Source organism: Williamsia sp. Y721 (genome assembly GCF_059683565.1).
In genome coordinates this window covers 57,672-115,342 of sequence record NZ_JCASNH010000001.1, presented here as the reverse complement: position 1 = coordinate 115,342, position 57,671 = coordinate 57,672, and the positions used below count along the sequence as shown (strand labels likewise).

Here is a 57,671-nt window from a genome sequence, read left to right as displayed (position 1 = left end):
CGGCATCGGATTTCCCGGTGGTGCGGTGTACATCAACCAGGCCGGTTTCACGAAAGCCCAACGCAGCCTGGTCTCGGCCGCGGGACCGTTGACCAATATCGCACTGAGTGTGATTTTGCTGGTGGTGATCGGCAGCCAAGACCTGTTCTCGCTGGTGCCCGAACTGAATTTCTGGTCGGCACTGTCGATGCTCACGATCCTGCAGATCACCGCGGCCCTGCTGAATCTGCTCCCAATCCCCGGCCTCGACGGTTACGGGATCATCGAGCCCTACCTCTCGGATCAGACGCGGCGTTCGGTGGAACCGATTGCGCCGTATGGCTTTCTGCTGATCTTCGTGCTGCTGTTCATACCCGCGCTCAACCGGATCTTTTTCGACATCGTCTACGGGATCTTCGAACTCGGTGGCGCAGACCGGGCTCTGGCCTCGTGGGGCTGGCAGCTCTTCGTCTTCTGGCGGTAGCACCCGTGCCGGGTGATAATCTCCGCCGATGACTTTGCGCGTGATGATCGCCGATGACGACGTTCTGTTGCGTGAAGGTCTCGCCAGTCTCCTGTCCGGCGCCGGCTTGGAGATCGTCGGCCAGGCCGGGACCGGTGAGGACCTCCTCACGTTGGTACGGGCTGATCCTCCGCAATTGGCAATCGTCGACATCCGGATGCCGCCGACGCACAACGCCGAAGGCCTCGAGGCGGCGCAACGGCTCCGTACCGACTTCCCCGACGTGGCGATCCTTCTGCTGTCCGCCCACATTGACGTCGACCATGCCCTCGACCTTCTCGACCGTGGGCGCGGCATCGGATATCTGCTCAAGAGCCGGGTCACCGACGTCGACGACTTCGTTGCGACGGTCAGGCGCATCGCGAACGGTGCGTCGGTGATCGATCCGGCGCTTGTCCACGAACTCGTCGCCGCCCGTCGCCGCGACGACCCACTCGAGGTCCTGAGCACGCGCGAGCGCGAAGTACTCACGTTGATGGCAGAGGGGCTCTCGAACGCCGGGATCGGGCGTCGGCTGTGGATCACCGAAGGCACCGTCGAAAAGCACGTTCGCAGCATCCTCACCAAACTCGATCTGGCGGATACACCGGATGACCACCGTCGCGTGCGCGCGGTGATCATGTACCTCGACGCCGCAACCTGATCCGCGGTTGCGGGCCCATCAGCTCGCGACCGCGAGTGCCTGCCGGATTCGGTCCGCGGACAGCGCGAACTTCGGAATGAAGCCGACCGCCGGGCTCGCCTCGACCATGTCTGCGAACTCGTCTTCGTCGTGAGTGGAAATCAGGATCGTCGCGGGCGGACGCGCAGAAGCGGCCAGCGCCTCTACGACATCGAAGCCGCTTTCGCCGCCGAGGTCGATGTCGACCAGAACGACGTCGGGCACGGACGTCTGCGCCATCTCCACCGCATCGATTGAGGTGGTCGCAGTCCCGACGACCGTGATACCGGCGGCTTCGAGGGTGCCGCGGGCGGCAGCGCAGAAGGCAGCGCTGTCATCCACGATGATGCAGCGCATACGGTCAGGATCGTCCACACTGTTCAGCGTGGCAGAAGACGTCGGCCGAAACATTCCCGCTAGCCGGAACATCGACCACGGATCACAGTGGGATCGGATCGCAGCCCTGGTGTTGCGTCCCACCGCGCCACCGCTGGGCTGGGGCATTGCCACCGCGGTCATCTTCATCGCAGTTGAGGTGGCCGTTGTACACCTCCTCAAACAGCTCGCGCCGGAGAATGCGTTCGGCGCGGTGTTCCTGTTCGGTGTCCTCGTGGTGTCCGCGCGGTGGGGATTCGGGCTCGCCGTGGTCACGTCGGTCGCCAGCACTGTCGCGTACGCGTGGTTCCACGCCAGTGAGAGCACAGAGAGCATGGGTCCGGCGGTCGTGGTGTTCCTGGTCTTGGCGTTGCTCACCAATTTACTTGTCGGACAGTCTCGTCTGCGTGCACTCGAGTCCGATCAGCGCCGAAGGGAAGCCGATCTGTCCGCAGCGCTGGCTCGGACGGTGTTGCGGGCAGCGGATCTCCCGCAGGCATTGACCGCCGCCGGCGCGCGGCTGACCGACGTACTCGAGCTTCCGCCACCCGGAGCTGTCATCACCACCGACGAAGAACCGAGTACCTCGACGCAGCGGCACATTGCGCTGCGCGACGACGAGCGCCCGATCGGGTCACTGCTCGTGCCCGCCGATCTCGCTGCCGCCGATCTGCTGCGGATACGGCGGATGGTTCCTGGCCTGGAGGCCCTGTTGGCCGCTGCCCAGGATCGTGAGGTCCTCTACGAGCGGACGGTCGCACTGGGCCGACAGCAGGCGGCGCTTCGCCGGGTCGCCACCCTCGTTGCCTCGCGGACGAAACCGGAGGACGTGTACGCGGCAGTCGCCGACGAACTCGCCGACGAACTCGGCGCCGAATACGTGTCCATCGTCGGTTTCACCGGGGATGGATACTGCCTGGTCCTCGCCGCACGCGACAGTGGTGCCGCTGATCCAGGCGCCGACCTGACCGTCGGCGAACGACTCGAACTCGGCGGGAACAACATCTCCACAAGGGTCCTCGCGTCTGGCGACATCGAGGTGACCGACTACGCAGAGGCCACCGGCCCCATCGCCGCACGCCTTCATGCGCGCGGCATCAGTTCGGGCATCGGTGTACCGATCACCGTGGAGGGCAGGACCTGGGGTGCGATCGTCATCGGGGTTCGCGAGCGTGCTCCGATCGCGGACATCCGTATGCGCCTCAACGATTTCGCAGAACTGGTGGCCACAGCGGTCTACAACGACGAGTCACGCTCCGCGCTCACCCGCTCCCGGGCGCGCGTCATCGCGGCGGCCGATCAGGCGCGACGCGCGATCGAGCGGGATCTGCACGACGGCGCCCAGCAAAGGATCGTGTCACTCGGACTCCAATTGCGCAGCACCCAGGCCGCGATCCCGCACGACCGGCCCGATCTCCGAAGTCGTCTGGACGACATAGTCGACACCCTGTCCCTGGTCCACACAGATCTGCAAGAGCTCTCTCGCGGCATTCATCCGGCGATCCTGTCGCGAGGTGGCCTCGGTCCGGCGCTGAAGACACTTGCCCGCCGTTCGGCAGTACCGGTGTCACTGACCGTCCGAATCGACGGACGCCTGCCCGACACCGTCGAAGTCGCCGCGTACTACGTCGTCGCGGAGGCGCTGACCAACACCGCGAAGTACGCGCAGGCATCCGGGGTCGAGGTCATCGCGATGGTCGACGACGAGACCCTGGACCTGATGGTGACCGACGACGGATCCGGAAATGCGCAGCCCGACAACGGTTCTGGACTTGTCGGCCTACGCGACCGCATCGAGGCCGTGAACGGTGTCTTCACGGTGTCAAGCCCAGCGGGTATCGGCACCACGCTGACCGCCCGAATCCCGGTACCGGGCAGGGTTCAGCCCGCGACTACCGGCTAGCAGGTACATGTCCACACCGGCCAGCACCCTGCGGAGTTGGGCGCCAGCAGCGACGACATCACCACCACGATCGACCAACATTGGTTTCACGAAAGAAGAAAGAAAGAAGTAAAAGGAACACCAACCAAGGAGGACACCATGCCGTACATCACCACCACCGACGGAACCGAGATCTACTACACCGAACAAGGCACCGGACAGCCGGTTCTGCTCAGCCATGGCTGGCCGCTGTCGTCCGACGCCTGGCAGGTCGAGATCAAGCTGTTCGCCGACGCCGGATATCGCACGATCGCACACGATCGCCGGGGTCACGGCCGCTCGTCGAAAACCGGAACCGGCAACGACTTGGACACCTACGCAAAGGATCTGGCGGAGTTGGTCGAGGCGCTGGACCTCACCGACCTGATCCTCGTCGGGCACTCGACGGGTGGCGGCGAGGTCGTCCGGTACGCCGCACAGCACGGAAAAGGCCGGGTCGCCAAGGTCATCACCGCAGGCGCGATCCCTCCGCTCATGGTGCAAACCCCAGACAACCCCGAGGGCACACCGATCGAGGTCTTCGACGGCATCCGCGAGGGACTCCTGAACGACCGATCGCAGTTCTACCAGGATCTGAGCGCGACCTTCTTCGGCGCCAACCGCGAGGGTTCGAAAGTGTCGCAGGGTGCCAAGGACGACTTCTGGCGCCAGAGCATGCTGGCGAATCTCACCGCTGCGTATGACTGTGTCAAGGCGTTCTCCGAGACCGATCAGACGGAAGACCTCAAAGCCATCGACGTACCGATGCTGATCGCCCATGGCGCCGACGATCAAATCGTGCCGATCGTCGCTGCGGCCGAGAAGTCGATCAAGCTGGTCCGCAACGGCACGCTGAAGGTGTACCCGGGTGCCCCGCACGGCATCTACGGCGACTACCAAAAAGTCCTGGACGCCGACATCCTCGACTTCATCAAAAAATAGCCCCCACCCGATCCCGATACTGTGCCCTTTTGGCGAACGAAACCCCGGGTGGGGCTGGCCAAGAGGGCACTATCGGCGGTTGGCGGCGGGCTTACCAGGTGATCTTCTTGTGGCAGTTCTCCTGCATGCCTGCCGGGTCGACCTGGATGGTGGCGTGATCGAGTCCGTGGGCCTCGAGCACCTCACGGGCCGCGAGCAGCACCGCCGCATTGTCGGACGTGGCGGTCAGGTGCACCGTCGCCACATCCATGCCGGTGGTCAGGGTCCACACATGCAGGTCGTGAACGTCGGTGACCCCGTCGATGCCGACGAGTTCGCACCGGATCTTGTCCACGTCCACGTGTTGCGGGGCCTGCTGCGCCAAGATCCTCAGGGCGTCGAGGGCCAGCCGGATGGCACGCGGCGCCACCCACAAGGCGATCAATACGGCGATGACGAGGTCGGCATAAGGCCAATTCGTGGTCATGGTGACGACGCCGGCGATCAGGACACCCACCGATCCGACGGCGTCTGCGAGTACCTCCATGTACGCCCCGCGCACCGCGATGCTCCCCTTGGAGTCGGTGCGCAGCAACAGCATCACAACGATGTTGGCGGCCAAACCGATCAGGGCGACGATCACCAGCGTGAGCCCCGGGACGTCGGGGTCGGTGCCAATGCGCTCGATGGCCTCGTACAGGACGTAGACCGCGACACCCATCAACAGGATCGCGTTGGCGATGGCGGTGAACACCTCGGCGCGATGCCAGCCGAACGTCTTCACATCGTCGGTCGCGCCGTGCCGGGCGAGCAGCAACGCGCCGAGCCCCATCAACATCGCCACCACGTCGGTCAGCATGTGGCCCGCGTCTGCGATCAGCGCCAGCGAGTTCACCATGACGCCGACGGTGATCTCCAGGACGAAGAAGACCGAGATGATGATGGCGCCGACCATCATGGGCCACAGTCTGCGGTGCTCCCCCGTCGCGGCGGGTGAATGACTGTGTCCGGCATGGCTGTGCGAGTGACCCACCAGCGCCCTCTCGGTTAGACAGATACGGCCTGATTCAGCCGGATCCCAATATATGCACGTTTATGCATGTGTTGCAAGGGTGCGGCTCACCGCAACGTCGCAATCGCCGAAACCCGCGACAGCCCGCAAACCATCAACAGGTCGACCACTGTCGACCTGACCTGCGCCAGGATCACGGTCTCCGTGAGACCGCTGTCGGCAACCAGGCTCTTGCCCGCCCGCCGCGCGATACTACGCAGCACCCGTGCGCCCTCCGCTTCGTCGGGCTGGTGACCCGGATCGGCCAGCATCACGTCGTTGATGACGTAAAAAGCGTGCCCGAGTTGCGAAACCAATTCGATGACCTCGGGCTGGATGCGTTCGGAGTTCTCGACGGCCGCAGCAGCACGGCGCGCCAACACCCGGACATTGCGGACCGCGTTGTCGAGCGGATCGGCCACCGCGGCCACCCGCTCGAACCGTGAATGATTTGCCCAGTGCAGCGGCGAGATCCGGCTGATCTCCTTGCCGCCGGAAAGGTCTGACCGCATCGCATCGATACCCGACTGTGTGCTGCGAGCAAGATGAAGCGCCGCCCGGGCCCGATCCTGATCCATCCGGCGCAGACTTCCCGCAACGTCGAGCAGGACATCGGCCATCGTGGACAGGACATCGGCGGCATCACGCCGGGCGCGCAGCACCGGATGCGTCGGTATGAGCGCGATGACCACGAGCGCGACGACACCCCCGGTGAACGCATCGATCATGCGGTTGAAGCCTTCGATCCCGCCGGGCGGCAGCAGCGTCGCGACGAGCACCGCCGAGCTGGCCGCCTGCATGGGAACCAGCGGCCCCTTGTCGAGAAGGATCGCCGACGTCATCGCGATCACCACCACCACCATGATCTGCCAGGTGCCGGATCCGATCACCGCGATGATGAGGTCACCGACGGCCACGCCCACGGTGACGCCGAATGTCACCTCGAGCGCACGGCGCCATCGCCTGCCCACCGAGAGACCGAGGGATATCACCGCGGCAATCGGCGCGAAAAAGGGTTGCTTGTGCCCGAAGACCTCGGTTGCGATCAACCACGCCAGGCCCGCGCCCACCGCACATTGCAGGACCGGCACGATGGCCACCTGCAGGCGATGTAGCGGCTCACGAAGGCGGGCGGGGATCCGCTCACGATCGATCGGGATGCGGTCGATCAGGCGGCGACCCCGCCGACCGGCAGAGTCAGGCGAGCCCGAGCTCGCCGGCGGCAGCGGGGTCACTTTCGTTGAGCAGGTCGAGGCAACGGAGGTATTCGTCTTCCTCACCGATCGTCTGCGCGGCCCGGGCCAGAACCCCGACACAACGCAGGAATCCCTGGTTGGGCTCGTGGCGCCACGGCACCGGACCGAAACCCTTCCAGCCATGGCGGCGGAGTTGATCGAGTCCGCGGTGGTAGCCGGTCCGCGCGTAGGCGTACGCGGTGATGGTCGCGCCCTCGTTCATGGCCGCTTCCGCCAGGTAGGCCCAGGCGATCGAAGCGGTGGGATGGGCTGCTGCGACGGCGGCTGGATCGGCACCGTTCAACAGGTCCGATTCTGCCTCGTCATCACCGGTCAACAGGGTGGGCTGGGGGCCGAGAAGATCTCCGAACGACGTCATCGCTACATTGTCGCAGCTCTGCCCGACAACCGGTCGACCCGTCCACCTGCCCGTCGGTTCGATAGGGTGAGCCGAACGCCGCGCGGGGGGTATCTCGATATCGAGTTGTCCACCCGCTTCTGCGCGCTGAAATCAGTTGTCGGTCTAGGGACAGGGCTGGGTGGATGTCACATCCTGACGATGAGGGTAATTCGTTTGTGAACCGGACGTTTTCGACGTTCCGTAAGCGTCGCGAGGAGAAGTACGGACAGGCAGCTCAGACGCCTGCCGCGCCGCAGAACCGTCTCGACCGCAGGCCGGAGCGCGCCGACCAGGCGACACCTGACCAGACTGCATCAGATCAGACCCCCGTTGCGCGGGCCACCGGGTCGACCGACGGTCCTTCGAACGACACAGCGGCCGACAACACCGGCACCGGCCACATCGCGGCCGACGCCGCCGGGATGACACGGCCGATCGCCACACCCGCCGCAACGCAGACCGAGGCACCCCAGCCTGAGGCGTCCCAGACTGAGGCCCCCGAAGCCGTGGCCCCCGAAACGACCGACGCCGAGCCGGAAGCACCCGAGGCGATAACCGAGGTCGACGTATCCGAGACCGAGATATCCGAGGTCGAGGCACCCGAAGACGCAGAAGCGGCAGACGACGGCGAACCGCACGATGAGGCCACTGCGTCCGTGGCCGGTGCATCCGGGGCCGAGGTGCCCGAACCTGAGACCGAAGCACCCGAGGCCGAAGTACCCGAAGCCGAGGCAGCCGGAGTTGAGGCACCCGAGGTCGAAGCACCCCAGGCGGCGACAACTGAGGTCGAGGCAACTGAGGTCGAGGCATCCGAGCCCGCAGCACCCGAGGTCGAGGCATCCGAGCCCGCAGCATCCGAAGTCGAGGCATTCGAGCCCGAGAGTGCGGAGCCGGTGGTCGAAACGCCGGACAACACCTTTGTTGCCGAACCGGCCACCGAGGTGCGCGAATCGACCCCGCCCCCACCTGTCGACTTCAGCAACGCGGAGACCACCCGTTTCGCTGCGGTGCCCCCGACTCCGGCCTCCGCGGTCGAACCGGCCGGATCCCCTGCCGACGACAACGAAACCGAGCGGATCAACACCGGCTCGGAAGCAGCAACCGAACGGATCAACATCGGAAAGGTCGCGCCGCCACCTGCGGCCACACGTCCGGCCACCCCGTCATCACCCGCCGGAAACTGGAAAGCCGAACCTGCTGCGCCGCAATATATTCCAGCCGGGGGCGGCAACCCACAGAAGCGACCGCCCGAGAACAAAAACCCCAAGAAGTCCCGCAAGGGTCTGTGGGCATCACTCGTTGCACTGGTCGCGATCGTCGCAGCCGTTGTCGTGGTGATCGCCCTGGTGGCAGGCAACAGTGAAGACTCGGTAGCCCCCGCCGATGTCGCGGCCGACCGCGCGCTCGAATACGTGACCGCGTTGCGCGACGGCAACATCGTTGTACTTCGTTCCATCACCTGTGGTGAGGCCCAGGAACGCTTCACCGCGATGTCCGATCAGGAGTTCGCGGAAGATCATCGGCTCCAGCAGGCCGACAACGAGCTCGTTGGTGTCGACGGGGTCAAGGCCTCGAAGATCATCGACGACGGCAACGCTGCGGTGGTCGAAGTGATCGCCTACAAGACCGCAACGCCCAACGAAAAGTTGGATGTGGCATTGACGCTGAGCAAGATCGACGGTGAATGGAAGGTCTGCAAGGACTGATCGCTCGATGAACGCCTGCATTTCTTCCGTTCCATGCCGCTAGGCTTCGTCAGGTGCCCTCATCGCAAGATCGGTCATCCCTGAATACGCCCGCCGAAGACCGTGTGGTGAACGCACCAGCCACTGACGTCGGATCGGTCCCGCAGTCAGGCCTGTCGGACTGGTCCGCAGTGGACAATTCTCGCGCCACCACCGCCCCGGTGCCCACTGCGCGACATCACGCGCCGCCACACACGCCGCGTTGGGCGCCGGCGCCGACTGCCCAGTTCAACCAGGCATCGGCTGCGTCATCTCGCCCAGGCACCTATACGCCACCTGCCGCCTACTCGGCGACGCCTTATCCCGCCCAGCCCGGTCACACCCAACCCGGTCACACCCGGACCAGTCCCCCGCCTGTCTATTCGCAGGCTCACCCGGGTCGGCCATATTCGCCCGAGTCCTATCGCGGTCACCGTCCGCCCCAGCCGTATCCGGCAGGTCAACGGGGTCCGGTGCAGCAGGGCCCGCAATCGGCCTATCGGCAGACAGAGGTCGATTCCAGCGGGATTCGCATGACAACGACGCAACGACCGCACCGCCGGGTTGATACCTCGGTCTTGTGTGCGGCCGCTGCGTTGATCTTGCTGGCGCTGGCAGTCCTCGTCGGACTGATGCTCTGAGCGTCGGACTGATGCTCTACAGCTGCTATCAGCCCAGGATCGACTTGCCCGTCGACTTGAGGTCGTTGCAGGCCTCGACGACGCGCTCGCTCATCGACGCTTCTGCCTTCTTCAGGTAGTTGCGCGGGTCGTAGAACTTCTTGTTGCCGACCTCGCCATCGACCTTCAGTACGCCGGCGTAGTTCTCGAACATGTGTCCGGCGATCGGCCGGGTGAACGCGTACTGGGTGTCGGTGTCGACGTTCATCTTGATGACGCCGTAGCTCAGTGACTCTTCGATCTCGCTTTTGAGCGAGCCCGATCCGCCGTGGAAGACGAAGTCGAAGGGCTTGGAGCCCTCGGGCAGACCCAGCTTCTTGACGGCCACTTCCTGGCCGGTCTTGAGGACCTCGGGACGCAGCTTGACGTTGCCCGGCTTGTAGACGCCGTGCACGTTGCCGAACGTTGCGGCCAGCAGGTAACGGCTACCGGTGTCGCCGGCACCGAGTGCCTCGATGGTGGCCTCGAAGTCTTCGGCGGTGGTGAACAGTTTGTCGTTGATCTCGTTCTCGACACCGTCTTCTTCGCCACCGACGACGCCGATCTCGATCTCGAGCACGATCTTCGCGGCTGCGGCCTTGGCCAGCAATTCCTTGGCGATCTCGAGGTTCTCGTCGAGCGGCACCGCACTGCCGTCCCACATGTGCGACTGGAACAGCGGGTTCTTGCCTGCGTCGACGCGGGCCTGCGAGATCTCGATCAGCGGGCGGACGTAGGTGTCGAGCTTGTCCTTGGGGCAGTGATCGGTGTGCAGTGCGACCAGCACGTTGTACTTCTCGGCAACAACGTGGGCGAACTCGGCCAGCGCCACCGCACCGGTGACCATGTCCTTGATGCCCAGGCCCGACCCGAACTCGGCACCACCGGTCGAGAACTGGATGATTCCGTCGCTACCGGCGTCGGCGAATCCCTTGATCGCGGCGTTGATGCTGTTCGACGAGGTGCAGTTGATGGCCGGGAATGCAAACCCACCTTCTTTGGCCGCATCGAGCATCTGTGCATATTGTTCGGGGGTTGCAATGGGCATATGTCCTCCAGCAGCAGGTTTCGTGGTTGTCTCTGAACAAGTATGGCAAGTCCACATCTGCGGCGCGCCTCCCGGACCGCCAGATTGAGGCGCAATGGTCATCACCCGGTACCCTTGGCTTCTGTGATCGAGACTCTTCTTGCCCAGACCACCACTGAAGTGGCCTTGTTGCCTGGGTTCCTGGACCCGATCAACCTCCTCAACTCGTTCGGAACATGGATGTTGGGCGGCCTGCTGCTCGTCGTGTTCATCGAGTCGGGGCTGCTGTTCCCGCTGCTGCCCGGTGACTCCCTACTCTTCACCGCCGGCCTGATCGTGGCCGCGAAATCCGATGAGATCGAGCCGTTCGCCCCGCTCTGGGTCCTGTTGGTGACCATCCCGATCGCGGCGTTCCTCGGCGACCAGGTCGGATACTTCCTCGGCAACCGCTTCGGCTATTCGCTCTTCAAGCCCGATGCCCGGATCCTGAAGAAGAAGTACATCGACGAGGCCCACGAGTTCTTCGAGAAGCATGGCCCCATCACGATCTTCCTGGCCCGCTTCGTCCCCATCGTGCGCACCTTCGCACCACTGGTCGCCGGTGCCGCGAAGATGCGCTACCGGACGTTCCTCGTCTACAACGTCATCGGCGCGATCGTCTGGGGTGCGGGTGTGACCCTGCTCGGCTTCTGGCTCGGGCAGATCGGTTTCATCCAGGACAACATCGACTACATCTTCCTGATCATCGTGTTCGTCTCGGTGCTGCCGATCCTCAGCGAGCTGTACAAGCGCTGGCGCAGGCGTGACTCCGACGAAGCGATGGTCGACCCGGTTCAAAAGGCACCCACCGAGGCCTCCGATACGGCCGGCTAGCTCCGACACCGGCCGGCCAGACCCCGACCCTTACCGGCTCTCAGCCCGATACCGCCCATGCTCGTCCCCTTCCCGAGGTGGACGAGCATGGGCGGTGTCCGTTGAACCCGGTGGTGTCAAACGCCTGCAAACGCGTGGCCTTCGACGACTGTGGGAATCAGTTTTCATCCAGGGCCGCATAGACACGATCAGAGAGTTCCTGATTGTTCAGGTCGAGTATCTGATTCCAGAAGAACACCGCCCCCGGCCCATACGAATGCCCGTGACCGTAGGGCACCTCGGCGGCGAACACCATGTCGAGGGTGACCTGCCAGAACGAGACGAACGGGATCCACGTCATACCCTTGTCGATGTCGTCGCCGCGTGGTTCATCGAGCCAGTCCGGTTTGCTACGAAGAAGTTTCGATGACCACCAGACGATCGGGTCGCTCGCATGCTGCCAGTAGACGACCCGCGGGCTCTCCCACTCGCCCATCCCCGGCTCGTAGAGATCCTCAGGCGAGGACGCAAACCGGACGTTCTCGCCCCCGTAGATCACCGGCAGGATCTCCCGGCTGCCGGGATCACGCGAATCGGTGATCCGTCGCCATTGCTCGGTGAAGTTGGGGGTTCCAACGAACAATGCACCATCGGTCCTGGAGATCATGTCCTGTGCGCCGGAGAAGGCATCCTGCGAACCGTAGGAACCCAACGATTCTCCGAATACCAGGAGCTTGGGACGATCGTCTTCCGGAAAAGAACTCCAACGCTCGTAGACCGCTTCGAACAACGCCCGTCCGGCCAAACGAGGCGTTTCCCTGTCCGCGAGAAATGCCAGCGGACTCGGGAGGAACGAATACTGCATGGCCGCAATCGCAGAGTCTCCACCGGCGAGGTATTCCAGAGATGCCGCGACATTCTGGTTGACCCAGCCTCGGCCGGTGGTGGTGACCACGGCGAGATACTGACGACTGAAGGCGTCGGTGCGGTCGAGTTCGGCAACGACGCTGTCGGCCAGCGCGTTCACCGTCGCCTCACCCTCTTCGAATCCGTCGTCGTCCACCGACGCCCGACCGGCGTACACCCGGATCGGCTCCTGCGCCGGTTGCCCGGTCAACTCTGCGATCTGTTGCTGACGCGGGCCGCCCGCCACAAATGTGCGGCCCTCGCGGCCCAGCGAGTCCCAACTCTCCACCGATCCCGGGGACCCCGAACGCTCCGGCTCCGTCGGTTGGACCACGCCCTCGGCAGTTCCTTCATCGGCGACCATGGCAGATCCGTTGGCGACCCGGGCCACCCCGGTCGTCACCAAACCGTCCACTGCAAGCAAGAACACCACCGCGACCACCAGGACGCTGGCGCCGATCGCAACCGGGGTCGGGAGGAATCGGTCGATCAATCGATAGAAGAGCCTCGACAGTGCTCGAAGCCCACGTCCCAGGTACAGGCAGACGAAAAACACCACAACACCTACGGCGAACACCCCGAGGTAGTCCCAGCTACTCCCGGGTTCGATCCCGACCAGTTCACGTGTGATGTCCTGCCACCACGAGCCAAGGACAAGAAAGAGCGGCAACACGATCACTGCCGCGAGCGCGATCGCATACCAGCCGAACCGCCGCCATGTCCTCGGCCACTCACGGGTCAACCCGCATTTACGGCATACCCAAACAAACAGAACACCGATGCCGTAACCGATCGCGGTGCTGATGCCGGTCGCGACCGCCTGCAGAACCCACGTACGGGGTAGCAGCGAGGGCGACATCGACCAGGCGTAGAAGAAGAGGCCGAACACCAATCCGACCGGCTCGAACTTGCTGAGCCACTGACGGATTCGGTGGAACCTGGGCTTCTGCGGTTCATCAGCGGCCGGTATGTCGGCCGGTTCTGTACCGACCGGACCATCGCCTGGCAGTTCGTTGTCGGGGCTCTGATCGTCGGGCGACTGCTCGGTGGACAACTGGTCGGGGATCTGGCTCATCTCGGCCCTTCTCAAGAGACACCCCTGTTTGGATGAACTCCCTTGCCGAACCGCGGTTGTGCCAAACGAACACAACCCGGATCGACGTGGGACCGACCATCAGGGCGTCGACGATTCGAAGTATTTCAAACCAGACTCAAAGAATCAGTGGGGATCAGGTGCGTGCGAGCCAATGAACGTGTCCCAACACTCCCAGATGACGGGCCGAAGACGCAATGGGCGCAAGCGGACGGCGGCATCGCCACGTTGATTCTGTGCCAACAACACGTTCTCTCGGCGCAGACCCGACCGTCGTCGCCGGGAGCGTGATCGCACCAAAAAGAATGTTCACTTGCCGGCCCGAATGCGTATCTATATTGCAATTCACGCCGTCCAGCGATCCGGATACCACAGAAACGAAACCAAATCTCGATAAAGCAAAAACGTGCCAGATCGGGCGATATCGTGCCGCCGCAGGCGGGCTGCTTTACCTTTTTCTACAGACGTTGTCCCAGCAATCACCTCCGATCGAGATCCGTCAAGAAACGGCCTTCGACCACGCGATTCGCAAGGCTGGGCCAACGACTGACACCTGGATCCGAAGGGATGATTTCGTGCCAAGTTCAATCAATTCGAAACAAACTCAGCTCTTGGACATTTCGGACAAAGCTGAGCTAGATTGACATCCATGTCCAGCCAAGGGCCTGCCAGCGAGCGGCTTATCATAAGAAATGTACGGGTCTTCGACGGTCACTCGGACCGTCTCGTAGAAAATGCCGATGTATTAATAGACGGGCCGCATATTTCCGCGGTATCGACGTCTCCCATCGCAGATGACCCGAGCAGGCCCACCAAGGTCATCGACGGTGGCGGACGGTTCCTCATGCCCGGCTTGACCGACGCTCACGTCCACTTGATGGGCAATGCGAACGGCTACCTCGACTTTGTGGCCGGCCCGACCGGTCTACTGTTCGCCAACACTCTTTCCGAAGCCAAACGAATGTTGCTGCGCGGCTTCACGACAGTCCGCGACATGGGCGGCGATCTGGCACCGGTCAAGACCGTCATCGATCGCGGAGACTTCGCAGGCCCCCGCATCTACCCGAGCCAGGCGATGATCTCGCAGACCTCCGGCCATGCCGACTTCGCCTTTGTCTACGAGACACCGCCGGTCTTCGGCGGTACCGAAAGTCGCACGGATTCAATTGGATTCACCCGCACCGCAGACGGTGTCGACCGCGTGCTCGCCGCTGTTCGCGAGCAGCTCCGCAAGGGTGCCTCGCAGATCAAATTGACCATCGGTGGCGGCGCCGCATCGATGTACGACCCCCTCTACACCCTGCAGTTCACACCGGAAGAGATCCGCGCTGCCGTCAGGGCAGCCGAAGACTACGGCACGTACGTCGCAACCCACGTCTACACCGTGCCCGGGATCAAGCGGGCCATCGACGCCGGTGTCCGCTCCATCGAGCACGGACATCTTGCCGACGAGTCCACCGTGGCTCTCATCGGCGAGAAGGGCTTGTGGCTCTCGATGCAGCCGTTCGCCGAGGCCGACCATCACTATCCCGATCCCGACCGCGCCGAGAAGAATCGGCAGATCTGTCACGGTACCGACGACGTGTACGCCTGGGCCAAGAAGTACGGCGTCAAGGTGGCATTTGGCACCGATCTGCTTCTCGAGCCGCAGTCAGCACCTCTGCAGAGCGTGATGGCCACCCGTCTCGGCGACCACTACTCGAATCTCGAATCACTGCGGATGCTCACCTCCGGAAACGCCGATCTGTTCGAGATGTCCGGCGAGCGCAACCCTTACGGATCCGCGAAACTCGGGGTCATCGAAAAGGGTTCGTGGGCCGACCTCCTGCTGGTCGAGGGCAACCCGCTCGAAGACCTCTCGGTTCTGTCCGATCCGGAGAAGAACTTCAGCCTCATCATCAAGAGCGGCGAAATCTTCAAGAACACGCTCTGAACATCACGGCCCTGGCAACACAACTGCATTGACGATGGACTCCGCGCCTGCGAATTCGCCGGTGCGGAGTCGCCAGTTCCCATGAAAGGCATTGCGATGGCACAGCTCTATCCAGAGGGCGGTTCCTGGTGACACTGATCGTGGCCGAGAGCATCGGCGTACGCGCTTCGTGGGGCCACATCTACGGTCCCGTCAGCTTTCGTGTCGCCGAAGGCGGTGTCACGATCCTGTCCGGGCCGGGCGGGCGGGGACGGACTGCCCTGTTGCTCACCCTCGCCGGGCGGATGAAGCCCACCTCCGGACACCTGACCGCCTTTGGTCTCACCGACGCCGCCGGCCACCTGTTCGATCAGGCCGCGATCGCCAACATCGACGAGGTCGATGGTATCGAACAGACCATTCGGGTCAGTGACGTTGTGACAGAGCAGATCCGGTGGACCGCGCCGTGGTATCGGTGGGTCCGGCAATCACGAACCGAGGACCTCGAGCGGATCTGCGCCCCGGTGTTCGGCCCGTACCCACTCCCCCCGATGGAAGCCTATGTCGAAGAGCTTCCCGAACTGACCGCTGCACTGTTCAGGATTGCCGTTGCGAACATCGGCAGGCCTCCGTTGCTGGTGGTCGGCGGAGTCGACAAGCTCGCCCGGGTCGAGAACACCGACAAGCTCCTCGACCGTCTGATCGTTCTGGGCACCGGCCAGACCATCATCACCGCCGACATCAACGCCGTGACGCCCGAACGTGGTGTCCGCGAAGTGATTGCGGTCCACAACCTCACCGACGACGAGTTCGTAGGCCTCGACACCGCAGATCGGACCTGACATGTTTGCCGCCTTCTCACCGGGAAGCGATTTCAAACGCTATTACCGCGGCCGGATGCCGCGGCTCGCGCTGGCAGTCATCGTCCTGATGCCCCTGCTCTATGGCGCCATGTATCTGTGGGCGTTCTGGAATCCCTTTGCCGCAGCGGACAAGATCCCGGTCGCACTGGTCAACGCCGACCGGGGCGCAACCGTGCAGGGCGAGCCCCTGAAGGCAGGCGATCAGGTGGTCCAAGGTCTGATCGACTCCAAACAGCTGGATCTGCACGAGGTCTCGGCAGAAGAGGCCGCGGACGGCGTCGCGCACGGAAAGTACTATTTCTCGATCACGCTGCCCGAGGACTTCAGCGAATCTATCGCCTCACCGACCGGCACCGATCCCACGTCGGCCGAACTGATCTTCACCTACAACGATGCCAACAACTACCTGGCCACGGTCATCGGCCAGGACGCCGCACAGCAGGTGGTCAACCAGGTCAGCGCACAAGTGGGCGCACAGACGTTCAGCATCGTCCTCAACGAGGCCGGTCCGCTCGAGGACAAGGTCAGGCAGGCCGCCGACGGCGCGGACGAACTCAGTTCCGGATTGGTCACCGCCAACACCGGGGCCCAGGAACTGGCCACGAACCTGGTGACCGCCAAAGACGGTGGTGCGCAGCTGGCCACGGCGATCGACGAAGTTACCGGTGCGCTGACCAGCGCGACGGACCCGTTGATCGCAGCACTGGCAAACACCGGTACCGGCCTCAGTGCCGGCGAGGTCAGCGCCACCGCCGATCGCCTGAGCACCAATTCGGCGGCGATCGCCGACCAGCTGGCAGGCACGACGAACAACCAGTCGCAGGCCGGCCGGGTGCTGGACTCCGTTGTGTCGCAGATGCAGTCGAGCCCAGATCCGGTGATGCAGCGTCTGGCCGCGACGCTGGTCCAGGCACAGGGACTCCTGGTCGCCGAAGGTGCAGGGACAGGGACTGACAGCACATTGACGCAGGTCCGCAACGACGCGCAGATCCTGTCGGCCGAACTCGGCAATCCGTCGAGCCCGGTCCGGCTCGGGATGACGCTCATCGAGAACGGCGGCGCCCAGAGTGACCTCCTCGCCGTTCGTGCTGCTGCGGGCGAACTCAGTTCCGGTGCAGATCAATTGAGTAGCGGTCTGGTCCAACTCAGCGATGGCGCCAATCAACTCGCAGCGGGCACCGCCGCGTTGTCGGCGGGTGCAGCGGAGCTGGCGTCGGGTCTCGATGAAGGCGTGAAGGCACTGCCGTCGTGGACCGATCAGCAGAAGAAGGACATCGCCGCAACGCTGTCGAACCCGGTGGCGCTCAAAGAGCAGTACACCAACGAGGCGCCCACCTTCGGAACCGGTTTCGCACCGTTTTTCATGTCGCTGGCCCTGTTCGTCGGCGGCATCATCACCTGGATGCTGCTGACACCGTTGCAGTCCCGTCCGATCGCCCAGGGCTTGTCGTCACTCCGCGTCGTCCTGGCCTCGTACGCCCCCGCGTTCGCCGTCGGCTTCGCCCAGGCTGCCGTGCTGTACACGGTGGTCACCTTTGGTGTCGGACTCGACGCCAAGTACCCGGTCGCCACCTTCGGGTTCCTCTTGCTGGTCGTCGCGACATTCCTGGCGATCATCCAGATGTTCAACGCCGTATTGGGAACCGCGGTGGGACGTGTTGCCACCCTGGCCTTCCTGATGCTGCAGCTGGTCTCGGCCGGCGGCATCTATCCGGTACCCACCACCGCCAAACCCTTCCAGTACATCCACCATTTCGACCCGATGACCTACACCGTCAACGGATTGCGACAGCTGACGGTCGGCGGCGTCGACTACCGCTTGTGGGTGGCCATAGCCGTACTCGCAGGTATCACCGTGACCTGCCTGGCCCTGTCGTCGCTGGCTGCAAGACGGAACCGGCAATACACCATGGATCGCCTCTACCCACCGGTCGAGGTCTAGAGCGCGGTCAGCGCTGAACAACTCACGAAACACATTGCGAGCCCGAGCCCGGATCAGATCAGGAGAATCAATGGCACCCCAACAGCACACCAATGCACGCCAAACCACCAATATCGGTGACTCGTTGACACTCAACACGGTTTTCGTGCGACCCGGTGAGGCGACAGAGCTTCCGAAGTTCAAAATTCCCGAGGGGCAAAGCCTTCCGGAGACCGCGTACCAGATCGTGCATGACGAGGCCATGCTCGACGGTAACGCCAGGCTGAATCTGGCCACGTTCGTCAGTACGTGGATGGACGACGAGGCCAAGAAGCTGTACGCGGAAACTGTCGACAAGAACATGATCGACAAAGACGAGTACCCGCAGACGGCGGCCATCGAAGAACGCTGCTGGAAGATTCTGGGCGATCTCTGGCATGTGCCCGACGTCGACAGCTCCATCGGCACGTCCACCATCGGTTCCTCCGAGGCCTGCATGCTCGGCGGTCTCGCACTCAAGCGGCACTGGCAGCACCGCCGCAAGGCCGCGGGTGAGTCCACCGAATCCCCGAACATCGTTCTGTCGACCGCTGTTCAGGTCTGTTGGGAGAAGTTCTGTAACTACTTCGAGGTCGAGCCCCGCTGGGTTCCCGTGAGCCCCGACCACATGGTGCTCGACGGTTACGAACTGGACAAGTACGTCGACGAGAACACCATCGGCGTGGTCGCGATCATGGGCCAGACCTACACCGGCTTGTACGAGCCGGTGGCTCAGATCGCCAAGGCGCTCGACGCGATCCAGGCCGATACCGGCCTGGATGTGAAGATCCACGTCGACGGCGCATCAGGTGCGATGATCGCCCCGTTCTGCCAGCCTGACCTGGAGTGGGATTTCCGTGTCGACCGCGTTGTCTCGATCAACACCTCCGGCCACAAGTTCGGCCTGGTGTACCCGGGCGTGGGCTGGATCGTGTGGCGGGACGCCGCGGCGCTTCCGGAGAGCATGATCTTCCACTGCTCCTACCTCGGCGGCAACATGCCGACACTGGCGCTGAACTTTTCGCGCCCCGGCGCTCAGGTCCTGCTCCAGTACTACATGTTCCTGCGTCTGGGCCGCGAAGGCTTCCGCCAGGTGCAGCAGGGATCCCTCGATGTGGCACAACATCTTTCCGCGATGATCGAAAAGATCGGTCCGTTCGAACTCGTCAGCAAGGGTGACACGATCCCGGTCTTCGCCTGGCGCCTGAAGGACGATCACTCCAAGAACTGGAATCTCTACGATCTCTCGGACCGACTCCGCATGAAGGGGTGGCTGGTTCCGGCATATCCGATGGCCGACGACATGGCGGACATGACCGTGCAACGCATTGTTGTCCGTGCCGGACTGAGCTACGACCTGGCCAACGCCCTCCTCCGTGACCTCGAGGGTGAGGTGGCCTTCCTCGACAGCCTCACCGCACCGATGCCGCGGGTGGGCGAAGGCTCACACTTCAGCCACTGATTTACCGCATGTCGGCCGGGAATTGTTGGATGACAACGGTTCCCGGCCGACTTCGCTGACCACCGAATTACCCGGAACCCCCTCGCGGAAAGGACGCCCTGGCGTCATGAGTACTGGTGTTGTGACACCCACCTGGCATCGGGTCGTGTTCACCCCGACACTGCAAAAGCAGTGCTGGGGCTTCATGATCGGCTCGTTCCTGTTCGCGTTGGGGTCTGCCCCCGGTTTCGGTTCCTGGGCCGGGGCATCTGCATCCAACATCTGCTACTTCGTTGGCGCCTGGTTCTTCACCGCCGCCGCACTGGTGCAGTTGCTGCGCAGTGGTGCAGTCACCACGCCGGTCTCCTATGGTTCGGGAACAATGGTCCGGGCCGAATGGCTCGCCGCCTCCACTCAATTCGTCGGCACCCTGATGTTCAACGTGAGCACCACCGCGGCACTGGACGCGCACTCGATACCGTCCCAGCGGGATCTGGTCTGGAGTCCCGACGCCGGCGGTTCCGTCTTCTTCCTCGTCAGTGGCTTTCTGCTCGTCGTGGCCTTCACCCACACCGACACGTTCTGGAAGCCGAGCAGCAGCGACTGGTGGTCCACACAGGTGAACCTGCTGGGATGCATCGCCTTCGGGGTCTCCGCGGTCGGCGCATACATCACCACGTCCGGGGTCACCGTGGACACCACAATCGCGAACTGGGGCACCTTCATCGGTGCGCTGTGCTTCCTGATCGCGTCGGCGCTGGTGCTTCCGCGCCGGAACCGACTTTCGGCAGCTGCGTTCGGGACAGATCAATCCAGGAGTATGCGATGACGCAGACCTCTGCGGGCGAACCCGTTGTCCACCGCGGCTTACCGACCCAGATGATCACCGATTGGGAGCGACGGATCGGAATCGACCCCGGAGTCGCGGCCAGACCGAATGAGATCCGGCTCAAAGGTCGCGAAGGTATCCCGTACTACGGACAGCACGTTCGGTTGAACATCGACGACCCCGACGACTTCGATTCGGTGATGTATGTCCGGCAACTGTCCACGATGGGTACCTTCTGCTCGCTGCACACCCCTTTCCGGGTCGAACGCACCGAAGCCCTCATCCGCGAGCAACCGTCGGAGGATCTTGTCGTCGGGGTTCACACGCTGCGCGGCAACGCTTCCGTCAAGCAGGGCACCCGCGATTACGCTTACCGGCCAGGTCAATTGGTGATCATCAGCAATGCCGCACCGTACGTCGAACGCACGGATTCCATCGCTGACCCCGCAGGACTGGTGATACCACTCGACCTGCTCGGAGTGCAGCGCCAGACCGCCGAGTTCGCCCGCAGGCCGGTCGCATCTCATACGTTGCTCTCCCGGGCGACCGCAGCCTTCATCCGCCAGTTCGCCTACGACACCGCCGCCGGTGTGGCAACCGAACCCGACGCCGAGACCGAGCACGCAGCGATCGAACTGGTCCGTGCCGCACTGGCACAACTCAATTACGACAGCTATCAGCTCAACGACAACACACTCTTTGTCCGCCAGGCCGCGATCGATCTGGTTGAACGCAACCACTGTGACGCCGATTTCACGCCTGACTCGATAGCCAGGGCATTGCACATCAGTCGTCGTCAGCTCTATCGTCATTTCGAGGACTCCGACGACTCGCTGGCCGCCATCATCGCCGAGCGCAGAGCTCAAACCGCTCGAGAGATGCTGTTGAGCAACCGTTTGTTGTCGATCGGCGAGGTCGCGGCGGCCTCCGGATTCCCGTCGGTGGCAACCATGCGTAACCAATTCCGCTCGCGTTTCGGTCTCAGTCCGAACGAGCTACGCATGAAGGAGTTGTGAAATGGACAATGTGACAGCAGGACATCCCTACGCCGTGGCAGGTGTGCCCAATCTGCGTGATCTCGGGGGCTGGGAGACCGGTGACGGTGGCCGGGTCCGCGGATCAACCGTCTACCGCTCCACCGAGTTGTACCGGCTCGGCGAGAGCGGCCGGGAAACTTTCGATCGACTCGGGATCAAGACCGTCTACGACCTGCGGACCGCGGCAGAGCGAAGCGCCGCACCCGACCCCGGGCTGGACGGCGTCAACGACCTGCCACTGGACGTCCTCGCCGATTCGGCGACGGCCCTACCCGCGAACCTCGGCAAGGTCTTTACCGATCCCGACTCTGTCGCCCAGCTCAGCTCGGCGCTCGGCGGTGGTCGAGGGACCGACATGATGACCGGGACATATCGTCAGATCATCACGCTACCAAGTGCTTTGGCAGCCTATAAGACCCTTTTCACCGGCCTGGCGGGGGCGCAGCCAGGACCTTCACTGTTCCATTGCACGACGGGCAAGGACCGGACCGGCTGGGCTGCGGCGGCGTTGCTCTCGCTACTCGGCGTCGATGAGGCCGACGTCTACCGCGACTACCTGCTCACCAATGACCAGCTGCTGCCTGCGCTCCATCCGATATTTGCCGGGTTCGAGGCCGCAGGCGGCGACCCGTCTGTACTGCAGCCGGTCCTCGGAGTCGAAAAGGTCTATCTAGATACCGCATTCGAGCAGATGCGCGGCGAGTTCGGCGATATCGAGGGCTACTTCACAAAGGGGTTGGGTCTCGACGGATCGAACCTGAATTCACTCCGGGCCAACCTCATCGAATCACCCTGAAAACTGTCAAATAACACGGCGCCGAGGGCTATTTACCCTCGGCACCACGGTATTCGCCATTTTTCAGGGTCAGCTCCCGGTGGCGGGTTCACCAGGCCTGATCCAGATCGGCGTGCCTGCTGATCCACGCATGCATGGCAATGCCGGCCGCGACACCGGCATTGATGGATCGGGTCGATCCGAACTGCGCAATCGACACGGTCAGGTCGGCCTGCTCCTGCGCGTCGGGGCTCACACCGGGACCTTCCTGGCCGAACAGCAGCACGCATTCGCGCGGAAGATCCGCGGTCTCCACCGGGACCGAGCCCGGGGTGTTGTCCACCGCGACCACAGAGAGCTGGTTCTCCCGAGCCCAGACCATCAGGTCGTGGACCGATTCATGGTGAAACACATGCTGATAGCGGTCGGTCACCATCGCGCCCCGCCGGTTCCACCGGCGGCGCCCGACGATGTGGACGGCTTGCGCCATGAAGGCGTTGGCGGTGCGGACCACGGTGCCGATGTTGCCGTCGTGGCCGAAGTTCTCGATGGCCACGTGAAACGGATGGCGCCGCGTGTCGAGGTCGGCGACGATCGCTTCCCGCGTCCAGTAGCGGTACGCGTCAACCACATTGCGGCGATCACCGGTGGCGAGCAGTTCCGGATCGTAGCGCGGATCGGTGGGTGGCTCGGTGCCGTATTCGTCGGTCCAGGGACCTACGCCGACGGCCGGTTCACCCCACTCTGTCGGGCCGGCTTCCTGTTCCACTCAGGCCAGGCCGATGTCGCTCAGACCGAGCAGCGACCGGTATTCGACGCCTTCGGCCGCGATGACCGCGTCGGCGCCGGTGTTGCGGTCGACAACGGTGGCCACACCCACCACGATCGCTCCGGCATCACGCAGCGCGCGCACGGCGGCCAGCGGCGAGTTACCGGTGGTGGTGGTGTCCTCGACAACCAGCACCCGCTGCCCGACGATGTCGGGGCCTTCGATCTGCCGTTGCATGCCATGGGCTTTGGCCGCCTTGCGGACCACAAATGAATTGATCGGACGACCGGGGGCATGCATGATCGCGGTGGCCACCGGATCCGCGCCCAGGGTCAGACCGCCGGCCGCGACGTAGTCCCAGTCGGAGGTCAGCTCACGCAGGAGCGCGCCGATGAGCGCGGAGGCCTCATGGTGCAACGTCGCGCGACGCAGATCGACGTAGTAGTCGGCTTCGGCACCCGACGACAACGTCACCTTGCCGTGGACCACTGCCAACTCTTTGACCAGTTCGGCCAACCGGAGGAGTCCACCGGCGGGAACGATCTCAGGGGCTACAGGGTCAGTCAACGGGTCCTCCAGGTCTGCGGGGGGTGGTACCGGGCGAACCCGGCTGGCGAGGGATCGGGCCCGATTGGCGGATCGGCGGGAGCGGACTGCGACCGGCGGGATCGCTGCTGCGCGGGGGCACCGACGGCCGGCGGATCGGCTCGGCGTCGCGGGCCTGGGATCGGTCGTCGGGTCCGGACGGACGGCCCGATGCCCGCGGCGGGAGGTCTTCGCGACGAATGCTCTCGGTGCGCGGTTCGGCGAGACCGCGGCGCGATCGCCCGGTCGGACTGGACGGATCACGCGGGTCAGGTGCACCCTGCGGATCAACGATCGGAGGCAGGACCCGCAGCAGGTCGGTGAACCGGCGCACTGTCTCCAGGGCGGTGTCGAGACGCTCGGGATCGTTGGTGATCGGCATCGAACCCAACGACCAGGCGCCTTCGTTCCACAGGATCTCGATGTAGTCGGGCGCGTTGGTTGCCAGTGTCACCATGCGACGGTCGCAGACCCGCCGAGCCACCTCGAGATTGCTCGAGAACATCACCCGCTTGCCCATCGCACCGAGCAGTTCGACGTCTGGTTCGCCCGGCGCCAGGGTCTTCTCGTGCCGCAGATCGATGATCACGCTGGACGCGGTCGTACGCCGGATCGCAACGATGGTGGCCGTCTCGGCGAGATCGAAGACCAGAGTCTTTTCGCCGTAGTAGGTCCCCTCGGCGACATCCTCGACCTCGAGGTGATCGGCGACGTTCATCCCGGCCCGGACGAACTCGTGTTTGAGGTCGGGATCGGTTGCGCGGTATGTGAACCCGTGTTGGTCGCCCCAGATCGCACGTTCCTGACGTACGCCGGTGACGCGCTTACGATCAAGCCACAGCAGTGCAACGGCACCGGCCAGCGCCACTGCGGCGATCAGGAAGTAGACGACAGTCATCACGGCTCAGCTTACCGTGGCACCCGCGATTGACCTGCGAACGGATCACCAATTGTTGTGGGCGTCCAGCGGTCGGCAGTGCGCCGCATTGTCGTCAGTTGTCGGGTACCGACGCCGACACCCGTCCGTCGACGATGAGGTCGACGGTGGTGGTGTCGTCACTCTTGACCACCCTGACCACCACCAGGTCGCCCTTCGCGAGGTCGGTCACCTCGCTGCCCTTCGCGGATTCGACGTGGGTGTCCGGGCTCAGGGTCAGTTGGTGCTTGCGTCCGTCCGGGGTGTGGACCGACAGGAACTCGTCGCTGATGCTGTCGATCGTGCAGAGCATGATCTTCGACCGCTCGGTCTTGAGTTCCTCGGGCAGCACGTCGGACTCGGCGCTGTCATCGGTCGAGTTCAATCCGGCCTGGCTCGGCGGAATGTAGGTGAACTCCGCCGAGGATTGCCCGGAGTCGTCGCGTTGCGCTCCCAGATGGACGCAATAGGCCAGCGCCACGCCGGCAACAGCCAGCCCGGCAACACACAACAACGTCACGACAATCGTCGAGCGCGGTCGGATTTCAGGCACGTGACCGAACATAGAAGCCCAGCCTGAGATCCATCTGTGAATAGGCACAACGTGGGCGAAACATGTCAGCCGGCCTGCGCGTACCCGGCCGCTTCCGGTCGACCCGGCGAGGCCCCGGCTCCTCAGCCGGCCCGTACATACCCGGCCGTCTTGTCTACCTCGTTGGTCGGTGACTGCCCCGCCGCATACCTGCGCAGATTGTCGAGGAACAGGTCGGCCAGCTCGTCGCGCCAGCCCACGACGTCCCCGCTCATGTGGGCCGAGACGTTCACGTTCTCCATCTCCCAGAGTGGGTTCGCCTCCGGTAGGGGTTCCACCTCGAACACGTCGAGCGACGCCGCCGCGAGACTCCCGGACCGCAGCGCATCGATGAGCGCACGTTCGTCGACGAGCTGACCCCGTCCGACGTTGATGAGGTGCGCGGTCGGCTTCATCGCCGCCAGCACTTCTGCGTCGATCAGCCCCGTGGTCTTCTCCGTCAACGGGGCGATGGTGATGACGTTGTCGAACCGTCCGATGTACCCGGCGAGGTCATCGGTGGCCAGGACCGTCCCGAAGTCCGGATCGTCGACGCGTCGGGTACGACCGGCTCCGGTCACCTGCAGCCCGGCGGCCCGCAGCAACCGGGCCACCGCCCGGCCGATCCCGCCGGTCCCGATCACCAGGGCACTGCGACCTGCGGTTCGGATGGTGTCGCGACGTTCCCACCGCTTCTCGTGCTGCAGCCGCTTTGACCGGTGGAACTGCTTGTCCTGGGCGATGATCGACCCCAGGACGAACTCGGCGATCGGCCCGTCGAAGACGCCATGGGCATTGGTGACCGTGACCTGCGACGACCGCAATTCGTCGAACAGCATCGCGTCGACGCCGGCGGCGCACACGTGCACCCATCGCAAGGCCTTCGCATGCGCCCAGTTCTCCCGAAGCGCCGCGGAGAAGAAATCCCAGAGCAGCAGGACATCGGCGCCCTGTCCATCCGCCAGTGCGGCCCCGAGGCTCGTGGTGGTGCACATACGCACTTCGGCGGCCTCGCGGATCTGCGCCAGATTCGCGGGTTCTTCCAGTCCCTCGCGGCTCAAGAGCGCAACTACCGGCCGGCCTGTTGTGTTCTGCCGGGTTGTGTTCTGACCAAGTCCCATGTGGCCACGTTAAGGCAGTGACCCAGCATCTTCGACCGCAACTGTCTAATTGTTGACAATCCTGCAATCTGGCGTCACGGTGTACGAATGAGCCCCACCAAGTTGAGCCCCGCTCTGAAACAAGCGACACCAGTCGTCGTCGACCATGCGCACGGGTCGTGGATTCACGGCACCGACGGCGTCGACTATCTCGACTTCACCACCGGTATCGGTGTCACGAGTACGGGCCACTGCCATCCGAAAGTGGTTGCTGCAGCGCAGGAACAGTGCGGCAAGATCATCCACGCGCAGTACACCACCGTGATGCACAAACCGCTGCTCGAACTCACCGAAAAGCTCGGTGAACATCTTCCGGTCGGCCTGGATTCGGTGTTCTACGCGAACTCCGGTTCCGAGGCCGTCGAAGCCGCTGTACGACTGGCGCGCATGGCCACCGGGCGCCCCAACATCGTGGTGTTCCAGGGCGGTTTTCACGGACGCACCGTCGCCGCGGCGACGCTGACCACCGCCGGCACCCGATTCTCCGCCGGCTTCTCACCGCTGATGGGCGGTGTCCACATGGCCCCGTTCCCGTACGCGTATCGCTACGGCTGGGACGAGCAGACCGCCGTAGATTTCGCACTCCGCGAACTCGACTACCTCTTCGCCTCCCGCGTCGCACCGAACGACACCGCCGCGTTCCTGATCGAGCCCGTACTCGGCGATGGCGGCTACCTGCCCACCCCGCAGGCATTCCTCACCGGGTTGCGCGAACGCGCAGACAAGTACGGCATCGTCTTCATCCTCGACGAGGTGCAGGCAGGAGTGGGACGGACCGGAAAGTTCTGGGGCCACCAGCACACCGACGGCCTGACCCCCGACATCCTGATCACCGCCAAGGGCCTCGCGTCCGGATTCCCGATCTCGGCCATCGCGGCCCCCGAGGCGCTGATGGCCAAGGCCTGGCCCGGATCGCAGGGCGGAACCTATGGCGGCAACGCGGTGGCCGCGGCCGCCGGGGTGGCCACTCTCGAGGTCATCGCCGAAGAAAACCTGGTCGACAACGCCCGGCTACGTGGCGACCAGATGCTGCAGGGGTTGAGCGAGCTCGCCCCGAAGTTCGGCGAGATCGGAAACGTCCGCGGGCTCGGGCTGATGGCCGGCGTCGAGTTCGTCGACGCGTCCGGTGCACCGAACGCCGCAGCCGCCGCAGCCGTGCAACAGGCCTGCATACCCGAGCGGTTGCTCACCCTGACCTGCGGCCCGATGGGCAACGTGGTCCGCCTCATCCCCGCGCTGGTGGTCACCGAAGACGAGATCGCCACCGGTTTGAACAGGTTCGAAGCCGCTCTGACCGCGACCCTTGGATAGTGGGGGTCATGGACTTGGCCCCCTCCCCCGACCATATCTGCGCTGACCTGACCGCTCTCGGCCTGAGCGCCGATGCCTCATCGCGTCGGCGAACCGAATACGCGTATGACGCGTCGAACTATCGCCTGCGACCGCTGGTTGTGGTGTTTCCTCGCAGCGCTTCCGAGGTTGCGAAGGTTGCCGCGTATTGCCATCGCAACGAGCTCACCCTGACCGCACGTGGTGGTGGAACGGGCATGGGCGGGAACGCGATCGGCACCGGGGTGATCCTCGACTTCTCGCGCCACCTGAACCACACACTGGACGTGGATGCCGAACAACGTACGGCGGTCGCCCAGGCCGGGATCGTCCTGACCACGTTGCAGGGCGAGGTCCGCAAAGCCACCGGCGGCTCGCTCACGTTTGCCCCCGACCCGTCGAGCCAATCACGGGCAACCCTGGGCGGTGCCATCGCCAACGACGCGTGCGGCAATCATTCGGTCCGTCACGGCCGCACCACCGATCACGTCGAATCACTGCACCTGGTCACCGCGGATGGACTGCAACTGACCGCCACCCGCACCGGACTGGTTGCCACTGACCCATCAGACCCAGCCGCGACCCACCGCGCTGCCGAACTCTCGACGCGCCTGCGCGAACTGACGTCGTCGCATCTGGGCGCGATTCGGACCGAGATGGAGCGCATACCACGTCAGGTCTCTGGCTATCACCTCGCAAAACTTCTGCCGGAGAACGGTTTCGACGTAGCGCGGGCACTCGTCGGCACCGAGGGAACCTGCGCGATCGTCGTGTCGGCCACCGTCCGGCTGGTCCCGTCGGCCACCCGCCCACTGCTGCTCGCCCTCGGCTACCGCAACGTGGTCGACGCCGCCCGCGACGTACCAACCCTCCTCGAGTTCACCCCGTCCGCGATCGAAGGAATAGACGAACGGATCGTCGCGACCATGCGGGCCCGCCGCGGCGACGACTCGATCCTCGGCCTACCCGACGGAAATGCCTGGCTCTACGTCGATCTCGACGAAGAAAGCGCCCAGACATGGTCAAGCTCCGCCTCCGGCTTCGACGAAACACGGTCGAGCTCCGCCTCCGGCTTCGACGAAACACGGTCGAGCTCCGCCTCCGGCTTCGTCTCCGCAAGCCCTGCCGAAGTCGCAGCAGAACTATTGACCAAACTCCGCACCAACGGCCGCCTCGTCGACGGACGCACTGTCCCGGACCCATCGCAGCGACTCTCACTCTGGCGAATACGCGAGGACGGCGCCGGACTCTCGTCGAGACTGGTCGATCCCGAGGACGTCGCGCCCGAAGAAGGCGGACACGGCGGATCCTATGAATCCTGGCCCGGCTGGGAGGATTCCGCCGTGGCACCGGAGAACCTGGCCGAGTATCTCGAGGGGTTCGAGCAACTCCTCGACCGGCATGGTCTGACAGGCGTGATGTACGGGCACTTCGGTGCCGGCTGCATGCACGTGCGCATCACGTTCGATCTCCGCAGCGCGGCGGGTCGCGCCACGATGCGCCGCTTCTGCACCGAGGCAGCAGAATTGGTTGTCGCGCATGGCGGTTCGCTCTCCGGCGAACACGGAGACGGCCGGTCCCGTTCAGAGTTCCTGCCGATCATGTACTCACCCGAGCTCATCTCGGCGTTCTCCGACTTCAAGAGGATCTGGGATCCGGCAGGCATCCTCAACCCCGGCAGCATTGTCGACCCGGATCGGATCGATGACAATCTCGCACTCGCCGATGTACCGGACCGGCGCTGGAGGACCACATTCGATCTCGGGACACCCGGCCTTGCCGACGGCGGCAAACCCGGCCTCGACCCGTTTGTGCATGCCGTTCAGGGATGCATCGGCGTCGGGCGATGCCGATCGGCGTCCGGTGGCGTGATGTGTCCGAGCTTTCGCGCCACCGGAGACGAGAAGGACTCCACCCGCGGCCGGGCCCGGGTGCTCCAGGAGATGGTCCGCACCGCACCGGACATCAAAGCGGGCTGGCGCGATGAGGATTCGCGGGAAGCCCTCGACCTGTGCCTGTCGTGCAAGGCCTGTTCCACCGATTGCCCGGTCGGGGTCGACATGGCCACCTACAAGTCGGAGTTCTTCTCCAACTACTACCGGGGCCGGGTGCGACCTCTGTCGCACTACTCACTGGGGTGGATGCCTGCCTGGCTGAAAGCCGCTGCGCCCCTGGCACCGCTGATCAACAGATCACTGTCCGGACCCCTTGCCCGGGTTGCCGCGAAAGCCGGTGGCATCGATCCCCGGCGCACCATGCCTGCGTTCTCGACTCGTAAACAGGTGCGGGCCTCGATGTCCGGGCTCGGGATCGATCCGTCAGCCGACACCGTCCTCTTCGTCGATTCGTTCACCAAGGCATTCCGGCCGCAGGTGGCGGCCGCGGTCGCCGACGTGCTTGGCAGCGCCGGGCGGACGGTCAGTTGCGAGTCGGACAACTGCTGTGGACTGACCTGGATCTCCACCGGCCAACTCGGACGCGCGAAGAAGGTGCTCGAACGCACCGCACTTGCGCTCGATGACGGGACCGGCCGGCCGATCGTCGTCCCCGAGCCGAGTTGCGCTGCCGCCCTGCGCAAGGACCTCCCCGAGCTCGTGCACACCGACGCGGCCAAACGGGTTGCCGCCCGGGTCCGCAGCTTTGCCACAGAGATCGGAGCGCTCCTCGACAACGGATGGCAGCCACCGATTCCACTCCCCGCCGAAGTGACGGTCCAGACCCACTGCCACGAATACGCCACATTCGGACCGAATACCCAAACCTCGGTGCTGAGCCGCCTCGGTGCCACCACCGTCCACCAGGCCGACGGTTGCTGCGGCGTGGCAGGCAACTTCGGCTTCGAGAAGGGCCACTACGACGTCAGCATGCGGGTGGCCGAGCAGGCCCTCGCGCCGGCCCTGCGAACGCGAGCCGCCCACACCCCGGTACTGACCGATGGATTCAGTTGCGCGATGGCGGTTTCGCATCTCGCCGCCACCGACGCAACCGTTCCCGAGGTCCGATCCGTGCATCTGGCCGAATTACTCGCCCCCGCAACACCCGCAGCCGACACCCCGCAACAGAGCACGATTGAAGGAGGTACACCGTGAGCGCGTCCCCAGTACTGAGTACGGACCGAAAGGCTCTGGCCGCCGGTCTCATCGGATCGATTCCCACCGCACTGTTCATCGACGGGCAGTGGGTACCGGCAGCATCCGGCGAAACCTTCGACGTCGTCAACCCGGCCACCGGTCAGCGAATCGCGAAGGTCGCCAAGGGCGGAGCTGCCGACGCCGCAGCCGCGATCAACAGCGCAGCCAAACATCAGAAGGCCTGGGCCGCGACATCTCCTCGCGAGCGCAGCGAGATCTTGCGCCGAGCATATGAACTGATCCTCGCCCGGCAGGATGATCTGGCCCTGATCATGACCACCGAGATGGGCAAGCCGCTGGCCGAGGCCAAGGGTGAGGTCGCCTACGCCGCAGAGTTCTTCCGGTGGTTCTCCGAGGAGGCGGTGCGAATCGACGGCGGCCACACCACCACCGGCGATGGCCGCAATCGCATCATCGTCACCAAAGAGCCGGTGGGGCCGTGCATTTTGATCACGCCGTGGAACTTCCCGCTGGCAATGGGTACCCGCAAGATCGGTCCGGCCATCGCCGCCGGGTGCACCATGGTGTTCAAACCCGCCGAACTGACTCCGCTGACCGCTCTTGCCCTGACCGAGATCCTCACCATCGCCGGACTACCGGCGGGTGTCCTGAACATCGTGACCACGGACGAGCCGGGCTCGGTTGTCGAGACCTGGATGGACAGCGGACTGGCCCGCAAGGTCAGCTTCACCGGTTCCACCCAAGTCGGAAAACTGCTGCTGGAACAGGCATCCCGAACGGTGATGCGGACATCGATGGAACTCGGCGGCAACGCACCGTTCATCGTCTGTGAAGATGCAGACCTCGACAAGGCCGTCGACGGTGCAATGGTGGCGAAGATGCGCAACATGGGTGAGGCGTGCACCGCGGCCAACCGATTGTTCGTGCACCGCAGCGTCGCCGGCGAGTTCGCCACCCGGTTGGCCGCGAGGATGGGGGCACTGCGGGTCGGTGACGGTGCCGAAGACGGCACCGACGTCGGGCCACTGGTGGAACGCAAAGCGGTCGACAAGGTTCGGGAGCTCGTCGCCGACGCCGTCAGCCGTGGCGCCGAGGTGCTCTGTGGAGAGGGGTCGAGCTCCGCCTCCGGCTCCGTCTCCGGTGGCGGTTCGGACGGATCAGAGACCGAGGGCTACTTCTACCCGCCGACGGTGTTGTCCGATGTTGACCCGCAGTCGGCACTGATGGGCACCGAGATCTTCGGTCCGGTCGCGCCCGTCATCCCCTACGACACGGAAGACGAGGTCCTGGAGTTGGCCAATGACACCCCCTGGGGTCTGGTCGGCTACCTGTTCACCCAGGACATCGACCGCGGACTGCGGATGTCCGCCGGACTGGAGGTAGGGATGGTGGGCCTGAACACCGGCCTGGTCTCGAATCCCGCGGCACCATTCGGTGGCGTCAAGCAATCGGGCCTGGGCCGCGAGGGTGGACGGGTCGGCATCGACGAATTCCTCGAGATCAAATACCTGGCGATTCCACGGACTTGATAATCCGGCAGCGAAATCCAGACGGCACCAGGGCGATTCGACAGCAAGACGATTCGACAGCAGAGGGAGGTGTGAACAGATGTATCTAGGATCCCAGTTGTTCAGCGACACCGAGTACCAGACCCGGCTCACCGGGGTACGAACCCTGATGGACCGCCAGGGTTTGTCGGCGATCATCGTGACCGACCCGGCGAACATCTTCTATCTCATCGGGTACAACGCCTGGTCGTTCTACACACCGCAGATGCTGTTCGTGCCGATGGACGGCGACATGGTGTTCTTCGCGCGGGAGATGGACGCCCACGGCGCCCACCGCACCACCTGGCTGCCGCCCGAGCAGATCGTCGGATACCCGGAAAACTATGTGCACCGGCCACATGTTCATCCGTTCGACTGGGTTGCATTTGCGCTGCGCCAGCGGCATCTCATCGCACCCGCGTCACGGGGCGGCTCGGTGGGGCTGGAGATGGATTCACACTTCTTCTCACCCAAGGCATATCGCGCGTTGGTCAATGCGATACCCGAGTGGAAGCTCGTCGACTGCTTCGAACTCGTCAACTGGGTGCGCTCCGTCAAGTCCGATGCGGAGATCCAGTTGATGCGCCAAGCCGGAATGGTGTGCTCGGAGGCGATGCGCGCCGCCATCGACACCATCGGCATCGGTGTGCGCCAATGTGATGCGGCAGCGGCCATCTCGCAGGCGCAGATCACCGGCACCGACAAGTTCGGTGGCGACTATCCGGCGATCGTCCCGATGATGCCCACCGGAGCGGCCGCCGACACCCCACACCTGACCTGGAATCAGGGCACGTTCGTCCGTGGTGAGGCGGTGGTCGTCGAACTCAGCGGAGCCCACAACCGATACCACTGCCCACTGGCCCGCACGGTGGCCCTGGGCCCGGTCGACAAAGACGTCGACTACGTCGCGGGTGCCACCGCCGAAGGCCTCAACAATGTTCTCGACGCCATCGCCCCGGGCGTGGCCACCCGCGAACTCGCATCGACCTGGAACTGGACCCTCGCGAAGTACGGCCTCGAAAAACATTCCCGGCTCGGCTATTCCATCGGCATCGGATATCCACCGGACTGGGGTGAGCGGACCATCAGTATCCGCACCGAGGACGAAACCTTCCTCCAGGAGAACATGACCTTCCACATCGTCTGCGGCATGTGGATGGACGGCTACGGATTCGAACTGTCCGAATCGGTACGCGTCAGCGCCACCGGCGTGGAGACATTCACCAGCTTCCCCAGAGAACTGATCAGGAAAGCGAGCTGATCGGAAAGTGAGAGGAAAACGCATGACCGCAACCGAACTCCCGCTCGCGGGCGCACCCACATTCCCACTCGCCGACCGGGCCAAGGATCTGGTGGGATCGATGATCGATTCGTCGACATCGCTTCTCGCCGCGCAAAAACACGACATCGTGCGCTTCGCCATGGGCTCGCCTGCCGACGAAGCGGTACCGGCCGACGAATTCCGCGAGATCGCAGGCAGCATCCTCGATCACACGTCGTTCACCTACGGGGCCTCCGAGGGCGAACCGCGATTGCTGGACCTGCTGGTGAAATACCTTGCAGGCACACCGGATCCGTCCAGTGAGGATCGTCTTGTCATCACGACCGGCGGCATGCAGGGACTCGACCTGGCCTGCAAGTTGTTCATCGATCCCGGCGATCTGGTGATCACCGAATCCCCCACGTACACCAACGGCAGTGCCACCGCGTTGTCATACGGCGCGCAGCTCCTCGAAGTTCCGGTCGACGACGAGGGCATGCTGGTCGACCGGCTCCCCGACCTCGTCGCCCGCACCGGTCGCACGCCCAAGGCCATCTATACGATCCCCAACTTCCAGAATCCGTCGGGTGTGACGTTGTCGCTGGAGCGGCGCAAGGCCCTGCTCGAACTGGCCCACAAGTGGGGCGCGGTCATCATCGATGACGATCCCTATGCGCTGCTTCGGTTTTCCGGTGAAGACATCCCCACATTCCGGACCCTGAGTCCCGACGACCCGTTGCTGTTTTCCGTGCGGACGTTCTCGAAGATCCTGGCGCCCGGGTGGCGCGTGGGCTGGGTCGACGCAGATCCGGCGTTGCGGCAGCTGCTGATCAACGGCAAGCAGGCGATGGACACGTGCACCAACGTCCCGAACCAGCACATCGTCGCCGAATACATCTCGCGCGGCGGCCTCGATGCCCACCTGGTCTCCCTGCGCAGCCTCTACCGAATCCGGCGTGACGCCATGATCTCGTCCCTGAACAGGCATCTCGGCGAAGACTTCTCGACCACCAACCCGGACGGCGGCTTCTTCCTGTGGGTCACGCTGGCGGGCCGATACGCCGAGGTCGATACCCGCGAACTCTTCGAGATCGCGCTGGCACAGGGCGTGGCGTTCATCCCCGGTCCCGCGCTCTCCCCCGGCGGACACTTCGGCAACGCACTGCGACTGTGTTTCGCATCGAGTACGCCGGACCGGATCGATGTGGGTGTTCGCCGATTGAAGAGTGCGCTGGATCTGGCGGTGGCCGCCTCGTGACGGACCTCTCGGGTATCGCCACGTCGGCAGCCGTCTCCGCCATCGAGACACAGGTGCTCGCGCTGATCGACGAATCAGAACTCGTCACCCTGACCCGATCACTGATCGATGCCGGCGGTGAGAACCCGGGCGGTACCGAGCAATTGACCGTCGAGGTACTCGAACAAGCCGCCCGGTCACTGGGGCTCGACACGGCGACCTGGGACGTCGAACCCGGACGGCCGAATCTGACGATCACCACCACCGGAACAGGTAGCGGACCCGGACTGTTGATCCTCGGGCATTCGGATGTCGTTCCGGCCGGAGAGGGGTGGTCCCGTCCTCCGTTCGAATCCGAGGTCGACGAAGGACGCATCTACGGCCGCGGTTCGACCGACATGAAAGGCGGTCTGGCAGCGGCACTGATCGCGATGGCAGCGCTCACCCGTTCGGGCCATCAGCTGCCCGGACCGGTTCAGTTGGCCTGCACGGTTGATGAAGAGGATCTGGGAATCGGTATCCGCGACTTCGTCACCCGCAGTCCGGCGCATACCTTTGCCGGATGCGTGGTGGCCGAGCCGACCGATCTGGAAACCGTGATCGCCTGCCGCGGGGCGTCGTACCTCGAAGTTCGGATAACCGGCCGCGCAGCGCATTCCGGTCGGCCCTCCGATGGCCGCAATGCCATCGATGCCGCCGCCGCGATCATCGACCTGGTTCGAGTCAACCAGCGCACGCTGTCACAGCGGCTTGACCCGCTCTTGGGCTGCGGTAGCTGGAACACCGGACTCATCGCCGGCGGGCAGGGCATTTCAGTGGTCGCGCCGACCGCCACCGTCAGCTTCGATCGCCGGTTGATGCCCGACGAAGACGCTCACGAGGTCGCCGACTGGCTGCGCAGCGCGATCACCGAGACGGGTATCGATCGCGACGGCATCACTGTCGAGGTCGAGGTCACCATGGCCATGCCGGGTTTCGAGACCGACCCAGCCCATCGGCTGGTCTCCCACGCCTCCGCGGCGGTGGTCGACGCCGGCGGTAGCACCACCATCACCGGATGGACGGCCGCCTGCGACGGCGGATTCATCAGTCGCGACCTCGGCATCCCGGCCATCGTGCTGGGTCCGGGCGGGCTGGGCGACCAGGCCCACCGACCCGACGAGTCGGTGCCGATCGCCGAATTGGTCACTGCTGCGAAGACTTACGCCCTCCTGGCGTTACGTTTGCTCTGAGCCGGGCATTTTCGGCACGAAGGGCCGCTCGGTTTGCAGCGCGGATTCAGTCGGCCTTCGGGAAATCCACGATCGCGAGATTCAGCGGGAGCTCGTCCTTGCGGGGTTCGGGGCTGCCGAGTTTGCCCTGCAGGAAGGTTCCGGTCAGGTAGTTGTCGGCGTCGGCGATCTGCTGCGGTGCCACCTGGCCGTCGTAGTCGAAGCTCTTGAACACGTAGGGCAATGAGTCCGATCCGAGCAGACTCGGTCCGTTCATGAGCTGAAAGTGCAGATGCGATGCGTTGGCGTTGCCGGTGTTACCCAGCTTTCCGATGACCTGCCCTTCGGTCACCTTGTCGCCGGGTTTGACCGTCAACGATCCGGAGATCATGTGCGCGTACATGGCATACACACCACCACCGAGATCGAGGATCACGTGGTTGCCGTCAACGTTTTCGACCGTCAGTTTTGCTGCAAGTGTCGGGTCGCTGGCCGGCAGGATTCCGGGCGCATTCGCCTCGAGCCCGTCGAGAACGGAGACCACCGTTGCGTCGGCGACGGCAAGGATCTCACTCCCGTAGTCGACATAACTCTCGTTGTTGGTCTTGTCTCCGGTGTAGAACTCGCCCTGGTCGTTGACCCGCTTCCAGTCGATCGCGAAGCGCTGGCTGTTGTTGAGTTTTCCGTTGAGCGACATCAGCGAACTGCGGTGCGGAAACCCGGGCTCGCAGCATCCGTTGAGCGCGATCCAGTTGGTGCCATGCACCGGTGGTGAGATGACCGGCACGGTCTGGGTGGAAAGCGCCAGCGGAGTGGTCACGTAGTTGATCGGTCCCGGAGCGCCGAAAGCAGGTGAGGCAGCACCGGTCCCGTACAGATGATGCAGGAGTGTCTTCGGCGCGTCGGTGAGGGAGTCGAGGGTGAAGTCGATGAACACGACCCTGCTCTCCTGCGGCGCAATCGCATTGCTGTCGACGTAACCCGCGGGCAGGTCGCGCAGCCGGTTGCAGTCACCGTACTCACACGTCGGATCGACGAGCGCTGTGCCGGAGAAACTCGCGATGACCTTTGCCGGGTCCGAGGCGTCGACGACGTCGATCTTCTCCAGGGTCGAGGGCACCGCGGTGGCGTTGGTGAGCTGCAGATCGTAGGCGACGTGGTACTTGCCGTCCGTACCCAGGAACGGAAGCGGCGAGTTGCCGATGGTGTTCACCGTGATTGCGGTGAACGCGTCCGGAACAGTGACTCCGGCGACCGAACCGGCAGGCGGGGGCGCCGTCGTTGTGTTGGTGGAGTCGGCGGCGTCCGAATCCGATGAGCAGCCGGAGGCGACCAACGCGACCGAGACCACGAGTGAGGCAATGATGGTGGGTACGCGGCTTACTCTCACGAAATACTCCGGTTTCTAGAAGTTGGCCCGAAACATACCAGTTGGCATTCTTTCTGATCAAAAGTCAGACAAATCCCCTGCCTGCGCACTTCTTCAATGCATGAGAAAACGGGGCTCGATCGCCAATTGGCGATCGAGCCCCGTGTGAATCCGTCAGTCACTCAGAGTGAATCGGCGGTCAGCTTTCGCTCGACCTCGGTTTCCTCTCCCGGAACTTCTGTCCCGCGAATCGAAACGCCTGCGGTCTCGCGCAAGAATGGCAGCGCGATCATGCCAATGGCACAGGCCAACATCATGTAGCCGGCCGGGAACAGTTCCCAGCCCTCGTTGGCCGTCACCGCGTCGTTGATCAGCGGCGCGGTACCACCGAACGCAGCCGTGGCCACGTTGTAGGAGATGGCGAATCCGGCGTAGCGCACCTGGGTGGGGAACATCGCCGGGAATGTTGCCGAGATCGTCGCCAACTGGGGGATGTACAAGAGTCCCAACACCAGGAATCCGATGATGGCCCAGCCGAATCCCTGTCCCATCAACCAGTACATCGGCAACGCGAACACGAAGAGTCCGATCAGAGAACCCCACCACATGGGTTTTCGCCCGATCTTGTCCGACCAGGCCCCGAAGAACGGAATGCAGGCCATCATCGCGAGCTCACCGATCAGGATGACCATGGTCCCGGTCTTCTCGGACATGCCGATGGTGGTTTTCAGGTAGGTCGGCTGGTAGGCGAGCAACGTGTAATTGGCCACGTTGAGAGCGATCACCAAACCGAACATCACCACAATGGGCTGCCAGTAATTCGTCAGCAGGTCCTTGAACGCCTGCCACGGCGAACCCTCGATCTGGTCTTTGTCCTCCATCTCGGTGAACACCGGGGTGTCGTTCATCTGACTGCGCAGATACAGGCCGATCAAACCCAGGGGCAGGGCGAACAGGAATGGCACCCGCCAGCCCCACTCATACATCTGATCGTCACTGAGGAACAGCTCCAAGACCAGCACGAAAGCGGTACCCATCACGAACCCGCCGAGCGTTCCGAACTCGAGGAAGCTGCCGTATTTGCCACGCTTCTTGTCGGGCGCATACTCGGCCATGAATGTTGCGGCACCGCCGTATTCACCACCGGTCGAGAAGCCCTGGACCACCCGCAATGAAATCAGCAGGATGGGAGCCCATACTCCGGCGACCGCATGCGATGGCAACAGACCGATCAGGGCGGTGGCGCCGGAGATCAGCAGAATGGTCATGGCCAACACTGCTTTTCGGCCGATACGATCACCGATCGGACCCCAGACCATGCCACCGAGCGGACGGAGCGCGAACGAGACGGCAAAGCCGAGCATCGTGCCGATCGTGCCGAGATCCCCCGGAAAGAATGCCTGGGTCAGATAGGTGGTGGTAGCGGCATAGACGCCGTAGTCATACCATTCGGTCGCGTTGCCGATAGCGGACGCGCCAATTGCCTTGCGTAATAGCTTCTTGCCTTCCGGCGAATCCGGGTCCGGGAAACCCGGTGGTACTGCGGACGTTGTTTTCTGTAAATCTGGGCTCATCGATACCTCCCTCAAAACTGAAGACATTCAATCGATCTCGGTGTCTTCGAGGCCCACAAAAGCATCTACTCCCGGTTCTTGAAAGCAGAAATAACAATCGTGTCTTCTGTGACTTCCTCCTCAGGGGGTTGATCAGCGCCAGTCGCCGATCAGCTACGTGAACCCGGTAGCGGGTTCACGGGTACGTTGGGGCTCGGATCGATGGCCGCGCCGGGAAACTGCGACACCGCACCCGGTTCGGCAATGATTCGATTGAGCCCATCTCGCATGTGCTCGATCATTACATCATCTGCAGCCTTCATGTCACGCGCCTCGATCGCTTCGACGATCCGGCGGTGTTCAGCGATCCGTTCCTGCGCCGACACATACGTCCCGCGCATCGCACCGAGACACATACGGGTCTCCACCAGAATCGTCTCGTGCAGCCGCGACAGTCGCGGACTACCAGAGAGTTCGACAAGCGTGTGGTGAAAAGCCATGTCCGCGTCCGCGATCTGCGGACCGTTCGGATCATCGGCATATCGTTCCATCTCGCTGACACAGTCGGCGAGCACCCCGGCCGCCTCGTCGGGAGTTCGCAGGATCACCTGTTCGAGCGCGGCCCGTTCCACCGCGGTGCGGGCCACGTACATGTCACGTATGTCGTCATCGTCCATGGTGATCACAAACAGGCCGCGGTTACGGTGGCTGACCAGCAGGCCTTCCTGGGTGAGCCGCTGCATCGCCTCGCGAAGCGGGCCACGACTGACTCCGAGTTCGGCGGCAAGCCCGGATTCTGTCAGCTGGCAGCCCGGCGGAAAGTCTCCACTCGCGATCGCATTACGCAACTGTCGCGCAATGATCGCCGGCGTCGATTCCTGGACCAGCGGCTGGAGGACGCGGGAACGCGCCGAGCGCTTGCGAGCCGGTCCCGGACGGGCCGAAAATGGAGGTTTTGTGGGGTCGGACATCATTCCACCCTTTGATAGGTCAATGTTCCACCGCGTGCGACGCCCATCGAGCCATCATTGCAGGCCGCCGCGAACTCCCCGAGACCCTCCTCGATCGTCGCCAAGACATCACCTGGCACCCAGCCGACATCATTCCCGGACCCCGTTTCGGTCTGGGCGAGTGTGTAGTCGACCGGCGAGGTTTCGTCACCGCCGTAGAGAACTTGCAGGTCAGTGGCGCCGAGACCGCGAAGTCCCCAGTTCTGTCGCATATCCACGGTGCGGTGTTCACCTCCGTCCGGCTGCCGACTTCACATCTTGGTAGATTGTTGACAATTAACCGTAAGGTACCGGGCGGGCAAAAGTCCACGCAACGCCGACCCCGATTCGCCTCGGACAAGCCGATGAGACGAACTGATTCATCAGTTCTCGCCACCGTTGGCATGCTGCAACCCGGCAACGTCGAGTGCCTTTGACGACGCATGACTCGGCTAAGCTGATCAAGTAAAGCAGTGCTCGATCAATGATCGGAAGTGATTGTGCCAGAGGACCTTCAGCGTTCAGCGGATCCTGCGTACGCGGTGCTGGCAAACGCGATCCGCAAGCGCATCATCTCGGGTGAACTACAGCCCGGCGCACGCCTGCCGACCGAAGCCGAGCTGCGCAGCGAATACGGGGTCGGCCAGAGCACCGTCCGCGAGGCAATTCGGTCCCTGGCCAGCCAGAATCTGGTCCACACCACCCGCGGGGTCACCGGCGGAACCTTCGTATCGGTCCCCAGCATCGGTCACATCAGCGCGCACATCGAAACCGGCGTCACCCTTCTGACCGCTGCATCGGCGGTGACCGTCGATCAGCTGATGGAGGTGCGTCAGCTCATCGAGGTGCCTGCCGCAGGCGTCGCGGCCTACCGGCACACCGAAGCGCAGCTGGACGAACTACGCGCCACCATCTTCGACCCGTCCGGCACCATCGGCCCGGAGACATACGAAAAAAACCAGGGTTTTCACCTGGTGCTGCTGCGCGCAGCGAACAATCCGCTCCTCGAGCTGGTCACCGCACCCGTGTTCCGGGTCCTCGGAAGCCGATTCGGGCGAGAATCGGCCCCCGAGGGGTTCTTCACCTGTGTCGCCGACGATCACGGCGCGATTCTTGATTCATTCGAGCGACGCGACTCGATCACCACGATGAACCTCATGCGACGTCATCTCGATCACCTCGGCGATGCCTACAAGCAGATGGACCTTCTGCTCACCGATCCCGATCGGCCTACTCGTTGATGCTGATTGCCTACTCGTTGATGCTGAACACATTGAGCGGCGGAACTTTTCGCTGCCATGCGATCTGATCCTGAAGAACCTGTGCCACCGCGAACAGCAACTTTTCACCGCTGCGCGCAGCGGTGAGTTGCGCGCCGATGGGCATACCCGAAGTGGGATGAAAGCCGACCGGAACACTCAGTGTCGGCCCGTCGTGCAGCGACCACGGATAGCTCAGTTGACCCATCCGACGAGACTGTGCGATCACGTCGTCTCCACCTGCGATGTGTGGAACATCGACCGGAAGTGTCGGCGTGAGAACAACATCGATGCCGGTGAAGTACTCGCGCATTCTGGCGCGGAAAAGATCCCGTCGCCCGAGAGCCTCTTCCTTGGTCGCCGCCGAGATCGTCAGCCCCTGCGAGATTCGCGCGCGAGTCGCCTCCTGAAACAGCTCCGGGTGATCGCGCAACCGAGTCCGATGCAGGTCGGCGAGGTCGGCGTAGATGATCGTGTAGACGATGTCCTGCGCATCTTCCATACCCGCGAGCGGGTCATGAATGACGCTGTGTCCCATGTCTTCCAACATCCGGCCGGTATCGGCGACCGCCGCCAGGATCGCCGGATCGACGTCGTCGGTGATGAACGGAATCGGCATCGCGATCCGCAGACCGTCCGGCATGGCAACATTCGGGGTCGGCGCCAGCACGTCGAAGACCGCCTTGACCTGCTCCACCGACCGGGCCAGCGGTCCAACGGTGTCGAATGACGAACTGACCGGAAAGATGCCGGCGGTGTCGATGAGGCCGAGCGATGGCCGTAGTCCGACCACGCCACATGCCGACGCGGGCAGTCGGATCGAACCGCCGGTGTCGGTCCCGAGCGCCACATCGACAAGCCCCGCGGCCACCGCAGCTGCGGAGCCGCCACTCGAACCGCCCGGAACCCTGCTCGGGTCCCACGGATTACGCGGGCCACCCGCTGCCGAATTCTGCGACGTCACCCCGACGGCGAACTCCGCCATGTTCAACGTGGCGGTGATCTGGGCGCCTGCCGCGCGCAGACGCTGCACCACCGAGGCGTCGCGCGCCGCAACCCGCTCGGCGAAAAACGCTGACGCGCAGGTCGAACGGACACCGGCGATCTCGATGTTGTCCTTGACGCCGATACGAACACCTGCCAGTGGCCCGGTGACCGCAGGAGTCGGATCAACCCAGGTGATCACCGAATTGACGGTGTCATCGACGTCTCGGGCTTCGCGGGCGGTGCCGGCTTCATCGCCGGCACCGCCCTGCGAGAGATTCAGCTCGCCACCTTGGCGCCACGCAGTTTCGCGGTCTCGGCGTCGTTGACAATCCACTTGTCGGTGTCGACGACGACGCCGTAGTCACGACGTGCGTCTTCGGCCGTCAGGTACTCGTCCCAGACGTCCGACAACACCGCAAAGGCGTCCCGCTCGAAAGGATCACCGAATCCGCCACCCGAGGGCATCTTGATCTCCAGGGTTTCCCCGGCCCGGATGACTTCCTGGGTGACCTTGGAGTACAACACTTCTTCCCGATCGGTGCCCGGGTTACGGGTGAACGATCCGGATGTTCCGTTGAAGCCGCCCAGGGCTCCGGCCGGTGGGTCGTTGCGGTTGTCCGCCTCCGAGCCGAGGAAGGTGTCGGTCTCCATCAGCCAGGTACGGACGCTGCCGATGCCACCGCGCCATTTACCCGGCGCCGGGGCCTCATCGCGGAGCTCGTAGCGCTCTGCACGCATCGCGTGATTGAGCTCGAGTTCCTCGATCGGGTTGTTACGGGTGTTCGCCATCAACGTGTCGACGGCGTCCATCCCGTCCTTGCCGTTACGCGCACCGTAGGAGCCCTCGTTGATCTCGATGTAGACCCAGTACGACTCACCGTCGGCGGCCACACCCGAATACGCGATGGCACACAGCGCCGCCGACGAACCGGCGATCGCCCGGTCCGGAAGTACCGGCGCCAGTGCGAGGTTGATCGAGTCGAAGATCCGGTTGACCTGAGAGAACCGCGCAAAACACGATGCCGGGAAGTCCGGGTTGAAGATCGTGCCTTCGGGTGCGTAGGCCTTCACCGGCCGGAAGCAACCGTCGTTCTGGGGCACGAACTCCTCGGTGAGTTCCTCGTCGAGGAGGATGGTCCGGATCGCGCTGACCGCCACCGGCAGTACCGAACCCTCGAACGGAACGTTGAAGGCCGTGGGGACCTGGGGGTTGGACCCGGTCAGGTCGATGAGGACGTTGTCGCCGTCGACCTGCACGCGAACGGCAACCGCCACCGGCTCGCCGCGGTTCTTGCCGTCATCGTCGAGGTAGCCGACCGGGGCCTCGTAGCTGCCATCCGGGATCTCGCGAATCTTGGCGCGCAGCATGGACTCTGAATAGTCCATCCACCGCTCGGCCGCGCTCATCACGATGTCGAGGCCGTACTTCTCCAACAGTTCGACAAAACGCTTCTCACCGATGCGCGAGCACGCGATCAGCGCTTCGAGGTCGCCGCGGTTCTGCTCGGGGGTGCGGACGTTGTCCAGGATGTGCTGGATCAGCATCTCGTTGCGGACGCCGGCGTCATAGATCTTCATCGAATCCATGAGCTTGCCCTCGGCCCAGACGTCCACGACGTCCATGCACAGGCCCGGGAAGTTGCCGCCGATATCCGAGACGTGCCCGGTGCAGCCGGCGAAGCCGATGTGCTGGCCCTCCCAGAAGATCGGGATCACCACACCGTAGTCCGGTGAGTGCGCCGCACCGTGATACGGATGGTTGTGCAGCACAACATCACCCGGGTTGTAAGTGCCGGCAAGTTTGCGGTTGATGCCCCGGATGTACGCGGGGATCGAACCACAGTGCATCGGAGTCGAATCCGACTCGCACAGTTCACGGCCGTTGACATCGAAGATGCCGGCACCGAGGTCTTCGGATTCCCGGATCAGGCTGGAGTACGCCATCCGGTAGAGCACCTGGGCCATTTCCTTGGCCATCGAGTTCAGGGCACCGCCGATCACGCGCAATGTGATCGGGTCGACCTCGACATCGTTCCAGGTGCGGTGGCCCTCCGCTGCCAGCGAGACACCGGTTTTGGGCATCAGGGTCTTGGCCATGTCAGGAGTTCCTCTCGATGATGATGTGGCCGACGGCGTCGACGGTGGCCCGCTGGCCGATGCCGACGATGGTCGTCGAGTCGAACTGTTGCACGATCGCCGGACCCTCGAACACGTTGCCGGCCTTCAGCAATTCACGTTCGTAGATGGGTGTCTGCACCCATTCCGGGTCGGCGTTTTCCGACTTCCAGAACAGCGCCCTGGTGGTGGTCGCGATCGCGGAACTCGCGTCGGCGTCACCCTTTTCGATCTCGGCGATACGGACGTGCTCGACCGCACCCACGCCGGTCACGCGAATGTTGACCAGCTGAACTGCCTTGTCGTCGAACCGCTGCGAGTAGGTACGTCCGTGCGCCTCGTGGAACGCTTCGGCCGTCGCTTTCACCCACGCCTCGTCGATGTCGCCGTCGGGGGCGTTGACGCGAAGCTCGTAACCCTGTCCGACATAACGGCAGTCGACGCTGCGTTCCAGTGAGATGTCGTCGTCGCTGATGCCATCGGCCTTCAGCTGGGCCACCGCGTCGGTCGCCAGGCGGTTCATCTGGGTGCGGATCAGCTCGAGATCAGGCTCGTCCGAGGACGTCCAGACCGTGGTCGGCACCTCGTAGCGAATGTCGGTGGTCAACAGGCCCACCGCGGAGGTGATTCCGGGGTGGCCGGGGATGATCACGCGGGGGATGCCGAGCTGGTCGGCGATCTGCCATGCGTACAGCGGTCCGGCGCCACCTTCGGCGATCAGCGAGAAGTCCCGTGGGTCATAGCCTTTGCGCACCGAGTGCAGGCTGATGGCCTCGGTCATCGAATGCGCCAGGATCTTGAAGATGCCCATCGCGGCGTGTTCGACGTCGGAGCCGAGCTTGTCGGCGATATGCGTCTTGACCGCTTCGGTGGCCAGCTCCGGCTTGACCTCCATGGTCCCGGACAGGAAGCTGTCCTCGCGCAGCCAGCCCATGACGACCATCGCGTCGGTGGACGTGGGCTCGGTGCCGCCACGGTTGTAGCAGGCGGGCCCGGGCACGGCGCCTGCGCTGCGGGGGCCGACCCGGAACATGCCGCCCTCGTCGATGGTGGCGATCGATCCGCCGCCTGCTCCGATGGTGTCGACCTCGGCCATCGGGACCATCGCGTGGTAGTCACCGACCTGGGTGTCGAGCAGGTGCTTCATGCGCAGCTTGCCGTCGGGTGCGACGCCGATGTCGGCGGAGGTGCCACCGACGTCGAGGGTGATGACGCTCGGGAAGCCGGAGGCCTTGCCGATCGCGCAACCGCCGAGAAGTCCGGCGATGACGCCGCTGGTCAGCAGCGACACCGGGATGTCACTGGCACTCCGCGACGTGACCAGGCCTCCCGCCGACGTCATCAGGTGCACGTCTTCGCCCACCTGTGCGGCCTTCGCCTTGGCGGCGAGATTCGCGATGTAGGTCGAGGTCTTGGGACCCACAAATGCGTTGAGTGCGGTGGTGGAGAACCGCTCGTATTCGCGGTACTGCGAGGCGACCTCACTCGAGAGCGAGATGAACACTCCCGGGTACTCCTCGGTGATGATCTCCTTGACGCGCTGCTCGTGCACCGGGTTGCGGTACGCGTGCAGGAATGCGACCGCGATCGCCTCGACACCGCGTTCGCGCAGGAGCTGCACCTCGCGGCGGACGGCGTCCTCGTCGAGCGGCGTCAGGATGTTGCCTGCGGCGTCGATCCGCTCGGCAACCGTGCGCCGGTTGCGGCGCGGCACGAGCTGCCACTTCTGCCACGGCAGATCCTGGTAGTTCGAGTAGTTCAGGGGCCGCTTCTTGCGGGCGATGTGCAGGATGTCCCGGAAGCCGTCGGTGGTGATCATGCCGACGTCACTGCCGTTGTGCTCGAGAACGATATTGGTCGCCACGGTGGTGCCGTGAAAGAACATCTCGATGTCGGACGGGACGAGCCCCGCGCGCTTGGCGAGCACCTCGATACCGTCCATGGTCCCGATCGAGGGATCGTGGTTGGTCGACGGCGTCTTGTGCACGGTGACGTTTCCGTCGTCGTCCCACAGCACGAGGTCGGTGAACGTGCCACCGACATCCACTCCAATACGTTTCATGGAAATCCATTCTCTCAACTGCTGTCACCGACCACGCCGGGGCTGGATTCGGTCTCGTCTCACATTGCGAACAAGAGTCCGAAACCGAAGCCACTGTGACCTCGGCCATGCCGGTCTCTGGTCCACATCCTGCAATACCTCGGAACTTTTCGCCAGTGTCGACGCCAAATTCGTCGGAAATTGCCAGGATCTCCACCTTGACGGCCACATACCTCTGATGTTTAGCTCGGTACGGCGGACCGCGCTCGGTCCCATGCCCGCAAATGAGGAGGCAACGTGACGGTCCATCCCGCAACCCTGGGTCGATTCTTCGAGGATTACGAGATCGGGGACGTGTACCAGCACCCACTCGGGCGAACGATCACCGAGACCGACAACGCATGGATCACCTGCCTGTCGATGAACACGAACCAGAACCACTTCAACAGCCACCTGGCTGCACAGAATCCGATCACCGGCGGCCAGATCATCGTCAACTCCGGATTGACCATCGCCGTGGTGCTCGGATTGTCGGTCATCGACATGAGCCAGAACGCCGTGGCCAACATGGAGTTCACCGACGTCAAACTCCAGCATCCGGTGTACGTCGGCGACACCCTGTACGCGGAATCCGTCTGCACCGGCCTGCACAAATCGAAGAGCCGCCCGTACGCCGGCGTTGTCTCGATGATCACCCGCGGTGTGAACCAGGACGGCAAGATCATCATCAGTTGGAAACGCTCGGTCATGGTTGCCACCCGCGAGAGCGGCATCGGGCAGAACTACTTCCCCGAGGTCGAAGGGGAATCGTTGACCTCACTCGCCGAAGCAGTGAAGAACGAGGGAACTCAGTGAAACCACTCGAAGACGTCCGCATCATCTCGCTCGAGCAGTACGGCGCGGGTCCGTTCGGCAGTGTCCACCTGGCCGACATGGGCGCCGACATCGTCAAGATCGAGGACCCGAACGTCGGCGGCGATGTCGGCCGTTACGTCCCGCCGTACAACAAGGGCGAGGACTCGCTGTTCTTCGAGACCTTCAACCGCAACAAGCGCAGCATCTCGCTCGACCTGTCGACCGATGCCGGCCGAGCGGTCTTCGAAGACCTCGTGCGCACCAGCGATGCGGTCTACTCGAACCTGCGCGGCGACGTCCCGGCCAAGTTGCGGATCCGCTACGAGGACCTCAAACACCTCAACCCGGCCATCGTCTGCTGCAGCCTGACCGGCTTCGGCATGACCGGCCCCCGCGCCAACGAACCCGGCTACGACTACATCCTGCAAGGCCTCGCCGGCTGGATGAGCCTGACCGGCGACCCCGACGGCCCACCCACCAAATCCGGGCTCTCCCTTGTCGACTTCTGCGGCGGATACATCGCCGCGCTCAGCCTGATGGTCGGGTTGCACGCCGCCCGCCGCGACGGCGTCGGCGGCGACTGCGATCTCTCGCTCTACGACACCGCGATCTCGATGCTCACCTATCCCGCCACGTGGCATCTGAACGCCGGCTACGAGCCGGCCCGCACCAAGAACTCCGCGCACCCATCGCTAGTGCCATTCCAGGCATTCGAGGCCTCCGACGGCTGGCTCGTCGTTGGCTGCGCCAAGGAGAAGTTCTGGACCCGGCTCATCGAGGCCATCGACCTACCCGAACTCGGCGCCGACCCGCGGTTCGAATCCTTCACCACCCGAGGCGAATTCAAAGACGATCTGCTGCCCGTCCTCGAGAAGCGCTTTGCCGAGAACACCGTGGACCACTGGCTCTCGCTGCTCACACCCGCCGGCGTGCCCAGCGGACCGATCAACGATGTCGCCCAGGCCCTACGGGAACCGCACACCATCGCGCGTGGACTCATCGCGAAAACCGAACATCCGGTCTGGGGTGAGATCGAGCAGGTTGTCTCACCGGTTCGGTTCGGAACCGACGAGATCCAGCATCGCCGGGCGCCGCTGCGTGGTGAGCATTCCGCCGACGTCCTCGCCGAGCTCCCCGGTTACACCCCCGAACGCATCGCCGAACTGGGCAAGGCGGGTGCTTTCGGCCCGGACACCGAGATCGCATCGCGATGATCGGCCAACAACTGGCCGATTGGGCTGCCGGCCTCGGGCACTCCGACATACCCGTCGAGGTTCGGCACGAGGCCGCCAGGCATCTGATGGACGGGGTCGGAAATGGCATCGCCGCAAGGAAATTCGGCGACGGTGACGCCGGCCTGACCGTCGCCCGAGAACTCGGCGGACCGCCGCAGGCGCATCCACTCGGAGACCGGACCGCGATCTCCGCGCCTGCGGCCGCGTTCGCAGGCGGAGTCCTGATGCACGCCTTGGATTTCGACGACACCCACGCCGGAGCACTTGTCCATCCCACAGTGGTGGTCGCCCCAACCGCCCTGGCCGTTGGAGAACAACTCTCCTCCTCTGGCACCGAGGTACTCACCGCAGTGACGGTGGGACTCGAGCTCGCCTGCCGAATCGGTGCGGCGGCGCCACATGCGTTCCATGCCAGAGGTCTACACGCCACCGGCATGGTCGGACCGCTGGCCTCGGCTGTCACGGCCGCTCGGCTACATGTGTTCTCCGGGGCCAGAACAGCCGACGCCCTCGGGATCGCCGGCTCGTCGGCCAGTGGTCTTCTGGAGTTCCTCGAAACCGGTGACAACACCAAGATCGTGCACCCGGGCTCGGCCAATCTCAATGGCATCTTGGCAGCCCGGTTGGCGGCACAGGGTGTCACCGGACCGGCTTCGGTACTCGAAGGTCCGCGTGGCCTCTTCGCGGCACTGGCCGGCCGGGCGCCGGACACCGACGCACTCATCGGCGACCTGGGTGTCATCTGGCAGGCAGGCAACATCGGGATCAAGCCCTACCCGAGTTGCCAATTGATGCACGTCTCCCTCGACGCGGTGACCGCCGCACTCGGCGACCGACCCGTCGATCCCGGTTCCATCGAGTCGATTGTCCTGCACGTCCATCCCGACAGCGTCCCCATCGTCTGCCCACCCGAGGCCGGGAAGCGTTCACCCCGAACGATTTACGACGCGAAGTTCGACCTTCTGTGGAGCGCTGCGTCCCTGATCCACGACGGCAGCGTCACCCTCTACTCGTATTCTGATGCCGCGATCCGCCGAGCAGAGGTACTCCAGACCGCCGCGAAAGTGGTTGTCCGGACCACCTCTGCCACCGGTCCGGCCGCCGACGCACCGGGCCACGCCGAAATTCATCTCACCGACGGCACCACGCTCATCGGTGACGTAGTCGGCAGTCGCGGCACCACGGCAGTTCCGATCTCCGACGCCGACCTCATCGCGAAGTTCGTCCAGAACTGCGGCAATCACTCGGCCGCAACCGAACTGGCCGAGTTCCTGCTTCACCTCGACGACGCACCGTCATTGCACACCCTGACAACGCTGGCCGCCGACATCGTCACCGATCTCGGCTGACCACAACTTCTTTCAGACCAGGAGCACCATGGACTTCACCTTCACCCAGGAACAGAACGACTTCCGGGCCGCATTGCGTCAGCTTGTCGACAAGGAGATCGCACCGGTCGCCAACGAGTGGGAGCGCTCCGGCCGCTACCCCACCGAAATCGTCGAACACCTCAAAGCCATGGGACTTTTCGGGATCACCACCCCCGAGGAGTACGGCGGCCTGGCCCTGGACATGGTCTCGTTCACACTGGTCTACGAAGAGATCGCCCGCGGCTGGATGGGTATCGCAGGCATCCTCGGCAGCCATAACCTGTCGTGCTGGATGATCGCCAAACACGGCACCGAAGCGCAGAAGCAACAGTGGCTACCGAAGCTCGCCTCCGGTGAATGCCGCACCGGCATCGGCCTGACCGAGCCCGGTGCAGGCACCGACCTGCAGGGCATCACCACCACCGCAACCAAAGACGGTGACCACTACGTCGTGCGCGGAATGAAGACCTGGATCACCAACGCCCGCCATGCCGACGTGTTGCCGGTCCTGGTGAAAACCGATCCGTCCACCACGCCCGCGCACAAGGGGATGAGCCTGCTGCTCATCGACACCACGTCCAAAGGCTTTGAAGTCCAACGTGATATGGGCAAGCTCGGGTACAAGGGCACCGAGTCGTGCGAGATCCTGCTCGACAACGTCCGGGTCCCCGAAGATGCCCTCCTCGGCGGGGTCGAGGGTCGCGGCCTGCAGCAGGCACTGTCCGGCCTGGAGATCGGCCGCCTCAACATCGCCGGACGCAGCGTCGGCATCGCGCAGGCCTCCTACGACGCCGCGCTCACCTACGCCCGCGAACGCACCGCATTCGGTAAGCCGATCGCCGACTTCCAGGCCATCCAGCTCAAACTCGCCGACATCGCCACCCAGCTCCAGGCCGCGCGCCTGATGACCTACTGGGCCGCATCCAAAGCCGACTCCGGAGCGCGGATCGACATGGAGGCCGGCATGGCCAAGTACTTCGCCTCCGAAACCGCCATCACCGCCAGCCTCGAAGCGATGCGCGTCCACGGCGGCTACGGCTACTCCACCGAATTCAACGTCGAACGCTACTACCGCGACGCCCCGCTGATGTCGATCGGTGAGGGCACCAACGACATCATGCGTACCGTCATCGCCAAGGCACTCGTCGCAGGCCACGGATCCATCGGATGACCACAACCGCACGGTCGTATCTCTACGTTCCGGGCAACAGACCCGACAGGTTCGACAAAGCACTGGGATCCGGCGCCGACGCGATAGTCCTCGATCTCGAAGATGCAGTCGCAGCGGCCGACAAGCAGCAGGCTTCGGAAGAGGTCGAGCGCTGGCTGTCCGGTGTCGAGTCCCATCCCCGCCCGATCTGGATCCGCGTCAATGCCGGGGACCGTCAGGCCGACGACGTCGCGATGGCAGTCCGAGCAGGTGCAGACGGCGTCTTCGTGCCGAAATGTGACGAGGTGCAGGCCCTGGTCCTGCTGGACTATGACCTGGTCCGGTTGGAAAACGAATACAAGCGGATGCCGCTGGCGGTGTCTCCCCTGTTGGAGACCGCTCAGGGCGTTCTCGATGCTCCGGCCATCGCGGCTGCACCGCGGGTGGCGTTCCTGCAGATCGGTGAGGTCGATCTGGCCGCTGACCTGGATCTGGAACCCAGCCCGACCGGCGAGGAACTGCTGTGGGCGCGATCGCGGGTTGTGGTGGCGTCGGTGGCGGCGCAGATCTCGTCACCGCTCGGGGCGGCGTCCCCGAACATCCGGGATACCGACGCGTTTGCCGACGAGACCCGTCGGCTACGCCGGCTCGGATTCTTCGGGCGCGCCTGCATCCATCCCACACAGATCGCGACCGTTCACACCGTGAACACCCCGTCGCAGCGCGACGTCGATGCGGCGGCCGCGATCGTGCAGACATTGGAGACTGCCGACAGTGGTGTCGCAACAGATGCCAACGGGAACCTGATCGACGAGGCTGTCGCACGGTCGGCTCGGCGAGTTCTCGAACGGGCCTCGAACTGACCGATGTGATCTGACCCGGGGGCCTTCAGCGCTCAGCAGTGATCGACAGACCTACGGTCCCACCCTTACCACGTCGTAGCAGGCTGGCCTTCACGGTGATCCAGCCGAGGATCCCGTATTTCTTGATCACGACTTTGCGGACCCGGTCGGTACCGGCCTCGTCCAGGACCGTGCCGGTGCCGCGGACCGGTTCACCGAAAGTCTTTTTGCCGCGAGCGTCGCAGGCCTGCACGATCACCGCAGGATTGCGGCGTAGCCGTTTGACCTTCCAGGAGTCGGTGGCGGTCCACATCAACAACTCGTCGCCGTCGAGCGCGGCCCAGATGGGTGTGGCCACCGGAGTGCCGTCTTTGCGAAACGTGGTCAGTTGCACGTACTTTGCGGTACCTGCCTGCCCGAATGGTGCAGTCATGTGAACCTTCCTGATCAGCCGATGCCACCGATGCTACGCACCATTGCTTTCGCAGAAGATGTCGGTGAGGGCCATGGCCCTCACCGACATCCCGAACTCGTCATCCGTTCGCCTGCGGCCACCCCGCAGGCGCAGGTGTCAACTCATCCAGATATCCTCGGGCAGAGGCGATCCCAGGGTGTAGAGATCGACGCCGTTTACGTTTTCACCGTAGATGACCGAGGGTACCGCCTGCGCGTACCAGATCCCGGGCACTATCGCCACTAAACGCTCCTGCACGATGTCATATGCGGCCTTGCGCTCGGAATCAGACTCGGCGATTCGGCCGGCGTCGAGTGCCTTGTCGAGCTCAGGATCGTCGGTGCCCACAAAGTTGCCCGGTGACTTGGAGTGAAAAGCAGTCCAGAGTGGGAAATCGGGATCCTGGATGATCGCAGAGGTGACGATCATTTCGAAATCACGTTGCCCCGCACGTGCGGTGAGGGTCGCGAAGTCGAGTACTTCGACCTTGACGTCAACATTCTTGTACGTGCTCAGCTGTGCCTGCAATCCTTCGGCGAGCACCCGGGTCTCAGGAACCGGATAGGACAGGAATGTGAACGAGACCGGCTTACCCTCGGCGGCCAGCTCGTCGAACAACTTCTGAGCCTCTGCCTTGTTCGAGTCCTGAAGCGCGATATCGGCGAAGAAGGGGGATTCTTCCGCGAACAGGGTCTGCGGGACCACACCTTCGCCGTTGAAGACGACGGTGTTCAATCCGTCTGTGTCCATGGCCAACTGGACGGCGCGGCGGGCCCGCACGTCGTCGAACGGGGCGCTCCGCTGATTCATTCCGATGAGTTGCCCACCACCGGTCGGCACGATCTCGGACCGGAAGCCTGCCGCTTCCGCCTTGTTGATGCTGGCCATGCTCGACTCCGAGGACAGCTCTGCCCCACCGGTCATGATGGCATTGAGTCGCTGGTTGCTATCCGCCACCGTCTTGATGGTGAGATTGTCCAGGTACGGTTTGGGCGCATCCCAGAACTCCGGATTCTTTTCCAATTCGATCGCATCTTGGCGAGTCCATTTGGTCAGCGTGAACGGACCGGCGCCGACCGGACTGTCATCAAAGGCCGCCGGTCCTTTTTGCAGGGCGGTGGGAGAAGCAATCCAATTGAGTGCGCCGGCCACCAGGGACTGAGCAAACTGTTGGTTCGGTGCGACCAGGGTGACTTTCAGGGTGGTCGGATCTATCACCTCGTTGTTGGCGACTTGCGTTGCCTGCCGGATCGATGTCGAGCCAAGAGCCGGGTCGCGCAGCCGATCCCAGTTGAACTTGACCGCCTCGGCGTCCAGGGGGGTGCCATCGGTGAACGTCAGTCCGGGTTGCAACGACAGCGTGAATGTGGCGCCATTGTCGGTGGAGGAGAAATCGGTGGCCATCTTGTATTCGATCTCAAGCGTCTCAATATTGTTGATCATCAACGTCCCGTAAAGGGCATTGCCCAATACCGGTTGATGGGCATAGGTATTCGACAATGCCCCCGGATCAAGAGACCGTGGCTCACCGACCTGCAATACCCTCGCCGTTCCGCCGGATACCGGATCCCCTACTTCTTCCCGGGCACCCGTTCCCGCGGTGCTACCGCTTTCACCGCCGCAAGCGGCGACGAACAGGAACAGGGCAACAGACAATATTGCTGTGGCAACTCTTCGAAAATGCCTGTGCGCAGACATGGTTGACCTCTCAGGTTGATAGGAGATCGAGGCGACAACCCTCGGGTGCGTCAAACTGGCGTCGGCGGAAGCAGAGAAGGCGTGATATCGCAGATCTGCGAACACCCCCGAGCGCGCCCCGACGCCGTGTCGGTGATGTAGGTCACAAGAATAACCATACGATGCGGTCAAGTTAATGTCCAGATCCCCGACCAACCGATCGAGGCGGCCAGAAAAAGACCCTGCCGGACCTTGATCTCCCAAAGTCCACTCGTTAGGCTCGCCTAACCGCACAGCGGGACTGGTGGAGGGGTGGAAATGGGTCGGATCTCACGTCGAGTTCAAATCATCGGCGGCGTGGCAACAATGGCATCACTGATTCTCGTGGGCTGCAGTTCCCCCGACGAGGAGAACTCCAGCAACGGAAGCTTCGAGTCGATCACCATCGAACACCAATACGGTTCCACCACAATCGATACCGAGCCGCAGGTTGTGGTGACCATGGCCGGCGCCTGGACCGATGCACTGGTCGCGATGGACATTCCGATCGCTGCGGAGTACGTGATGGAGGGTTACGCGGGCGAGAACAACCTATTCGAGTGGACCCCGGAACACGAGTCGGAAATCGTCGCCTTCACCGGCACCGAATCAGTCACCGTGCCACAGCTCGCCGCCTTCGAACCCGACCTCATTCTGGCCGGATACATCGGTAGCGAAGAAGAATACGAACGGCTCAGCCAGGTGGCCCCCACCATCCCCGTGATGGCCACCGATTCCATCATGGATTCGTGGCAAGACGTCACCCTGACGACGGGCAATATCTTCGGCAAGCAGGATCAGGCGCAGACGATGGTCGACGACGTCGAAGCCCAGGTCGCTGCGTTCAAGACGGAATACCCTGACGCGCAAGGAAAGACCTTCTCGTTTGGCCAGTTGTCCCCCGACGCGCAGATCGGCCTGATCGCCGACGAGAACGATCCGACATCCCAACTTCTCGCATCCATGGGGTTTGTTCTCGACTCGAAGATCAAGGAAGTGGCCGCGGGCCAGAGCCGCGTCCTCGTCTCACCGGAACGCACCGATCTCCTCGACTCGGACCTGCTGATCCTCTGGCCACTGGACAGCGGCCCCGAGGCATTCAACGCTCTTCCGGGCTGGGCGGATCGCACGGCAGTGCAAAGCGGCGCAACGATATTCGTGGACAACAACAACTCGTCCGCCCTGGCCAACCCGACCATCTTGTCGGTGCCCTACGCACTGGACCTCATCGGACCGGCGGCAGCGAAGATCCCCGCCTAGACTCGTTCAGAGTGGCTGGGGCTCAGACGTTTCTGGCAACTTCGCGAAATGTCTCGTACGTGGCCTTGAGTGTTTCCGCGGCAACCGCCGAGTCGGCAATCCCGCCGGTCCGTCCGCATCGCCAGGTGTCGAGCGAGATGTGCATGAGCGACATGAACACCGACACGATGACCCGTACCCGCGGATTGTCGGTGTCGGTGTCCATTCGCTGAGCAACCGTGTCGGTGATGCTGCGGAACTTCTTGTCACCGAGTTCGATACTCCGGGCATTCACCGAGGGCGCGTCCTGGATGATCCGGTTCATCGTCTCGAATCGGGTGAGGTCTACGGCGCCGACCGGACACTGCCCACCGAGGATCTGCACCTGCGCGTCGACCAACGCCTTGATCTCATTCCCCGTTCGGGGCTGGGCGTCCAGCGAGGCGGCCATCGCCACGATCATGTCTTCGATCGGCGCGAGCACCACATCTTCTTTGGTGGCGAAATAGCGGTTAAAGGTGCGCGGCGAGATGTCGGCCGCATCCGAGATCTGATCGACTGTGGTCGCCTCGAAGCCCTGCTGGTCGCATAGTTCAAGCGCCGCAGCGATCAGTCGATCGCGCGTCTGCAGCTTCTTCCGTTCCCGAAGACCGGCCTTGACCTGGCCCGTTCGGGGTTCCGCGAGTGTCACGTCCACATGATAACCCCGCACAGGGGGATTTTCGCAGACCCTGCCCTTTGACGGTGTCCGAATATTGTCGCTTGACGACTTCTGTCTGAGCCTGCCATTATTGGTCCTGCGTTGCTTTACATGCCGATTCGTCAGCCCTCTAGATTTGAGGATCTCGTGGCTTCATCCGACACCGCCATCTCCAAAGAACTCTCCGACCCCACAACAACCACCCCGACCGCCGACCCGCGCCGCTGGTTGGCACTGGTGATCATCGCACTGGCACAGCTCATGGTGGTGCTCGACGCCAGCATCGTGACCATCGCATTACCTTATGCCCAAGCCGATTTGGACATTTCGGACGCCAATCGCCAGTGGGCCCTGACGGCCTACACACTGATGTTCGGTGGCCTGCTTCTCCTCGGCGGCCGGATGGCCGACTACCTGGGCCGCCGCCGAATGTTCCTGATCGGCCTCGCCGGATTCGCCGCATCCTCGGCCATGGCCGGATTTGCCTGGGACGCGATGTCGTTCTTCGCCGGGCGCGCCCTCCAAGGCGTGTTCGCGGCGATCCTCGCACCGGCAGCCCTGTCCCTGATCACCGTCACCTTCATCGAACAGAAGGAACGCGCCCGCGCCTTCGCCGTGTATGCAGCCGTCTCCGGAGGTGGAGCAGCCATCGGCCTCATCGCCGGTGGTGCACTGACCGAGTACCTGTCGTGGCGCTGGACCCTGCTGATCAACACCCCGATCGCCATCATCGCCGCCATCGGTGGGGTGCTGTTGGTGATCCGCGACCGGCCATCCAAACGGACCGGCGGATATGACCTGCCCGGCGCTGTCACCGTGACCCTCGGCCTGATCAGTCTGGTGTACGGATTCACCAAGGCCGCCGAATCCGGTTGGGGCGCGACGTCGACCGTCCTGCTGTTTGTCGCTGCCGCAGTATTGCTGGCCGCATTCGTGACGATCGAGGTCCGCACCCCCAATCCGCTCCTGCCGCTGCATATTCCCGGTGAGATCAGCCGTGGCGGCGCCTATCTGGTCGCCTTCATCACCCCGACGGCCATGTTCGCCATGTTCCTGTTCCTCAGTTATTACTTCCAGAACACCCTTGGCCATCCTCCGTTGTGGGCCGGGGTCCTGTTCCTGCCGTTCCCGATCACCGTCATCATCTCAGCCGGCTTCACCAGCTCACTGCTGCCCCGATTCGGACCCCGTCCGCTGCTGATGTTCGGCACGGCACTCGGCGCAACAGGCTTTCTCCTTCTGGCACAGTTGGATTCGAACTCGAGCTGGGTGGCGCACGTATTGCCCAGCGAGATCCTCATCGCCTTCGGCATGGGCCTGGTGTTCGTCGCGTCCCAGTCGACGGCACTACATCGGATCAAGGAAGCTGATTCCGGCGTGGCCAGCGCCCTGCTGAACACCTCCCAGCAGGTGGGTGGATCGGTCGGTGTTGCACTTTTGAGCACGATTGTGGCGCAAGCCTTCTCCGGGCAGAGCGGTTCGGCCATGACTCAGGATCCGGCAACCGGAGCACCGGTCCCGGTCGATCCGGCTGCCTTCACGGAAGCCAATATCTACAGCTACGACGTGGCGTTCTACTGGGGCGCCGGATTCATGGTCCTGGCGTTCCTGGTTTCGACCTTCATGATCCGAATGGGTCGTCACTCTCTGAGTGATGAACCGCAGAACGCGGCGGTTGTCGCGGCCTGAGAACCTTCCCTGCCGAGAACCGGGTCGCAGCCTTCGGGCGCGGCCCGGTTTTCTCTCTTCTCAGCTGTGCGCACCCGGTAAGTTCAGTCCTTGACCCTCACACAGTGTCAGGCTGCAACGTGGAGACCGCCATGAACACCATCGGAGATTTTGCCAAGCTCGGCCGGGTATCGGTCCGAATGTTGCGGCACTACGACTCGATCGGGCTGCTCACACCGTCGCGCACCGACCCGCACAGCGGTTACCGGTTCTACGAGGTGAACCAGCTCGAACGGCTCAACCGCAT

Annotated in this window: 50 protein-coding genes and 1 pseudogene (2 of these 51 cut by a window edge); 30 read left to right on the top strand and 21 right to left on the bottom strand. The window is 63.7% G+C overall.

Annotation, left to right across the window (positions count from 1 at the left end; translation table 11 throughout):
• A protein-coding gene (locus AC56PL_RS00495; RefSeq protein ID WP_495514486.1) for a site-2 protease family protein crosses the window boundary here: on the top strand, positions 1-463 show its 3' portion. Its footprint begins 326 nt before the window's first position; the window shows 463 of its 789 coding nt (coding positions 327-789); its start codon lies off the left edge, out of view; the stop codon is at positions 461-463.
• A 28-nt stretch (positions 464-491) separates the two neighbouring features.
• On the top strand, positions 492-1,145 hold the full coding sequence (locus AC56PL_RS00490) for a response regulator (protein ID WP_497152722.1): 654 nt from the start codon (positions 492-494) through the stop codon (positions 1,143-1,145).
• 18 nt (positions 1,146-1,163) lie between these two features.
• Here the strand turns inward: AC56PL_RS00490 and AC56PL_RS00485 are convergent, their stop codons facing one another.
• The gene (locus AC56PL_RS00485; protein ID WP_495514484.1) at positions 1,164-1,538 is read right to left on the bottom strand and encodes a response regulator; all 375 of its coding nucleotides are present in this window, start codon (positions 1,536-1,538) and stop codon (positions 1,164-1,166) included.
• Positions 1,539-1,548: 10 nt separating this feature from the next.
• Here AC56PL_RS00485 and AC56PL_RS00480 point away from each other — a divergent pair, with 10 nt between their 5' ends.
• Together AC56PL_RS00480 and AC56PL_RS00475 are read left to right on the top strand one after the other, a co-directional pair.
• On the top strand, positions 1,549-3,441 hold the full coding sequence (locus AC56PL_RS00480; protein WP_497152721.1) for a sensor histidine kinase: 1,893 nt from the start codon (positions 1,549-1,551) through the stop codon (positions 3,439-3,441).
• A gap of 138 nt (positions 3,442-3,579) precedes the next feature.
• Complete coding sequence (locus tag AC56PL_RS00475) at positions 3,580-4,401, top strand: alpha/beta fold hydrolase (RefSeq protein ID WP_497152720.1); 822 nt, start codon at positions 3,580-3,582, stop codon at positions 4,399-4,401.
• 91 nt (positions 4,402-4,492) lie between these two features.
• On the opposite strand, the gene AC56PL_RS00470 is transcribed toward AC56PL_RS00475, so the two are convergent.
• From AC56PL_RS00470 to AC56PL_RS00460, 3 genes are all read right to left on the bottom strand, one after another.
• Positions 4,493-5,413 carry a cation diffusion facilitator family transporter gene (locus tag AC56PL_RS00470; protein WP_497152719.1) on the bottom strand — a complete coding sequence of 307 codons (921 nt, stop codon included), beginning with the start codon at positions 5,411-5,413 and terminating at the stop codon, positions 4,493-4,495.
• Between the two features lie 86 nt (positions 5,414-5,499).
• Positions 5,500-6,666 carry an FUSC family protein gene (locus tag AC56PL_RS00465; protein ID WP_497152718.1) on the bottom strand — a complete coding sequence of 389 codons (1,167 nt, stop codon included), beginning with the start codon at positions 6,664-6,666 and terminating at the stop codon, positions 5,500-5,502.
• A complete protein-coding gene (locus AC56PL_RS00460; protein ID WP_482135924.1) occupies positions 6,629-7,045 on the bottom strand; it encodes a DUF3151 domain-containing protein in 417 nt (138 codons plus the stop codon). Before AC56PL_RS00460 ends, AC56PL_RS00465 begins: the two co-directional genes overlap by 38 nt.
• Before the next feature lie 164 nt (positions 7,046-7,209).
• Here AC56PL_RS00460 and AC56PL_RS00455 point away from each other — a divergent pair, with 164 nt between their 5' ends.
• Entirely contained in the window at positions 7,210-8,772 is a 1,563-nt protein-coding gene (locus AC56PL_RS00455) for an Rv0361 family membrane protein (protein ID WP_497152717.1), read from the top strand.
• Between the two features lie 53 nt (positions 8,773-8,825).
• Positions 8,826-9,431 (top strand): hypothetical protein, encoded by a 606-nt coding sequence (locus tag AC56PL_RS00450; protein ID WP_497152716.1) that lies wholly within the window; start codon positions 8,826-8,828, stop codon positions 9,429-9,431.
• 28 nt (positions 9,432-9,459) lie between these two features.
• On the opposite strand, the gene fbaA is transcribed toward AC56PL_RS00450, so the two are convergent.
• Positions 9,460-10,497, bottom strand: coding sequence for a class II fructose-bisphosphate aldolase (fbaA, locus tag AC56PL_RS00445; RefSeq protein WP_495514478.1), 1,038 nt, complete (start codon positions 10,495-10,497; stop codon positions 9,460-9,462).
• 123 nt (positions 10,498-10,620) lie between these two features.
• Here fbaA and AC56PL_RS00440 point away from each other — a divergent pair, with 123 nt between their 5' ends.
• The gene (locus AC56PL_RS00440; RefSeq protein WP_495514477.1) at positions 10,621-11,349 is read left to right on the top strand and encodes a VTT domain-containing protein; all 729 of its coding nucleotides are present in this window, start codon (positions 10,621-10,623) and stop codon (positions 11,347-11,349) included.
• A gap of 157 nt (positions 11,350-11,506) precedes the next feature.
• Here AC56PL_RS00440 and AC56PL_RS00435 read toward each other — a convergent pair whose 3' ends face one another.
• Positions 11,507-13,309 carry an alpha/beta hydrolase gene (locus tag AC56PL_RS00435; protein ID WP_497152715.1) on the bottom strand — a complete coding sequence of 601 codons (1,803 nt, stop codon included), beginning with the start codon at positions 13,307-13,309 and terminating at the stop codon, positions 11,507-11,509.
• A gap of 254 nt (positions 13,310-13,563) precedes the next feature.
• Between AC56PL_RS00435 and AC56PL_RS00430 the strand changes: the two genes are divergently transcribed.
• From AC56PL_RS00430 to AC56PL_RS00395, 8 genes are all read left to right on the top strand, one after another.
• Entirely contained in the window at positions 13,564-13,971 is a 408-nt protein-coding gene (locus AC56PL_RS00430) for a hypothetical protein (RefSeq protein ID WP_497152714.1), read from the top strand.
• 5 nt (positions 13,972-13,976) lie between these two features.
• Positions 13,977-15,260: a metal-dependent hydrolase family protein gene (locus AC56PL_RS00425; protein WP_497152713.1), complete on the top strand. Its 1,284-nt coding sequence runs from the start codon at positions 13,977-13,979 to the stop codon at positions 15,258-15,260.
• A gap of 128 nt (positions 15,261-15,388) precedes the next feature.
• Positions 15,389-16,081: an ATP-binding cassette domain-containing protein gene (locus tag AC56PL_RS00420; protein ID WP_497152712.1), complete on the top strand. Its 693-nt coding sequence runs from the start codon at positions 15,389-15,391 to the stop codon at positions 16,079-16,081.
• Position 16,082: 1 nt separating this feature from the next.
• The gene (locus AC56PL_RS00415) at positions 16,083-18,044 is read left to right on the top strand and encodes a YhgE/Pip family protein (protein ID WP_497152711.1); all 1,962 of its coding nucleotides are present in this window, start codon (positions 16,083-16,085) and stop codon (positions 18,042-18,044) included.
• A gap of 70 nt (positions 18,045-18,114) precedes the next feature.
• On the top strand, positions 18,115-19,524 hold the full coding sequence (gene gad / locus AC56PL_RS00410) for a glutamate decarboxylase (protein ID WP_497152710.1): 1,410 nt from the start codon (positions 18,115-18,117) through the stop codon (positions 19,522-19,524).
• A 106-nt stretch (positions 19,525-19,630) separates the two neighbouring features.
• On the top strand, positions 19,631-20,332 hold the full coding sequence (locus AC56PL_RS00405) for a hypothetical protein (protein ID WP_497152709.1): 702 nt from the start codon (positions 19,631-19,633) through the stop codon (positions 20,330-20,332).
• Positions 20,329-21,348 (top strand): helix-turn-helix domain-containing protein, encoded by a 1,020-nt coding sequence (locus tag AC56PL_RS00400; RefSeq protein WP_495514469.1) that lies wholly within the window; start codon positions 20,329-20,331, stop codon positions 21,346-21,348. Before AC56PL_RS00405 ends, AC56PL_RS00400 begins: the two co-directional genes overlap by 4 nt.
• Position 21,349: 1 nt before the next feature.
• The gene (locus tag AC56PL_RS00395) at positions 21,350-22,165 is read left to right on the top strand and encodes a tyrosine-protein phosphatase (RefSeq protein WP_497152708.1); all 816 of its coding nucleotides are present in this window, start codon (positions 21,350-21,352) and stop codon (positions 22,163-22,165) included.
• Positions 22,166-22,253: 88 nt separating this feature from the next.
• Here AC56PL_RS00395 and AC56PL_RS00390 read toward each other — a convergent pair whose 3' ends face one another.
• The 5 genes from AC56PL_RS00390 to AC56PL_RS00370 form a co-directional block, all read right to left on the bottom strand.
• Positions 22,254-22,913 (bottom strand): TrmH family RNA methyltransferase, encoded by a 660-nt coding sequence (locus tag AC56PL_RS00390; RefSeq protein ID WP_497152707.1) that lies wholly within the window; start codon positions 22,911-22,913, stop codon positions 22,254-22,256.
• On the bottom strand, positions 22,914-23,480 hold the full coding sequence (pyrE, locus tag AC56PL_RS00385) for an orotate phosphoribosyltransferase (RefSeq protein WP_495514466.1): 567 nt from the start codon (positions 23,478-23,480) through the stop codon (positions 22,914-22,916).
• On the bottom strand, positions 23,473-24,396 hold the full coding sequence (locus AC56PL_RS00380) for a TtfA family protein (RefSeq protein ID WP_497152706.1): 924 nt from the start codon (positions 24,394-24,396) through the stop codon (positions 23,473-23,475). The genes pyrE and AC56PL_RS00380 overlap by 8 nt, the downstream gene beginning before the upstream one ends.
• A 94-nt stretch (positions 24,397-24,490) precedes the next feature.
• Positions 24,491-24,967, bottom strand: coding sequence for a hypothetical protein (locus AC56PL_RS00375; protein WP_495514464.1), 477 nt, complete (start codon positions 24,965-24,967; stop codon positions 24,491-24,493).
• A gap of 122 nt (positions 24,968-25,089) precedes the next feature.
• Entirely contained in the window at positions 25,090-26,106 is a 1,017-nt protein-coding gene (locus AC56PL_RS00370; protein WP_497152705.1) for a D-2-hydroxyacid dehydrogenase, read from the bottom strand.
• Between the two features lie 87 nt (positions 26,107-26,193).
• On the opposite strand from AC56PL_RS00370, the gene AC56PL_RS00365 reads away from it, so the two are divergent.
• The 6 genes from AC56PL_RS00365 to AC56PL_RS00340 all read left to right on the top strand — a co-directional run bounded on the left by AC56PL_RS00365 (position 26,194) and on the right by AC56PL_RS00340 (position 35,843).
• Entirely contained in the window at positions 26,194-27,456 is a 1,263-nt protein-coding gene (locus AC56PL_RS00365) for an aspartate aminotransferase family protein (protein WP_497152704.1), read from the top strand.
• 8 nt (positions 27,457-27,464) lie between these two features.
• Positions 27,465-30,563, top strand: a complete 3,099-nt coding sequence (locus tag AC56PL_RS00360) for an FAD-binding and (Fe-S)-binding domain-containing protein (protein WP_497152703.1) — start codon at positions 27,465-27,467, stop codon at positions 30,561-30,563.
• A 35-nt stretch (positions 30,564-30,598) separates the two neighbouring features.
• Positions 30,599-32,095, top strand: coding sequence for an NAD-dependent succinate-semialdehyde dehydrogenase (locus tag AC56PL_RS00355; RefSeq protein ID WP_497153540.1), 1,497 nt, complete (start codon positions 30,599-30,601; stop codon positions 32,093-32,095).
• Between the two features lie 79 nt (positions 32,096-32,174).
• Positions 32,175-33,374, top strand: a complete 1,200-nt coding sequence (locus AC56PL_RS00350; RefSeq protein ID WP_497152702.1) for a M24 family metallopeptidase — start codon at positions 32,175-32,177, stop codon at positions 33,372-33,374.
• 22 nt (positions 33,375-33,396) lie between these two features.
• Positions 33,397-34,632 carry an aminotransferase class I/II-fold pyridoxal phosphate-dependent enzyme gene (locus AC56PL_RS00345; RefSeq protein ID WP_495514459.1) on the top strand — a complete coding sequence of 412 codons (1,236 nt, stop codon included), beginning with the start codon at positions 33,397-33,399 and terminating at the stop codon, positions 34,630-34,632.
• Positions 34,633-34,646: 14 nt separating this feature from the next.
• Positions 34,647-35,843 (top strand): M20 family metallopeptidase, encoded by a 1,197-nt coding sequence (locus AC56PL_RS00340; protein WP_497153539.1) that lies wholly within the window; start codon positions 34,647-34,649, stop codon positions 35,841-35,843.
• A 46-nt stretch (positions 35,844-35,889) separates the two neighbouring features.
• Here AC56PL_RS00340 and AC56PL_RS00335 read toward each other — a convergent pair whose 3' ends face one another.
• From AC56PL_RS00335 to AC56PL_RS00320, 4 genes and pseudogenes are all read right to left on the bottom strand, one after another.
• Positions 35,890-37,212, bottom strand: a complete 1,323-nt coding sequence (locus AC56PL_RS00335) for a M23 family metallopeptidase (RefSeq protein ID WP_497152701.1) — start codon at positions 37,210-37,212, stop codon at positions 35,890-35,892.
• 161 nt (positions 37,213-37,373) lie between these two features.
• Positions 37,374-38,765 carry an MFS transporter gene (locus AC56PL_RS00330; protein WP_495514457.1) on the bottom strand — a complete coding sequence of 464 codons (1,392 nt, stop codon included), beginning with the start codon at positions 38,763-38,765 and terminating at the stop codon, positions 37,374-37,376.
• Positions 38,766-38,914: 149 nt separating this feature from the next.
• Positions 38,915-39,718, bottom strand: a complete 804-nt coding sequence (locus tag AC56PL_RS00325) for a GntR family transcriptional regulator (RefSeq protein WP_497152700.1) — start codon at positions 39,716-39,718, stop codon at positions 38,915-38,917.
• Positions 39,715-39,846 (bottom strand): annotated as a pseudogene (locus tag AC56PL_RS00320) (DUF3830 family protein); the annotation flags it as partial. The gene AC56PL_RS00325 and the pseudogene AC56PL_RS00320, both read right to left, overlap by 4 nt.
• A 381-nt stretch (positions 39,847-40,227) precedes the next feature.
• Between AC56PL_RS00320 and AC56PL_RS00315 the strand changes: the two are divergent.
• Positions 40,228-40,974: a GntR family transcriptional regulator gene (locus AC56PL_RS00315; RefSeq protein WP_495514455.1), complete on the top strand. Its 747-nt coding sequence runs from the start codon at positions 40,228-40,230 to the stop codon at positions 40,972-40,974.
• Positions 40,975-40,984: 10 nt separating this feature from the next.
• Here AC56PL_RS00315 and AC56PL_RS00310 read toward each other — a convergent pair whose 3' ends face one another.
• The 3 genes from AC56PL_RS00310 to AC56PL_RS00300 form a co-directional block, all read right to left on the bottom strand.
• Positions 40,985-42,178 carry an amidase gene (locus tag AC56PL_RS00310; RefSeq protein ID WP_497152699.1) on the bottom strand — a complete coding sequence of 398 codons (1,194 nt, stop codon included), beginning with the start codon at positions 42,176-42,178 and terminating at the stop codon, positions 40,985-40,987.
• A 77-nt stretch (positions 42,179-42,255) separates the two neighbouring features.
• Positions 42,256-44,076 (bottom strand): hydantoinase B/oxoprolinase family protein, encoded by a 1,821-nt coding sequence (locus tag AC56PL_RS00305; RefSeq protein WP_495514453.1) that lies wholly within the window; start codon positions 44,074-44,076, stop codon positions 42,256-42,258.
• A gap of 1 nt (position 44,077) precedes the next feature.
• Positions 44,078-46,156 carry a hydantoinase/oxoprolinase family protein gene (locus tag AC56PL_RS00300; protein WP_495514452.1) on the bottom strand — a complete coding sequence of 693 codons (2,079 nt, stop codon included), beginning with the start codon at positions 46,154-46,156 and terminating at the stop codon, positions 44,078-44,080.
• A 276-nt stretch (positions 46,157-46,432) separates the two neighbouring features.
• On the opposite strand from AC56PL_RS00300, the gene AC56PL_RS00295 reads away from it, so the two are divergent.
• The 5 genes from AC56PL_RS00295 to AC56PL_RS00275 are packed head-to-tail and all read left to right on the top strand — an operon-like array spanning position 46,433 to position 51,608.
• Entirely contained in the window at positions 46,433-46,990 is a 558-nt protein-coding gene (locus AC56PL_RS00295; RefSeq protein WP_495514451.1) for a MaoC/PaaZ C-terminal domain-containing protein, read from the top strand.
• On the top strand, positions 46,987-48,204 hold the full coding sequence (locus tag AC56PL_RS00290; protein ID WP_495514450.1) for a CoA transferase: 1,218 nt from the start codon (positions 46,987-46,989) through the stop codon (positions 48,202-48,204). Before AC56PL_RS00295 ends, AC56PL_RS00290 begins: the two co-directional genes overlap by 4 nt.
• Positions 48,201-49,574: an MmgE/PrpD family protein gene (locus tag AC56PL_RS00285; protein WP_497152698.1), complete on the top strand. Its 1,374-nt coding sequence runs from the start codon at positions 48,201-48,203 to the stop codon at positions 49,572-49,574. The genes AC56PL_RS00290 and AC56PL_RS00285 overlap by 4 nt, the downstream gene beginning before the upstream one ends.
• A gap of 28 nt (positions 49,575-49,602) precedes the next feature.
• A complete protein-coding gene (locus AC56PL_RS00280; RefSeq protein WP_495514448.1) occupies positions 49,603-50,766 on the top strand; it encodes an acyl-CoA dehydrogenase family protein in 1,164 nt (387 codons plus the stop codon).
• Positions 50,763-51,608: an HpcH/HpaI aldolase/citrate lyase family protein gene (locus tag AC56PL_RS00275; RefSeq protein WP_497152697.1), complete on the top strand. Its 846-nt coding sequence runs from the start codon at positions 50,763-50,765 to the stop codon at positions 51,606-51,608. The genes AC56PL_RS00280 and AC56PL_RS00275 overlap by 4 nt, the downstream gene beginning before the upstream one ends.
• A gap of 25 nt (positions 51,609-51,633) precedes the next feature.
• Here AC56PL_RS00275 and AC56PL_RS00270 read toward each other — a convergent pair whose 3' ends face one another.
• Positions 51,634-52,020 (bottom strand): PPOX class F420-dependent oxidoreductase, encoded by a 387-nt coding sequence (locus AC56PL_RS00270; RefSeq protein ID WP_495514446.1) that lies wholly within the window; start codon positions 52,018-52,020, stop codon positions 51,634-51,636.
• Positions 52,021-52,158: 138 nt separating this feature from the next.
• Positions 52,159-53,484, bottom strand: coding sequence for an ABC transporter substrate-binding protein (locus AC56PL_RS00265; protein WP_497152696.1), 1,326 nt, complete (start codon positions 53,482-53,484; stop codon positions 52,159-52,161).
• 600 nt (positions 53,485-54,084) lie between these two features.
• Here AC56PL_RS00265 and AC56PL_RS00260 point away from each other — a divergent pair.
• On the top strand, positions 54,085-55,017 hold the full coding sequence (locus tag AC56PL_RS00260; RefSeq protein WP_497153538.1) for an ABC transporter substrate-binding protein: 933 nt from the start codon (positions 54,085-54,087) through the stop codon (positions 55,015-55,017).
• A 22-nt stretch (positions 55,018-55,039) separates the two neighbouring features.
• On the opposite strand, the gene AC56PL_RS00255 is transcribed toward AC56PL_RS00260, so the two are convergent.
• Positions 55,040-55,687, bottom strand: coding sequence for a TetR family transcriptional regulator (locus tag AC56PL_RS00255; RefSeq protein ID WP_495514444.1), 648 nt, complete (start codon positions 55,685-55,687; stop codon positions 55,040-55,042).
• A 156-nt stretch (positions 55,688-55,843) separates the two neighbouring features.
• On the opposite strand from AC56PL_RS00255, the gene AC56PL_RS00250 reads away from it, so the two are divergent.
• The gene (locus AC56PL_RS00250; RefSeq protein WP_495514443.1) at positions 55,844-57,385 is read left to right on the top strand and encodes an MFS transporter; all 1,542 of its coding nucleotides are present in this window, start codon (positions 55,844-55,846) and stop codon (positions 57,383-57,385) included.
• Between the two features lie 131 nt (positions 57,386-57,516).
• Positions 57,517-57,671, top strand: partial view of a MerR family transcriptional regulator gene (locus AC56PL_RS00245; protein ID WP_495514442.1) — the 5' end (the start) only. It continues 661 nt past the right edge of the window; 155 of the gene's 816 nt are visible here — the first part of the coding sequence; its start codon is at positions 57,517-57,519; its stop codon lies beyond the right edge, outside the window.

What these genes read in the sequence shown, in the direction of transcription:
- AC56PL_RS00490 (WP_497152722.1), top strand. Translation starts at nt 492, where the DNA reads ATGACTTTGCGCGTGATGATCGCCGATGACGACGTTCTGTTGCGTGAA.
- AC56PL_RS00475 (WP_497152720.1), top strand. Translation starts at nt 3,580, where the DNA reads ATGCCGTACATCACCACCACCGACGGAACCGAGATCTACTACACCGAA.
- AC56PL_RS00460 (WP_482135924.1), bottom strand. Translation starts at nt 7,045, where the DNA reads ATGACGTCGTTCGGAGATCTTCTCGGCCCCCAGCCCACCCTGTTGACC.
- AC56PL_RS00455 (WP_497152717.1), top strand. Translation starts at nt 7,210, where the DNA reads ATGTCACATCCTGACGATGAGGGTAATTCGTTTGTGAACCGGACGTTT.
- fbaA (WP_495514478.1), bottom strand. Translation starts at nt 10,497, where the DNA reads ATGCCCATTGCAACCCCCGAACAATATGCACAGATGCTCGATGCGGCC.
- AC56PL_RS00435 (WP_497152715.1), bottom strand. Translation starts at nt 13,309, where the DNA reads ATGAGCCAGATCCCCGACCAGTTGTCCACCGAGCAGTCGCCCGACGAT.
- AC56PL_RS00425 (WP_497152713.1), top strand. Translation starts at nt 13,977, where the DNA reads ATGTCCAGCCAAGGGCCTGCCAGCGAGCGGCTTATCATAAGAAATGTA.
- AC56PL_RS00415 (WP_497152711.1), top strand. Translation starts at nt 16,083, where the DNA reads ATGTTTGCCGCCTTCTCACCGGGAAGCGATTTCAAACGCTATTACCGC.
- gad (WP_497152710.1), top strand. Translation starts at nt 18,115, where the DNA reads ATGGCACCCCAACAGCACACCAATGCACGCCAAACCACCAATATCGGT.
- AC56PL_RS00405 (WP_497152709.1), top strand. Translation starts at nt 19,631, where the DNA reads ATGAGTACTGGTGTTGTGACACCCACCTGGCATCGGGTCGTGTTCACC.
- AC56PL_RS00400 (WP_495514469.1), top strand. Translation starts at nt 20,329, where the DNA reads ATGACGCAGACCTCTGCGGGCGAACCCGTTGTCCACCGCGGCTTACCG.
- AC56PL_RS00395 (WP_497152708.1), top strand. Translation starts at nt 21,350, where the DNA reads ATGGACAATGTGACAGCAGGACATCCCTACGCCGTGGCAGGTGTGCCC.
- AC56PL_RS00380 (WP_497152706.1), bottom strand. Translation starts at nt 24,396, where the DNA reads ATGACTGTCGTCTACTTCCTGATCGCCGCAGTGGCGCTGGCCGGTGCC.
- AC56PL_RS00370 (WP_497152705.1), bottom strand. Translation starts at nt 26,106, where the DNA reads ATGGGACTTGGTCAGAACACAACCCGGCAGAACACAACAGGCCGGCCG.
- AC56PL_RS00365 (WP_497152704.1), top strand. Translation starts at nt 26,194, where the DNA reads ATGAGCCCCACCAAGTTGAGCCCCGCTCTGAAACAAGCGACACCAGTC.
- AC56PL_RS00360 (WP_497152703.1), top strand. Translation starts at nt 27,465, where the DNA reads ATGGACTTGGCCCCCTCCCCCGACCATATCTGCGCTGACCTGACCGCT.
- AC56PL_RS00350 (WP_497152702.1), top strand. Translation starts at nt 32,175, where the DNA reads ATGTATCTAGGATCCCAGTTGTTCAGCGACACCGAGTACCAGACCCGG.
- AC56PL_RS00345 (WP_495514459.1), top strand. Translation starts at nt 33,397, where the DNA reads ATGACCGCAACCGAACTCCCGCTCGCGGGCGCACCCACATTCCCACTC.
- AC56PL_RS00330 (WP_495514457.1), bottom strand. Translation starts at nt 38,765, where the DNA reads ATGAGCCCAGATTTACAGAAAACAACGTCCGCAGTACCACCGGGTTTC.
- AC56PL_RS00325 (WP_497152700.1), bottom strand. Translation starts at nt 39,718, where the DNA reads ATGATGTCCGACCCCACAAAACCTCCATTTTCGGCCCGTCCGGGACCG.
- AC56PL_RS00305 (WP_495514453.1), bottom strand. Translation starts at nt 44,076, where the DNA reads ATGGCCAAGACCCTGATGCCCAAAACCGGTGTCTCGCTGGCAGCGGAG.
- AC56PL_RS00300 (WP_495514452.1), bottom strand. Translation starts at nt 46,156, where the DNA reads ATGAAACGTATTGGAGTGGATGTCGGTGGCACGTTCACCGACCTCGTG.
- AC56PL_RS00285 (WP_497152698.1), top strand. Translation starts at nt 48,201, where the DNA reads ATGATCGGCCAACAACTGGCCGATTGGGCTGCCGGCCTCGGGCACTCC.
- AC56PL_RS00280 (WP_495514448.1), top strand. Translation starts at nt 49,603, where the DNA reads ATGGACTTCACCTTCACCCAGGAACAGAACGACTTCCGGGCCGCATTG.
- AC56PL_RS00275 (WP_497152697.1), top strand. Translation starts at nt 50,763, where the DNA reads ATGACCACAACCGCACGGTCGTATCTCTACGTTCCGGGCAACAGACCC.
- AC56PL_RS00270 (WP_495514446.1), bottom strand. Translation starts at nt 52,020, where the DNA reads ATGACTGCACCATTCGGGCAGGCAGGTACCGCAAAGTACGTGCAACTG.
- AC56PL_RS00265 (WP_497152696.1), bottom strand. Translation starts at nt 53,484, where the DNA reads ATGATCAACAATATTGAGACGCTTGAGATCGAATACAAGATGGCCACC.
- AC56PL_RS00260 (WP_497153538.1), top strand. Translation starts at nt 54,085, where the DNA reads ATGGCATCACTGATTCTCGTGGGCTGCAGTTCCCCCGACGAGGAGAAC.